This window comes from Bradyrhizobium sp. CCBAU 11430 (genome assembly GCF_028128855.1).
GTDB lineage: Bacteria > Pseudomonadota > Alphaproteobacteria > Rhizobiales > Xanthobacteraceae > Bradyrhizobium > Bradyrhizobium ottawaense.
The window spans coordinates 170,197-227,867 of record NZ_LBJV01000067.1 but is presented as its reverse complement, the minus strand read 5'-3'; the positions used below and the strand labels follow the sequence as shown (position 1 = coordinate 227,867).

At 59.7% G+C, this 57,671-nt stretch carries 54 protein-coding genes and 1 pseudogene (2 of these 55 only partly in view); 23 read left to right on the top strand and 32 right to left on the bottom strand.

Annotated elements, in window-relative coordinates; all coding sequences use genetic code 11:
- From XI04_RS27240 to XI04_RS27220, 4 genes are all read right to left on the bottom strand, one after another.
- Positions 1-1,392 carry the 5' portion of an MASE1 domain-containing protein gene (locus XI04_RS27240; protein ID WP_162832245.1) on the bottom strand. 729 nt of this gene lie to the left of the window's left edge, so only the first 1,392 of its 2,121 coding nucleotides appear in the window; it begins with the start codon at positions 1,390-1,392; its stop codon lies beyond the left edge, outside the window.
- A gap of 2,338 nt (positions 1,393-3,730) precedes the next feature.
- Positions 3,731-4,633 (bottom strand): SMP-30/gluconolactonase/LRE family protein, encoded by a 903-nt coding sequence (locus XI04_RS27230; protein WP_212429276.1) that lies wholly within the window; start codon positions 4,631-4,633, stop codon positions 3,731-3,733.
- Positions 4,630-5,802 carry a M24 family metallopeptidase gene (locus XI04_RS27225; RefSeq protein WP_028142368.1) on the bottom strand — a complete coding sequence of 391 codons (1,173 nt, stop codon included), beginning with the start codon at positions 5,800-5,802 and terminating at the stop codon, positions 4,630-4,632. The genes XI04_RS27230 and XI04_RS27225 overlap by 4 nt, the downstream gene beginning before the upstream one ends.
- Before the next feature lie 48 nt (positions 5,803-5,850).
- Positions 5,851-6,510: a GntR family transcriptional regulator gene (locus XI04_RS27220; RefSeq protein ID WP_028142367.1), complete on the bottom strand. Its 660-nt coding sequence runs from the start codon at positions 6,508-6,510 to the stop codon at positions 5,851-5,853.
- A 227-nt stretch (positions 6,511-6,737) separates the two neighbouring features.
- On the opposite strand from XI04_RS27220, the gene XI04_RS27215 reads away from it, so the two are divergent.
- The 7 genes from XI04_RS27215 to XI04_RS27185 all read left to right on the top strand — a co-directional run bounded on the left by XI04_RS27215 (position 6,738) and on the right by XI04_RS27185 (position 13,415).
- Positions 6,738-7,757, top strand: a complete 1,020-nt coding sequence (locus tag XI04_RS27215) for a TRAP transporter substrate-binding protein (protein WP_271623824.1) — start codon at positions 6,738-6,740, stop codon at positions 7,755-7,757.
- Between the two features lie 71 nt (positions 7,758-7,828).
- Complete coding sequence (locus tag XI04_RS27210) at positions 7,829-8,338, top strand: TRAP transporter small permease (protein ID WP_028142365.1); 510 nt, start codon at positions 7,829-7,831, stop codon at positions 8,336-8,338.
- A 58-nt stretch (positions 8,339-8,396) separates the two neighbouring features.
- Positions 8,397-9,677: a TRAP transporter large permease gene (locus tag XI04_RS27205; protein ID WP_028142364.1), complete on the top strand. Its 1,281-nt coding sequence runs from the start codon at positions 8,397-8,399 to the stop codon at positions 9,675-9,677.
- A 31-nt stretch (positions 9,678-9,708) separates the two neighbouring features.
- Positions 9,709-10,203 (top strand): type II 3-dehydroquinate dehydratase, encoded by a 495-nt coding sequence (locus XI04_RS27200; protein ID WP_028142363.1) that lies wholly within the window; start codon positions 9,709-9,711, stop codon positions 10,201-10,203.
- A 2-nt stretch (positions 10,204-10,205) separates the two neighbouring features.
- A complete protein-coding gene (locus XI04_RS27195) occupies positions 10,206-10,874 on the top strand; it encodes a hypothetical protein (RefSeq protein WP_271623823.1) in 669 nt (222 codons plus the stop codon).
- Positions 10,874-11,689, top strand: coding sequence for a sugar phosphate isomerase/epimerase family protein (locus XI04_RS27190; RefSeq protein ID WP_028142361.1), 816 nt, complete (start codon positions 10,874-10,876; stop codon positions 11,687-11,689). The genes XI04_RS27195 and XI04_RS27190 overlap by 1 nt, the downstream gene beginning before the upstream one ends.
- A gap of 16 nt (positions 11,690-11,705) precedes the next feature.
- Positions 11,706-13,415, top strand: coding sequence for an FAD-dependent oxidoreductase (locus XI04_RS27185; RefSeq protein WP_028142360.1), 1,710 nt, complete (start codon positions 11,706-11,708; stop codon positions 13,413-13,415).
- Positions 13,416-13,697: 282 nt separating this feature from the next.
- Here XI04_RS27185 and XI04_RS27180 read toward each other — a convergent pair.
- The 12 genes and pseudogenes from XI04_RS27180 to XI04_RS27125 all read right to left on the bottom strand — a co-directional run.
- A pseudogene (locus tag XI04_RS27180) lies at positions 13,698-14,716 on the bottom strand (Gfo/Idh/MocA family protein); the annotation flags it as partial.
- Positions 14,717-14,722: 6 nt separating this feature from the next.
- Positions 14,723-15,172: a type II 3-dehydroquinate dehydratase gene (gene aroQ / locus XI04_RS27175; protein ID WP_028142359.1), complete on the bottom strand. Its 450-nt coding sequence runs from the start codon at positions 15,170-15,172 to the stop codon at positions 14,723-14,725.
- A 13-nt stretch (positions 15,173-15,185) separates the two neighbouring features.
- Positions 15,186-15,932 (bottom strand): amino acid ABC transporter ATP-binding protein, encoded by a 747-nt coding sequence (locus tag XI04_RS27170; RefSeq protein WP_028142358.1) that lies wholly within the window; start codon positions 15,930-15,932, stop codon positions 15,186-15,188.
- A 59-nt stretch (positions 15,933-15,991) separates the two neighbouring features.
- Positions 15,992-16,819, bottom strand: a complete 828-nt coding sequence (locus XI04_RS27165; RefSeq protein ID WP_028142357.1) for a transporter substrate-binding domain-containing protein — start codon at positions 16,817-16,819, stop codon at positions 15,992-15,994.
- 51 nt (positions 16,820-16,870) lie between these two features.
- Positions 16,871-17,527: an amino acid ABC transporter permease gene (locus XI04_RS27160; RefSeq protein ID WP_028142356.1), complete on the bottom strand. Its 657-nt coding sequence runs from the start codon at positions 17,525-17,527 to the stop codon at positions 16,871-16,873.
- Between the two features lie 12 nt (positions 17,528-17,539).
- Entirely contained in the window at positions 17,540-18,208 is a 669-nt protein-coding gene (locus XI04_RS27155) for an amino acid ABC transporter permease (protein ID WP_212476466.1), read from the bottom strand.
- Positions 18,209-18,259: 51 nt separating this feature from the next.
- Positions 18,260-19,123, bottom strand: a complete 864-nt coding sequence (locus XI04_RS27150) for a shikimate dehydrogenase (protein ID WP_028142354.1) — start codon at positions 19,121-19,123, stop codon at positions 18,260-18,262.
- A gap of 6 nt (positions 19,124-19,129) precedes the next feature.
- The gene (aroE, locus tag XI04_RS27145) at positions 19,130-19,957 is read right to left on the bottom strand and encodes a shikimate dehydrogenase (RefSeq protein WP_038973325.1); all 828 of its coding nucleotides are present in this window, start codon (positions 19,955-19,957) and stop codon (positions 19,130-19,132) included.
- A 3-nt stretch (positions 19,958-19,960) separates the two neighbouring features.
- Complete coding sequence (locus XI04_RS27140; RefSeq protein ID WP_038949614.1) at positions 19,961-21,187, bottom strand: CaiB/BaiF CoA transferase family protein; 1,227 nt, start codon at positions 21,185-21,187, stop codon at positions 19,961-19,963.
- Positions 21,184-21,654 (bottom strand): MaoC family dehydratase, encoded by a 471-nt coding sequence (locus tag XI04_RS27135; protein ID WP_038949613.1) that lies wholly within the window; start codon positions 21,652-21,654, stop codon positions 21,184-21,186. The genes XI04_RS27140 and XI04_RS27135 overlap by 4 nt, the downstream gene beginning before the upstream one ends.
- 12 nt (positions 21,655-21,666) lie before the next feature.
- Positions 21,667-22,053 (bottom strand): VOC family protein, encoded by a 387-nt coding sequence (locus tag XI04_RS27130; RefSeq protein ID WP_028142350.1) that lies wholly within the window; start codon positions 22,051-22,053, stop codon positions 21,667-21,669.
- Between the two features lie 4 nt (positions 22,054-22,057).
- Entirely contained in the window at positions 22,058-23,002 is a 945-nt protein-coding gene (locus XI04_RS27125; RefSeq protein ID WP_028142349.1) for a ketopantoate reductase family protein, read from the bottom strand.
- 102 nt (positions 23,003-23,104) lie between these two features.
- Here XI04_RS27125 and XI04_RS27120 point away from each other — a divergent pair, with 102 nt between their 5' ends.
- Complete coding sequence (locus XI04_RS27120; protein WP_028142348.1) at positions 23,105-24,085, top strand: LysR family transcriptional regulator; 981 nt, start codon at positions 23,105-23,107, stop codon at positions 24,083-24,085.
- Between the two features lie 287 nt (positions 24,086-24,372).
- Here the strand turns inward: XI04_RS27120 and XI04_RS27115 are convergent, their stop codons facing one another.
- The 4 genes from XI04_RS27115 to XI04_RS38895 form a co-directional block, all read right to left on the bottom strand.
- Entirely contained in the window at positions 24,373-24,669 is a 297-nt protein-coding gene (locus XI04_RS27115; RefSeq protein WP_143279304.1) for a hypothetical protein, read from the bottom strand.
- A 189-nt stretch (positions 24,670-24,858) separates the two neighbouring features.
- A complete protein-coding gene (locus XI04_RS27110) occupies positions 24,859-25,050 on the bottom strand; it encodes a hypothetical protein (protein ID WP_028142347.1) in 192 nt (63 codons plus the stop codon).
- Between the two features lie 326 nt (positions 25,051-25,376).
- Positions 25,377-26,360 carry an ABC transporter substrate-binding protein gene (locus XI04_RS27105; protein WP_028142346.1) on the bottom strand — a complete coding sequence of 328 codons (984 nt, stop codon included), beginning with the start codon at positions 26,358-26,360 and terminating at the stop codon, positions 25,377-25,379.
- Positions 26,361-26,944: 584 nt separating this feature from the next.
- Positions 26,945-27,088, bottom strand: coding sequence for an H-NS family nucleoid-associated regulatory protein (locus XI04_RS38895; protein WP_376708912.1), 144 nt, complete (start codon positions 27,086-27,088; stop codon positions 26,945-26,947).
- A 338-nt stretch (positions 27,089-27,426) separates the two neighbouring features.
- On the opposite strand from XI04_RS38895, the gene XI04_RS27095 reads away from it, so the two are divergent.
- Both XI04_RS27095 and gmd read left to right on the top strand, forming a co-directional pair.
- Positions 27,427-28,011, top strand: a complete 585-nt coding sequence (locus XI04_RS27095; protein ID WP_246554145.1) for a transglutaminase-like cysteine peptidase — start codon at positions 27,427-27,429, stop codon at positions 28,009-28,011.
- Positions 28,012-28,278: 267 nt separating this feature from the next.
- Complete coding sequence (gene gmd / locus XI04_RS27090) at positions 28,279-29,370, top strand: GDP-mannose 4,6-dehydratase (protein WP_028142344.1); 1,092 nt, start codon at positions 28,279-28,281, stop codon at positions 29,368-29,370.
- A 92-nt stretch (positions 29,371-29,462) separates the two neighbouring features.
- On the opposite strand, the gene XI04_RS27085 is transcribed toward gmd, so the two are convergent.
- The 3 genes from XI04_RS27085 to XI04_RS27075 form a co-directional block, all read right to left on the bottom strand.
- Positions 29,463-30,770, bottom strand: a complete 1,308-nt coding sequence (locus XI04_RS27085; protein WP_028142343.1) for a WcaI family glycosyltransferase — start codon at positions 30,768-30,770, stop codon at positions 29,463-29,465.
- Positions 30,771-30,833: 63 nt separating this feature from the next.
- Entirely contained in the window at positions 30,834-31,808 is a 975-nt protein-coding gene (locus tag XI04_RS27080) for a GDP-L-fucose synthase family protein (RefSeq protein WP_028142342.1), read from the bottom strand.
- Between the two features lie 755 nt (positions 31,809-32,563).
- Positions 32,564-33,565, bottom strand: a complete 1,002-nt coding sequence (locus XI04_RS27075; protein WP_271623822.1) for an ABC transporter substrate-binding protein — start codon at positions 33,563-33,565, stop codon at positions 32,564-32,566.
- Positions 33,566-33,948: 383 nt separating this feature from the next.
- Between XI04_RS27075 and XI04_RS27070 the strand changes: the two genes are divergently transcribed.
- The 9 genes from XI04_RS27070 (at position 33,949) to XI04_RS27030 (ending at position 43,756) form a co-directional block, all read left to right on the top strand.
- A complete protein-coding gene (locus tag XI04_RS27070) occupies positions 33,949-35,316 on the top strand; it encodes an undecaprenyl-phosphate glucose phosphotransferase (RefSeq protein ID WP_271623821.1) in 1,368 nt (455 codons plus the stop codon).
- 17 nt (positions 35,317-35,333) lie between these two features.
- Positions 35,334-35,960 carry a hypothetical protein gene (locus XI04_RS27065; RefSeq protein ID WP_271623820.1) on the top strand — a complete coding sequence of 209 codons (627 nt, stop codon included), beginning with the start codon at positions 35,334-35,336 and terminating at the stop codon, positions 35,958-35,960.
- 100 nt (positions 35,961-36,060) lie between these two features.
- A complete protein-coding gene (locus XI04_RS27060; RefSeq protein WP_271623819.1) occupies positions 36,061-37,365 on the top strand; it encodes a lipopolysaccharide biosynthesis protein in 1,305 nt (434 codons plus the stop codon).
- Between the two features lie 4 nt (positions 37,366-37,369).
- On the top strand, positions 37,370-38,512 hold the full coding sequence (locus XI04_RS27055; protein WP_271623818.1) for a glycosyltransferase: 1,143 nt from the start codon (positions 37,370-37,372) through the stop codon (positions 38,510-38,512).
- 146 nt (positions 38,513-38,658) lie between these two features.
- Positions 38,659-39,882 carry a hypothetical protein gene (locus tag XI04_RS27050; protein WP_271623817.1) on the top strand — a complete coding sequence of 408 codons (1,224 nt, stop codon included), beginning with the start codon at positions 38,659-38,661 and terminating at the stop codon, positions 39,880-39,882.
- Positions 39,883-39,929: 47 nt separating this feature from the next.
- Entirely contained in the window at positions 39,930-41,060 is a 1,131-nt protein-coding gene (locus XI04_RS27045; RefSeq protein WP_271623816.1) for a glycosyltransferase, read from the top strand.
- On the top strand, positions 41,057-42,178 hold the full coding sequence (locus tag XI04_RS27040; RefSeq protein WP_271623815.1) for an acyltransferase family protein: 1,122 nt from the start codon (positions 41,057-41,059) through the stop codon (positions 42,176-42,178). Before XI04_RS27045 ends, XI04_RS27040 begins: the two co-directional genes overlap by 4 nt.
- Positions 42,179-42,528: 350 nt before the next feature.
- Positions 42,529-42,813, top strand: a complete 285-nt coding sequence (locus XI04_RS38890; protein WP_442869419.1) for a hypothetical protein — start codon at positions 42,529-42,531, stop codon at positions 42,811-42,813.
- A complete protein-coding gene (locus tag XI04_RS27030) occupies positions 42,806-43,756 on the top strand; it encodes a glycosyltransferase family 2 protein (protein ID WP_271623813.1) in 951 nt (316 codons plus the stop codon). The genes XI04_RS38890 and XI04_RS27030 overlap by 8 nt, the downstream gene beginning before the upstream one ends.
- Before the next feature lie 4 nt (positions 43,757-43,760).
- Here the strand turns inward: XI04_RS27030 and XI04_RS27025 are convergent, their stop codons facing one another.
- The 8 genes from XI04_RS27025 to XI04_RS26990 all read right to left on the bottom strand — a co-directional run bounded on the left by XI04_RS27025 (position 43,761) and on the right by XI04_RS26990 (position 53,904).
- Positions 43,761-45,953, bottom strand: a complete 2,193-nt coding sequence (locus XI04_RS27025) for a glycosyl hydrolase family 28-related protein (protein WP_271623812.1) — start codon at positions 45,951-45,953, stop codon at positions 43,761-43,763.
- Positions 45,954-45,973: 20 nt separating this feature from the next.
- On the bottom strand, positions 45,974-46,381 hold the full coding sequence (locus tag XI04_RS27020) for a hypothetical protein (RefSeq protein ID WP_271623811.1): 408 nt from the start codon (positions 46,379-46,381) through the stop codon (positions 45,974-45,976).
- On the bottom strand, positions 46,375-47,178 hold the full coding sequence (locus tag XI04_RS27015; RefSeq protein ID WP_271623810.1) for a hypothetical protein: 804 nt from the start codon (positions 47,176-47,178) through the stop codon (positions 46,375-46,377). Before XI04_RS27015 ends, XI04_RS27020 begins: the two co-directional genes overlap by 7 nt.
- Positions 47,126-49,393: a polysaccharide biosynthesis tyrosine autokinase gene (locus tag XI04_RS27010; RefSeq protein ID WP_271623809.1), complete on the bottom strand. Its 2,268-nt coding sequence runs from the start codon at positions 49,391-49,393 to the stop codon at positions 47,126-47,128. The genes XI04_RS27015 and XI04_RS27010 overlap by 53 nt, the downstream gene beginning before the upstream one ends.
- A gap of 262 nt (positions 49,394-49,655) precedes the next feature.
- Complete coding sequence (locus tag XI04_RS27005) at positions 49,656-50,279, bottom strand: hypothetical protein (RefSeq protein ID WP_271623808.1); 624 nt, start codon at positions 50,277-50,279, stop codon at positions 49,656-49,658.
- A 140-nt stretch (positions 50,280-50,419) separates the two neighbouring features.
- Positions 50,420-51,874, bottom strand: a complete 1,455-nt coding sequence (locus XI04_RS27000; protein ID WP_240536521.1) for an O-antigen ligase family protein — start codon at positions 51,872-51,874, stop codon at positions 50,420-50,422.
- Positions 51,875-51,955: 81 nt separating this feature from the next.
- Positions 51,956-52,693, bottom strand: coding sequence for a hypothetical protein (locus XI04_RS26995; protein ID WP_271623807.1), 738 nt, complete (start codon positions 52,691-52,693; stop codon positions 51,956-51,958).
- A gap of 8 nt (positions 52,694-52,701) precedes the next feature.
- Entirely contained in the window at positions 52,702-53,904 is a 1,203-nt protein-coding gene (locus tag XI04_RS26990; protein ID WP_028142326.1) for a polysaccharide biosynthesis/export family protein, read from the bottom strand.
- A 408-nt stretch (positions 53,905-54,312) separates the two neighbouring features.
- On the opposite strand from XI04_RS26990, the gene XI04_RS26985 reads away from it, so the two are divergent.
- The 3 genes from XI04_RS26985 (at position 54,313) to XI04_RS26975 (ending at position 56,536) form a co-directional block, all read left to right on the top strand.
- Entirely contained in the window at positions 54,313-54,756 is a 444-nt protein-coding gene (locus tag XI04_RS26985) for a hypothetical protein (protein ID WP_244439146.1), read from the top strand.
- Between the two features lie 76 nt (positions 54,757-54,832).
- Positions 54,833-55,108 carry a hypothetical protein gene (locus tag XI04_RS26980; RefSeq protein ID WP_038949593.1) on the top strand — a complete coding sequence of 92 codons (276 nt, stop codon included), beginning with the start codon at positions 54,833-54,835 and terminating at the stop codon, positions 55,106-55,108.
- Between the two features lie 156 nt (positions 55,109-55,264).
- Complete coding sequence (locus XI04_RS26975; RefSeq protein ID WP_038949592.1) at positions 55,265-56,536, top strand: hypothetical protein; 1,272 nt, start codon at positions 55,265-55,267, stop codon at positions 56,534-56,536.
- 11 nt (positions 56,537-56,547) lie between these two features.
- On the opposite strand, the gene XI04_RS26970 is transcribed toward XI04_RS26975, so the two are convergent.
- Positions 56,548-57,174 (bottom strand): transglutaminase-like cysteine peptidase, encoded by a 627-nt coding sequence (locus tag XI04_RS26970; RefSeq protein ID WP_038949591.1) that lies wholly within the window; start codon positions 57,172-57,174, stop codon positions 56,548-56,550.
- 193 nt (positions 57,175-57,367) lie between these two features.
- On the opposite strand from XI04_RS26970, the gene XI04_RS26965 reads away from it, so the two are divergent.
- Positions 57,368-57,671, top strand: the beginning of a protein-coding gene (locus XI04_RS26965; RefSeq protein ID WP_271623806.1) for a metallophosphoesterase family protein. The gene runs 434 nt beyond the window's last position; 304 of the gene's 738 nt are visible here — the first part of the coding sequence; the start codon lies at positions 57,368-57,370; its stop codon lies off the right edge, out of view.

Sequence of the window (57,671 nt, the reverse complement as noted above, 5' to 3'; positions counted from 1 at the left end):
CTTTAACGTATAGCGCACAGCATTGGATACCAGATTCAGCAATATGCGTTCGAGCAGCATGGCGTCGCTCCGTACCCAGGCGTCACTTGGCCTGACCCGTAAGCGCACGCCTTTTTCTCGCGTCGCCTGATCAAACGCCGTCTCGCTTTTTTGCAACAGGCGTCCGATCGGGAATTCGGTAATGTAAGGGATGAGCATCCCGGCATCGAGTCTCGAAATGTCCAGCAGCGAATTGAACATTTCATCCATTTCCTTGCGCGTTGCGTCGACCCGCTCGATCGTCTTTGCCCTCTCCCCTGGTTCGAGCGGCGTGCGCAGCTGGGCAACAAACAGCCCTAATGCATGTAACGGTTGCCGCAAATCATGGCTTGCCATGGCAAAAAAGCGTGACTTTGCGGCACTGGCGAGCTCCAGCTCTTGCGTTCGCTCTGCGACCTTCTGCTCGAGTTCGACGCGCGCGCGGCGCAGACGCTCCTCCGCTTTCTTGCGCACCTCGACATCGGCGCTCAGCAACAAGCTTGGAACGGTAATGCTGATCAAGAACATCAACACCAGCAGGAACGATGCGTTAAGGTCCGTAGTTGCGAACGGGCCGCCGCCCGTGAGCGTGCCCCAGATCGTGATACCCGCAAGCATCAGGGCGACCGTCGCGGTATCGCGTGGACCGCGGCGCAGCGCCGCCCACAACATCGGCAAGATCGCCAGAAAACCCAGTGGATCTCGGCCGGGCGTTTGCTCGATCAAAGGGCTGAAAGCAATGAGTCCAACAACCGCCGCTGTCGTGAGGACGCCAACCGTCTCCTGAAGCGCATGGCGTTCGAAGTCATGATAGCGGCTTGATGCCCAAAGCACGATAACGGGAGTAATGACCAGTGCGCCTGTCACGTCTCCCAGCCACCAGGTGATCCACGCGTCCGCGAAACTTTTCTGTTCGATGTACCCGAAGATTGTCAGACTGGTCAGTCCAATGCTGGCGCTGATCGGCGTCGCGATGACGACGCAGATCACCGCAAACTTTGCGACAGAATCGGGGGTTGAAAACGTGTTACATCCGCTCGACCACCGATTAATGAGGTAAGCGCCTACAATCGCTTCAAGAGCGTTGCCGGCCGCAATCGCGATTGCGGTAGCAACCGAGCCCGCCGTCGTCGCATTTGCAATCAACGCTGCCGCAAAAATTGCTGGCCAGGTCCGATATCCCCCCAACAGCACCGCCGCCAGCGCGACACCTGTCGGCGGCCAAATTGGCGTTGAACTGGGATGAATGGACGCGAGAGCAAGCCCACCTTTGGCCAAGACGAGATAGATGGCGCCGATTGCGACCAGACAACCGACGTAGCTGACAACTCGGCTAGAATTTGTCTCGGGAGCTAATGATCGAGGATTGGACATCGTCCACGTCCTGGACTAGGCAAATGCTTCGTCTATCGAAACTGACTTTTGATCTCTGGATCTAACATCGCTAGATGGATACTGGCAGATGCACTCAGGTCCAATTGATCACAGCAGTTTGCTGGCGGACTAAGAGACGGCACGTGATCGAGCTGGCCGACTTGCTGTTCAATCCCCGCCGATTGCGTTAGAACCAGTGGGACGAACAGGGCACCGTTGCACCCCGAGGAATTCGCGCCATCTCGTGTTCACCCCGAGCTTTTGGGGGATGCATCGTACGACGAAGATAGGCGCTCCGAAAGCCGGATCTGGACCTGGACCAGGTCGCTGTGCGCGACAAAGGCCTATCTCTCGTTGGAGTCTCGGGACTGAACCACTTGCACGATAGCTTGCTGCGACGTGACGAGGAAGCGGAAGCTTCGCAGAAGCATCTCCATGACCGATGAGGCGACGAGTCCGTTGCGTGGGCCGTGGCGTTTGCGATGGGCGGTGCAAATCGGCCTTGATCGAACAACCGTAAAGAAGCCTGTGATCGAGTGACATCGTTCGACGACTTGCGCGGCGGTCATCAAGTTTGAAGCGCTGCGTCCTTTGTTCGCTATCGCTGACAAAACGGCGCACTCACTTCACCGCATTCAAGCATCTTTGAAAAAGCAGCACTGGCGTGCTCACGCCGCCAGCGGGCGGCAATTAATCACTTGCGTGGGCATCCGAAGACGAATGCGCCGTACTACACGGCCTTCGTCCGGATTGATCAAAGCGAATTGGCGGGCATACCGAAGATTCGCCGGTGTCCCGGCATGCCGGCGATCGTCTTGCTCGCGACCGCTCACCGGGCCGCGTTCGAGTCCACCGTCGGCCGCTCGCATGTCATTCGATCAATCATTCCGACACAAATGACGTGTGAAACGCTTGATAGCCTCTTGCTCTTAAGCGCCAGCCGCACGTTTCGGCGCGCAGTGAGATTACGCCGCTGTAATAGCGACATACCGGCTCGGTCAAGGGATGGCGTGAGAAATCGGATTACTCCTGAGAATATGAAGTCTCGAGATTTCATCGATTTTGGCGTAGGCCGCTCTACAGCCCAAAGCCTCGGCCAATCTCCCGCATCAGCCTGAGCGCGGCGTCAGTATGGCGGCCATAGAACAGCGCGCGATCAAGCTGCGAAAAGATGCCCATTCCAAATAGCGCGATAGCAACGCCTCTAAGCATGGTTGGGGACCGGGTTTGAACGATGCTGCGAAAGTTCAACACGGCCCCAGCCGCAGGATGGGGTCAGCAGCCGGGGCCGGCATTCCCATTCCAATGTGCCGCAATCGGCGGTAATCGGCACGCTCTCAGCAAGCCACAAGAATGCTAACGAACTCTTTCTCGCGCTGCCGTCCGGCGCGCCCACGCCGTTGAGGTTGGATCAATGTGGCGCAGCGTGGGCGCTCCCCATCTGCTGCCTTGCTGAGTTGCCGTGCGATGCTTGAGTTGCCGTGCGATGCTCTTGCCTGAGGTCTTGCGTTTCCCAATTCGCGGCATCGCTGCTAACGATTGGGATGGCAGGCTCTCACCTTGATGCTGCAAGCCCCCCTCGGGCCAGCCTTGGCCCCTTGGGGGCTGGAGGGGACAATGCGGGGCCAAGGCGGTCCGACGGATGGCGCTGAGGAGCGCCACGCAATTGAGGCTAATCCCAGTCGGCGATATCGCTGTGTTCACTTGTGACCGGGAACAGATATTGTAATGTTCCAACAAAGGAACATGGTGGCTGGCTATGAAAGACATGCAGGCCCGGTCCGAGAAGCTTCGCCGAGATGCCACTGAGTGCGCCCTTATTCGCGACTTGGCGACTGATCCCAAGAAGCGTGAGCTATTTGCTCAGATTAGCCGAACACCTTGATGTGCTCGCATCGGCAGTGGAGCAAGTTATTGCCGACAGCGGTGGTACCGACATCGCTCCCATGCCGCCCAAGCCATGAACTTGATTGCGAACTTGCCCTCGGGCCGCCTCTCGCAAATCAGCCGAGAATGCCTATTCTTCCCGCATGCGTTCATTTGAGTTTTGCCTGCCGACGAAGGGCATTGCGGTCCCGGTCGGCCCCGATTGGCTCCACGAAGTAAAATACGACGGTTATCGGCTCCGACTGGAGCGCGATGGCGACCGCGTGCGCCTGATCACGCGTGGCGGCTATTGGTCAGCTGAGGGCCACAACCGGACTCATGTATTGCCGCAACTTTCAGGCTTGGTGTTGACGACGTTGAAAAACATGCATCACGACTCCGAGCGCAAGGAACGAGGTTTGGAACGCACGCGACGCCGAAGTCAGCCATGGGCAGTAGCGAACATGCAATTTCAGCGGGAGCTGGACACGAAACGATGTTCAAAAAGCCCCTCGGCAATGCCGTGGACCGCAAGAAGATGTCCCGCCCGAGGTTCTGCCCACAATTGATGCGGATCTAGAAACTTCCTCGCCGATGTGATGAACAGCGTTTTGAGATCGCTGCCTCCAAAACACACGCAGGTCGGATTCGTCACCGGTAAGTCAATGACCGTGTCAATCTCGCCGTTCGGCCTATAGCGCGCCACCCGTCCGCCCGAAAAGAACGCCGTCCAAATCCCTCCGTCGACATCTACGCACGCACCATCTGGTCGCTGCTGCGAGGAACTGTAATCCGCAAACAGGCGCCGGTTGCGGATTACGCCGTCGTCGAGATCGAAGTCGAACATCCAAGTGCGGTAGCGCCGCGTGTCTGTGAAATAAAGCGTGCGATTGTCAGGCGAGAATGCGATCCCGTTGGTCACGATCACGTCGCCGAAAGACCGCGTCACCTCGCCGTTTCCCGTCACACAGTAGAGCGAGCCGTTCGGACGGTGTAGCTGATTGTCCATGGTGCCGATCCACAATCTGCCACGCGCGTCAACGCGGCCGTCATTGAGCCTGTTGTCAAGCCCGCCTTCGACTTCGCACACTTGGGCTATCGGCGCGCCGTCGGCACCTTGGCGAAACAGACGCAGATCCTGCGCAAGCAGGTGCGCGCCGTCCGCCGTCAAAGCCTGGCTGCCCAGGAATTGGCAATCGTAGGAGGATGTCTGGTAGGCACCCGTCGACGGATCGAACGATTGGTGCAGCCTTCTATCGATGTCGATCCACCACAGCTTGCGGGAACGATCGCACCACAGGGGCGTCTCGCCAAGGATGTCTGCGCTGGCAACGGCAGTCTCGACTCTGGACGCGGGAATCAAATTGGCGCTCATGCCGAAATCCGATACCAGTCGCGCGCGTCATCCCCGAAGGCCTGAAAGCCGGTCGCGGTCACGGCGATGGTATCTTCGAGCTTGATGAAGCCACGCCGCGAATGCGGCAGCGTGGTCTCGATCGAAATGACCATCCCAGCTTCGAGAGGTACATGGGCGTCGTCGGCGGGATAGGGAATGGGGCCGGTCGCCATAAGCCGTGGCGCTTCGTGGCTGACGATGCCCATGCCATGGGCCACGAACTGCAGCTGCTTGCCGTGAGGCGACCGCGCCAGCGCTTCCGTGGCGGCGGCGTAAATCTCGCTACCCATCAGGCCCGCGCGAATTGGGGCGCGCGCGGCCTGTTGGATCAGGTCGATTTCAGCGAGCAGATCGACAAGCTCGCTGTCCGGCGTGCCGTGCACCGCCATTCGGCAAAGATCGCCGATGTAACCTCGGTAGTTGCCGCCCGAATCCAGCGAGATGATATCGCCGGGCTTGAGACGTTGGTGCGAGGGAGCCCGATTGAGGCTCGTTCCCATCGTCACCAGGGCGTATTCGAAGGTCATGTCACGGGACAATTCGGCTTGCCGCAGACGATCTATGATCTCGCGCTTGCTCTGCCCGAGGCCGGTTTGACTGGCTGCCTCCATCATGGAGGCGACCACCCGCTCGGACGCTTCGCGGAGGATCTCCAGCTCGCCCGCGGTTTTGATCGATCGTAGTTTCTCCAGCGGCCGCATGGCCTCGACGAGCTGACAATGCGGGAGCTCCGTGCGCAGCACGTCGGCTGCGTCCAGCGGTAGGAACGACGCCTCAACGCCGATACGAAGCGCAGGCGTCGCCATCGTCTTGATGTGTTTGAGCGCGAGCGTCATAGCCTCGACCGAGGTTGACGATCCAAACACGACCGCCGGCAACCAGCATCCGTCGATCGTCCTGTTCTGGATGCTGTCCCCCTCGTTCCGATTGGCGATGTAGACCGACTTGTCGAGCGCGCCCTTCACGTAGACGAAGATGGGGAGATATCGGCTGATGCCGATCGCCTCCATGTAATCGAATTGGAAGTGATAGTACCCGCCGAGAAGGTACTGGATGTTGTGCTTCGAGGTGACAATCAAGATGTCGATGTTGAAGTCGTCGAGCAGGCCATCCAGCTTGACCGTGGAGAACGGGATTGTCGCGCTCATTGATCGTTCTTCTGCATCGACGATTTGATCCCGGGGCAGACCCAAAAGTCAGCTGTCCTTCCAGGAGGACAGCGCATGCGCGACACAGCCATTGATGTGCTCGCTGAGGACGGCCTTAGCGCTCTTGATGTCCCGCTTCAGGGCGCATTCAAGCAGCGCCTTGTGCTGGTTGATCGTCTCCCTGCCGCGATAGCGCAGCGCATAGCGGAAATATTTGTCGAACACGATCGCGTGAGTATGCATAAGCTCGCGCGACCCGCAGCTGGAGATCAGCGCTTGATGGAATTCGCCGTCGTAGCGCTTGCGCAACTCGGGATCGTCGCCGTCCTTAAGGACAGTGCGCTCGGTGGCTGACAGCTTGTGATGCGCTGACACCACGCGGCCCTCCCACTCGACGTCCCCGGCCCGAAACGACTCCGCCATAGCGTGATGCTCAAGCAGGATCCGCAGATCGGCAAGCTCGCGCAGGTTCTGGATCGAGATAGGCGCCACCTCAAAGCCACGCTGGCCTTCGGCGACCACAAAACCTTCCGACGCTAGGCGATTGAGAATCTCACGCAGCGTCGAGATGCTGACGCCGTAGTCCTCCTTGACCGCATCGAGCTTGAGACGGCCCGCGGGCCTGAGCACGCCGAAAATGATGTCGGACCGAATGCGCTGATAGCCGCTGTCGCCCGCTGATAAGGGCCGTTCCTCAAGTGCCGTCATTGCCTCTGATCTCGCTTGACCGATCATGCTCCACCGTGAGGCGAGCCGAACCATCTTTACCGCAAGGATTATAGGACCGCAATCACCTCTGACGTTCTAAGCTATCTCATATGACCTTTGATCTATCATTTGACATCCAAATCGATGTATGATGTCTAAAAACAGCTAAAGGCACGAAACGAGCGCCGAAGTCGCCGGTCGCGCCCGGTCAAACCAGGGAGGAAACGATGAGCTTGTTGGTACGGGCGCTGTCTGCGACGGCGATCTGCGTAGCGCTGACGGTCGGGGCGTCCGCCGCCGACGACATCCAGGATCGGACGATCAGGTGGGGGCACCTCAACAACACCGATCATCCCGTCAGCTTTGGCGTGCAAAAGTTCGCTGAGATCCTGCTGGCCAAAAGCGGGGGCAAGATGAAGGTGCGCGAGTTCGCCGCTTCGCAGCTCGGCAACGAATTGCAACAGCAATCGGCGCTACGGGGCGGCACGCAGGAGATGCTGTCGGCCTCGACGACGTCGCTCGCGACCGTCATTCCAGAGTTCGGCCTGATCGATTTCCCGTTCCTGTTCAACACGACCGAGCAGGCCGATGCTCTCGCGACCGGCAAATTCGGCAAGGCGATGATGGATGCGCTGCCGTCGAAAGGGCTGATTGGCCTCGGATATTGGGGCCTGGGCTTCCGCAACGTCACGAACAGCACTCGCCCGATCACCAAGCTTGAGGACTTCAGCGGCCTCAAGCTTCGTGTGATTCCGAATCCGGTCTATCTCGAAAGCTTCAGTGCCTTTAAGGCAAATCCGGTCCCGATGGCTTTCGGTGAGCTGTATTCGGCGCTCGAGACCCGCACCGTCGACGGCCAGGAGAATCCATACACGGTCATTCTCTCGAACAAATTCTACGAAGTGCAGAAATACGTTTCCGCCACAAATCACACCTTTACTCTGAACATCATCCTGGTGAGTAAGATCTTCTGGGACAAGCTGTCGCCGACCGAGCAGGGCCTGATGCGTGAAGCTTATGAAGAAAGCCGCGGCTATCAGAAGGAGCAGACCCGCCTTCAGACCGACAAGGCTCTGGCGGAGCTGCAGGCCAAGGGCATGCAGTACAACGCGATCGCTCCCGACGAAACCGAGCGCATGCGGAAGGCGGCGCAGCCGGTCGCGGACAAGACGTCGGCCAACCTTCGTCCCGAGACGGTGAAGCTCTTCAACGAAGAAGTCGAGCGCATCCGCAAGGACGTGAAGTAGTCGACTTCTTTTATAACGCAGGCCGAGCCGGCCAGTGGCCGGCTCCGCCCTCAGATGCCCGGACGTCACGCATGGCGCGAGTTCTCGACCTCTATTGCACGTTCCTGAAGGCCGTCATTGCCGCGTGCCTCGCGGTCATGGTGGTCCTGGTCTTCGGCAATGTCGTTCTGCGTTACGGCTTCAACTCCGGAATCACGATTTCCGAAGAGTTGTCGCGCTGGTTGCTGGTCTGGTTGACCTTCCTCGGCGCAATCGTCGCGCTTCGCGAACACGCTCATCTTGGCGTCGATAGCCTCGTCCGGATGCTGCCGGCTTCTGGCAAGCGCATATGCTTCGTCATCAACTATTGCCTGATGCTCTTCGCCGACTGGCTGTTGCTGTCGGGAAGCTGGCGCCAGACCATCATTAACATCGACGATCGCGCGCCGGCGACTGGTCTCTCGATGGCGATCTTTTACGGGGTTGGCGTGATCTTCGGCGTGTCGGCCGCAGTCATCCTTCTCTACGACCTCCTCCGCGTGCTTACGGGACAGGCGAGCGAATCCGACATGGTGGCCGTCAAGGAATCGGAAGAGCACTGATGTCTCATCGAACCGCGCCAGGCAGCATCCACCTCCAGCAGTCCACCGGGATCGAGTCATGACGATCGCCGTCTTCACATTCTCGCTGCTGGGCGCCATGGCTCTGGGCATGCCGATCGCCTTCGCGCTCATCGTCTGCGGCGTGGCCCTGATGAGCACGATCGGCATGTTCGATGCCCAGATCGTGGCGCAGAACGTCATCAACGGGGCCGACAGCTTTCCGCTGATGGCGATTCCCTTCTTCATGCTCGCAGGCGAGATCATGAACAAGGGAGGGCTGGCCAAGCGTATCGTCAACGTCGCGCTGGTCGCGGTGGGGCATTTCCGTGGCGGGCTCGGCTATGTCACGATCCTTGCGTCCTGCATCCTCGCGTCGCTGTCTGGCTCGGCGGCTGCCGATGCAGCGGCGCTCGCGGCCCTTCTGGTGCCCATGATGGTGGCGGCGGGGCACAAGAAGTCCTATGCGGCGGGCCTCGTGGCGGCGGGCGGCATCATTGCTCCCGTCATCCCTCCCAGCATCGGCTTCGTCATCTTCGGCGTCGCCGCGGGCGTATCTATCTCGAAACTGTTTCTGGCTGGCATCGTGCCGGGGCTGCTGCTCGGCGCAGGGCTTTGTCTGGCCTGGGCGTGGGTGGTGCGGAAAGAGAACCTTTCGCCGCCGCCACGGGCCTCGTGGTCGGAGATCGTCAAGGCCGTCGTCGACGGCTTCTGGGCGCTGATGCTGCCGGTCATCATCGTGGTCGGCCTGCGTTTCGGCATCTTCACGCCCACGGAAGCCGCGGTGGTCGTCGCCGTCTACTCCCTGTTCGTGGCGACCTGCGTCTACCGCGAGCTGAAACTGTCGCAACTCTACGCGATCTTCGTCTCCTCTGCCGTGACGACGAGCATCGTCATGTTCCTGGTTGCTGCGGCGCTGGTATCGTCCTGGCTCATCACCGTGTCGGAGATATCCGCACAGGTCGTGACCCTGTTGAAGCCTTTCATGGGCGACAAGACGCTGCTGATGCTCGCGATCATGGTCGTGGTTGTCATCGTGGGGACGGCGCTCGACATGACGCCGACGATCCTCATTCTCACACCGATCCTGATGCCGATCGTCAAGGCGGCGGGCATCGACCCCGTCTATTTCGGCGTGCTCTTCATCATCAACAATGCCATCGGCTTGATCACGCCCCCGGTGGGCATCGTGCTCAATGTCGTCTGCGGCGTCTCCAGGATCAGCATGGAGGATATCATCAAGGGTGTCTGGCCCTTCATGATCGCGCAACTCATCGTCCTGTTCGCGATGGTGCTGTTCCCGGGGTTGGTGACGATCCCGGCAAAGTGGTTTGGCGGCTAGTCGCGCGTTGGCAAAGGACAAGAGGGACAAAATGGCCGCTCAAATCATGATTCTCAATGGACCCAATCTCAATTTCCTCGGCATCCGCGAGCCTCACATCTACGGCTCGACGACGCTTGAGCAGATCGAGGCGAGCTGCCAGGTGCTGGCCGATCAGCTCGGAGTTTCGATGTCGTTCCATCAATCGAACATAGAGGGCGAACTCGTCAGCCTGATCCAGTCCGCCCATGGCAACGCGGATGCCATCATCATAAATCCCGCGGCCTATTCATTTACCTCGATCGCGCTGATCGATGCGCTGAAGATCTTCGAGGGCGTGAAGATCGAGGTGCATATCTCGAACATTCACGCGCGGGACGAGCTGCACCGCCACTCCATCACCTCGAGTGCCTGCACGGCGGTCATTTGCGGCCTGGGTCCTTATGGCTATCTTGCTGCGATCCTGGCCGCCGCGCAGCGGCTGGGGCAATTGCCTGGTACCATTCCGTCGGCTCTGCACGGGCTTGCGGCCGGCAGCAGAGCGTAGGCATGGAGGGCGGGATGCGCGGCAGAGGATTTCTCGCCATCTGGAGCGACGTCGAGGCACACGACCTGACCAATTACCGGCACTGGTTGACGCGTGAGCACACGACCGAGCGCGTGACAACGAGGGGATTCCTGGCATCGCGTGTGTTCCGGGCGGCAAGGGACGACATCAACCGCTTCTTCATTTTGTATGAGCTGGAAGCACCCGAAGTGCTCGACGGCGAGGCCTATCTGGCGCGCCTCAACGCACCGACGCCGTGGTCACAGCGCATCATGCCGAAGCTCGGCAATTTCATGCGCGGCGGCGGCGTTATGGTGGCGCGCGCAGGACGGGGCGAGGGAGCCACGATCACGGCGCAGCGGATCGAAAAGCTGCCAGCCAGCCCGCAAAACCTCGCCGACGCGCTTGTAGCCTGCGATGGGGTCGCCGCCGTCCAGATCGGCGCGACCGACCAGGCGCGGACATCGGTGCAGACAATTGAAAAGGGCATGCGGAAGGATGAGGGCTTTTTCTCGGGTCTTCTGGTGATCGAGGCGCTCGACGCTACCTCCTTGCGGGCTGCTTTGCAGCAGGCGCGGACGGTAACTCCTGACGTCATGGGCCGGGCCAGCGAGCCGGAAGTCTATTTGGGAATGTTTGCGCTCGAGGCCCGCATTGCGGATTTCGGCTAATGGCCATGTTCTCTCTCGCTGCGCTGACCGTGCTCGAGCTGGCACCTCCCGAGATGATTGAACTCGCGGCCCGTTGCGGCTACGACAAAGTAGGACTGAGGCTGTTACCCGCAACGCCTGGCGGAGTTGCATATCGCCTGATGGACGATGCACCGCTGCTACGGGCAACTTTGCAACGGTTGCAGTCGACGGGAATAACCGTCGCCGATCTCGAGGTCGTTGCGTTCAGACCGGACACCGACATTGCCTTTTTCGCCCCCTTCTTCGAGGCCGGGGCCCGCCTCGGGGCCAAGCACATCCTTGTCGCATCCTATGATCCAGATCTGGCAAGGTTCGAGGAACGCTACCGGCAGTTTTGCGAAGCTGGAGCGGAGTATGGCCTCACGTCCGACCTCGAGTTCATGCCATGGACTAGCGTTCCAGATCTGCGGACAGCGCTGCGGCTCGTCAGCGACCTCGCTCATCCCGCGGCCGGCATTCTAGTCGACGCGCTGCATTTTGATCGATCGCGAAGCTCGCTTGCGGACCTTCGCTCCATCCCCACCGATCGTCTTCATTATTGGCAGATCTGCGACGGCCCGGCCGAGCGCCCGCTGAACACGGAACAGCTCATCCATGCCGCGCGCGAGGAGCGCATGTTTCCGGGCGAGGGTGGCATCGATCTGGTCAGCTTGACTAAGGCGATGCCGGACAGTCTGACGATCAGTGTCGAGGTTCCGACCGTTCGATTGGCAAAGACCATAGACGCCGAAGCGCGGGCGCGCCGAGCGCTGGCAGCGGCCAAGGTCATTGTCGAGAGGGCGCGCGCGACGTGAAAGAAGGCGGCTTGGGATGGTGCAAGCCAATCACTCCTGGGACGGTGAGACCGATCTCCTAGTCATCGGCGCCGGTGCGGCGGGCATGACGGCCGCACTTGTGGCCGCCCTCGAAGGGCTTCAGGTTATCCTCTGCGAGAAGTCGGACATGGTGGGCGGCACGACCGCAACCTCCGCCGGCACCGTCTGGATCCCGGGTAGTCGGCAAGGACGGCTCACCGGAAAGCCTGATACGCCCGAGGGCGCCCGCACCTATCTTGCTGCAATGCTCGGCGAGCACGCGACCGACCAACGCCTGGACATGTATCTCAAGGCGGGTCCGATCGTGCTCGACTATCTCGAACAGAAAACGAGCGTCCGGTTCGCGGCGCCCCCAGTCCATCCCGACTACAAAGACCTTCCGGGCGCCGCGATCGCCGGCCGCGCACTCGGAGCAGTTCCGTTTGACGGACGCGAGCTCGGAGACGACTTCGCCCGGATCAGACCGCCACGCCGCGAATTCATGGTTCTCGGCGGGATGATGGTTGGGAAGGCGGACATTCCGCCGCTATTGGCGCCTTTCCGCGACTGGTCCAGTTTTCGGCATGCCGCAGGTCTGCTCACCCGGTATGCGCTGGATCGTGTCAACTACAGGCGCGGCACACGCCTGATTATGGGCAATGCGCTTGTGGCTCGACTTTTTGACAGCATTCGGCGCGCCAATGTCACTCTTCGCTTTGAGACGGGGTTGAGCGAGTTGATCAGCGACCGCGGTGCGATCGTAGGGGCTGTCCTCTCATCACCAAACGGACAGCTGGCCATACGCGCCCACAAGGGCGTGGTGCTCGCAACCGGAGGGATTGGCTGGAGCCGAGAGCTCCGCGAACGGCTGTTTCCGCACGCGGCGCGCCGCTACTCGCTCGCGCCATCGAGCAATACTGGCGATGGCATCCTGGCCGGGGAGCGCATCGGCGCCGGCCTGGAGCGCGGCCTCGATAGTCCGGCCCTGTGGATGCCGAGTTCTGTCATGAGGCAGACGGACGGCCGCCTTTCAGTCTTCCCCCATATCCTGCTCGATCGTGCCAAGCCGGGACTACTCGCCGTCAACAGGTCAGGGCGACGCTTCGTCAACGAGGCTAATTCCTACCACGACTTCGTCGCCGCGATGCTGGCGTCGAATGCTGCGGCGACGCCGGCCTTCCTGATCTGCGACAGAACCTTCATCAGGGATTTTGGAATCGGGCTGGTTCACCCAGGAACCAGAAGCCTGACCTCCTACCTGCAAGCCGGTTATCTGCTTGAAGGTCAGACGATCGAAGAGTTGGCTCAACAGATCGGCACTGACGCCGACCAGCTTGCTTCGACCGTGAAGCGATACAACCGCTACGCCGAAGCGGGGATCGATGAGGAGTTTGGCCGAGGTACCAGCGAATTGAATAGGTTCAATGGCGATCCCGACAACAAGCCGAACCCTTGTCTCCGGCGGATCGGCCCAGGTCCGTATTATGCCGTTGCCGTATGGCCATCAGATCTCGCCAGCAGCGCCGGCTTGCGAACGGACGCTCGCGCTCGGGTGATGTCTCACGACGATAGAATCATACCAGGGCTGTATGCCGTTGGTAACGATTCATCTTCCATTTTCCGCGGCATGTACCCAGGACCCGGTACAATGATCGGCCCGGCCGTGGTATTCGCCTGGTGCGCTGCAATCGACTCTGCAGGAACTTTCACCGAATACTTAAAGTAATCACCTGCAAGCGACAGGGCAGGCAAGTGACAGACCGCGTCATGCCTCGGGAGACGCAGGGTTGCCGATCTACCTCGATCATCAGTGACTTTGTCGCTTCCTGCCCGAATCGGGGCATTCGCGTCGATTCACGCGCGTCTCTGCGATGTCTGGTCTGGCCTCGACTGCCGACGTCCGGGACACCATGCCGATCTTCGCCTTCGGGCCACAAGCGGTCGTCAGGCAGCAACCGCAAGATTTCGGCTGGTGGTCATCAGGCTCAGAAAAAGATGCGGACGTTCCATCTCCGGTTTCCGCCGCGCGTTTGACCGCGTCGATCACTGTGAGGGTTTTCAGCCCTTCGCGCCCGCTCACCACAGGCTCGGCCGTACCGCGGATGACTCCGCAGAAATTGGCGATCTGCAGAGCAAGCGGGTCTTCGTTCTCGTAGCTCAGCCGCTCGCGCTCAATCGGCGCCCACCAGCTGGCCTTGCTAGGATGATGCCATAGATCGAGTTGCGGAATAGCCAGCGATGCCCTCGTGCCGCCGATCTGGTAGCAACTCTCCTGCGTATGACTGTAGGCCGAGTTCTCACCGGCGGTGAATTCCCAGCTCCAGGGCGACTGGATGGTATCGGAGACATTGACCGTTCCCAATGCGCCGGAGGCGAAGTGAGAGGATCAACGCCGTCTCTTCAACCTCATTTCCACGCAGCCGATTGGATTGGGCCGCTTGCACCGCCACGATATCCCCACAGAGGTACCGTAGCAGGTCGACATCGTGGATGAGATTCAGGAAAACGGGACCCGCCCCTCTCTCGCGACGCCAGGCCACATCGAAATAGTCGTCCGGCTTGATCAGCCAGAACATGCCATGCACCGACACGATCTGGCCCAGCCGGCCCCTTTCGATCTCCGCCCTAGCGCGCTGAATCATCGGGTTGTGGCGGCGATGATGGCCGGTAAGCAGCGGCACGCCCGCCCGCTCGGAGGCTTCGACCAGTGCATGTGCAGCGACGACGTCATCCGCTAACGGCTTCTCGATGAGCGCCGGGATGCGAGCTGCGATACAATCCATGCCGTTGGCTACATGCATCTGATTAGGGGTTGGCGACAACCACCCCCTCCGGCCGATTTTCGGACAGCATGTCCTGAAAGGACGGAAACCAGTCCACCTTCGGCGACGCCGCCAACTCTCGGGCCGCCGGCATCGGATCGACGATCGACGACAGTACCGCCTCCGGCCGCGCGAGAATGTGCTCGACGTGTCGCTTGCCGATGAGACCCGCTCCCATCAGCGACAGGCGGACGGGTGCACTCATACGATGCTATCCCTTGCTCTCATCAAGCAGCTTGGCCACGCGACGCAAGCCGAGCAGATAGCCCTGGGTGCCGAAGCCTGCGATGACCCCATCAGCCCGTTTGGAGACAAACGAATGGTGACGGAATTCCTCGCGCTTGTGCACGTTGGAAATGTGCACCTCGATCACTGTCCCCTCGAATGTGTTCAGCGCATCCAGGATGGCGACTGACGTATGGGTGAAAGCCGCGGGATTCATCACGATCCCGGCAGCCGTCTCGCGCGCCTCGTGGATCCAGTCGATCAGCTCGTATTCCCTGTTCGACTGGTGAAAGCGAATCTCCAGGCCGAGCTCCCCGGCCAGCGCACGGCAATCTCGGTCCACATCCGCGAGCGTCTCGTGGCCATAGATGTGGGGCTGGCGCTTGCCGAGCAAATTGAGATTTGGTCCGTTGAGGACGTAGACAAGACGACTCACGAAAGACCTCCATTCAGTGATGGGCAAGGATCTCGCCAAGAAACTGCCTGGTGCGGGCATGCTCTGGATTGCGGAAGAACGCCTCGGGCGCGCCTTCTTCGATGATCTGGCCTTCAGCCATGAAGATCACACGATCCGCAACCTGGCGGGCAAAGCCCATCTCGTGCGTGACGCAAATCATGGTCATGCCGTCGTTGGCGAGGCCTATCATCGTATCGAGCACCTCCTTGACCATCTCAGGATCGAGAGCCGAGGTCGGCTCGTCAAATAGCATCACCTTGGGCTGCATGCATAGCGCGCGCGCAATTGCGACGCGCTGTTGCTGACCACCCGAAAGCTGAGCTGGATACTTCTCGGCCTGTTCACCAATGCGCACGCGCTCGAGGTATTTTCGCGCGGTCGCCTCTGCCTCGGCCTTGCCGATGCGGCGCGCGCGAATGGGGGCGAGCATGCAGTTCTGCAACACCGTCATATGCGGAAAAAGGTTGAAGCTCTGAAAAACCATCCCGACGTCCTGACGTACGACATCGATGGCCTTGATGCTGTCGTCCAGCCGATGACCGTTCACCACGATACTGCCCTGCTGGATCGCCTCCAGGCGGTTGATACAGCGGATTAGCGTCGACTTGCCCGAACCGGACGGACCGCAGAGCACGATCTTCTCGCCCTTGCGCACGGTGAGATCGACATCGCGGAGAGCTTGGTACCCGCCGTACCACTTCTGCACACGCTTCATTTCGATCAGAATCTGGTCCTGCATGCTGGCCTCCGCTGTCGGGCGGCGGCCAACGCGGATCGCGCGTCGGCCGCTCGCAGGGACTACTGAACGGCGAAAGGAACGCCGGGGACCGTGTCGGGGAAAACCGGGACCGGCACCTTCATCCATTTGGCGTAGAAGGCGGCCAGCTTGCCGTTCGACTTGATCTGGTCGATGAACTTGTTGACCGTCTCGTTCCACTCCTTGTCTCCCAGGCGCGTGCATGCGCCGTTGTATAGAGCGGAGAAATGAAGCTTCGGTTCGAACCCGAGCTCCGGTTTCGCGGCATTCAGACGCTGCGGGTAAAACAAGTTCGCACCGACGGCCTGGACCTGGCCAGAGAGCAGCGCCTGTATCGTGGCCGCGTCATCGTCGAATCTGCGGATTTCGGTCCCGGACGGGGCGTTGTTGGTGACCTGCGTATCTTGCGTCGAGGAGCGCGGGACACCGATGACATATTTGCCCATATCAGCATTGCTGTTGATCGGCGTCGCCTGGGCCGCGACAAGCGTAATCTCATTGGCGACATACGGCTTGGAATACTGCACTGCCTTCGCACGCTCCGGCAGCATGGCCATGGTCGCGAACAGGATGTCCACACGGCCTGTGGTCAGTGCCGGGATACGATTGGCAACGGCCAGAGGCGCGAACTCGGCCCTCACGCCAAGGAATTCAGCGAAGGCACGCCCCATGTCGGCATCGATGCCCTCCTGCTTTCCCGAGCTGTCGACAAAGCCCCAAGGCGCATTATCGCCCTGAATGCCGATGACGACGACGCCCTTCTTCTTCACGTCTTCCAGAGTGCCCGCCTGCGAGCCGCCTGCGACAACGATGGCCGACAGAGTCAGCAGCGCAATGCCGACCTGGCGGCGATTGAGTGAAAACAACATGAGTATCTCCTCCTGGTGATGGCTGTATTTGATTGGGCAGGTGCGCCGTTCCTACCTTTGATTGGCCAGGGCGAGCCTGGCCTCCATCCGGCTGCCCCACCATGAGAGTGGCCAGCAGAGGATGAAATACATCGCGCCAACCACGCCGAAGACCAGCAACGGCTGGTAGGTCTGGTTCGATACGATTTGACCGGCGCGGGCGAGTTCGATGAAGCCGACAATGGCGGCGAGCGAGGTGCCCTTGATGAGTTGCACGAGATAGCCGATGGTCGCCGGCAGCGAGATGCGAATAGCTTGCGGCAGCACGATGTCGCGCATGCGCCAGGAATAATGTAGACCGAGCGCCATTGCGGCCTCGGTCTGACCGCGAGGCACGGCCTGGATTGCGCCGCGCCAGATCTCGCCGAGAAAAGCCGAGGCGTTGACGGTGAACCCGATCGCCACCGCAACGAATGCTGACAGCTTCAATCCGAGGAGCGCCAAGCCGTAGTACACCACAAACAGTTGCAGCAGCAGCGGTGTGCCCTGGAAGATAACGATATAGATCCGGACCATCCATTCCACAGTCGTGCGACCGCAGGTGCGCAACAGTGCGACGATCAGGCCGGCGGTACAGCCACCGACGAATGCAACCAGCGTCAGCAGCACCGTCCACTGCAGACCACGCAGGAGGAAGCCGAACTCGGGAAGACCGAAATGCGGTGTCATGATCTGCCCTTCTCAGCGCGTCGGATACGAGAAGAAACGGTGGGAGATGATCGCGAAGCCCGACATCAGCAGCCAGGAGATCGCGAGGTAGAGGAAGGTGACGAAGAAATAGACCTCGAAGCTGCGGAATGTGTCGCTTTCGATGCGCTGCGCAACCGACGTCAACTCATCGGCGGAGACGGCCGAACAGATCGACGAGGTCAGCGTCAGCATGACGAACTGCCCCGTGAGCGACGGGTAGATCGCGCGAAGCGCGGGCTTGAGTACAATGAAACGAAACACTTGTCCTTTGTGCAATCCGAGCGCGTAGCCGGCCTCAACCTGTCCCTGGTGAACAGACTGCACGCCGCCACGGATGATCTCGATGGCGTACGCGCCTCCATTCACGCCGAGTGCAATAATGGCGGTGGCGGTCGGATTGAGCTTCAATCCGATGAGCGGCAGTGCAAAGAACAGAAAGAAGATCTGCACCAGGAAAGGCGTATTGCGCACGATCTCGACGAAGCCGATCACGATGGCACGTAACCAGGCCGCCTTCGAATCGCGTGCCGCGACGCCGGCGACGCCGATGATCATCGCCAGTGTCATGCCGGCAAGCGCCAGACCTAACGTGCCCACGCACCCCCACAGCAGCGCGGGCATGGCATGCCAAACCACCGAGAAATCGAGCGTATAGCCCATCTTGCGTTTCCTCTCGGGCGTTGTGCGTGCCGCTCGCCCATCGGCCGGGTGTCACCCTCCCAGGGATGCGAAAGTTGAGAAGAAGACGTCTGGATCGGGTGAAACGCCCGTGAACAGGCGGAAAGCTTCGGTGCCCTGGAAGATCGCCATGCCGCCACCGTCGACCGTGCGGCAGCCGAGGGTACGGGCCGCGCGCAGCAGTGCGGTTTCCAGCGGGAAATAGACGATCTCGGCGACCCATAGATCGGGACGCAGCAAGGCCGTCGGCAGCGGTGTGCCCGGATACTTGTCCATGCCGATCGGAGTCGCGTTGACAATTCCGTCTGCGGCAGCCACGGCCGCTGCAACATCCTGGCCGGCCTTCAAGCGCCCCTCTGCAAATCGGGGGGACAAGCCGTCGACCACACTCTGCGCCTTGGCCAGGTCCAAGTCGACAATGATCAACTCCTGCACGCCGAGTTTCATCAGCGCAAAAGCGACTGCCGCGCCTGCGCCGCCGGCGCCGAATTGGACGACACGACCGAGCGACGCGCCTTGCATGTTGCGGCGAAAGTTCTCGGCGAAGCCGAACCAGTCGGTGTTGTGGCCGATCATTCGACCGTTCCTGATAACCACGGTGTTCACGGCACCAAGCGCCTGCGCGTCAGGCGAAAGCTCTTCCAACAGCGGAATGATCGCCTGCTTGCAGGGATGGGTCACGTTCAGCCCGTCAAAGCCCATCCGCCTCGCGGCCGTGAGCAATTCCGGCAATGCCTCCGCACCGAGCTTCAACTCGGCCAGATCGATCTTCCTGTAGAGATAGCGGATGCCAGCGGCGTCAGCGGCCGCTTCGTGCATGGGCGGCGTGCGGGACGCAGCAATGCCGCTGCCGATCAGGCCGACGAGGAAGCTGGGTTTGGGTTGAATGCTCGGCATAGCCCGTCAGCGCAATGGTAGGGTCAGCTCGGCGATGACCTGAGCCGTGCTCGGTCGAACGCCGCGCCACCAGGCAAAAGCTTCTGCCGCCTGCTCCACCAGCATGCCGACGCCGTCGGCGAGCTTGGCTACGCCTTCGGCGCGGGCCGCTTGCAGAAAGGGAGTCAATCCCTTGCCGTAGGCAAGTTCGTACGCCAACTTCGCACCGCGGAAGACATTGCCGGGAAGTGGCGGCATCTCACCTCGCAGGCTGGCCGATGTCGCGTTAACCACGACGTCATAACCCTCGGCAAGATCGGCCAGTTCAGCATAGCCGCTGACGATCAGGGGACCACAACCGGCAAACTCTTCGGCCAATGCCACAGCCTTCGATAAGGTACGATTGACGAGAACCAGCTCGGACGGCTCCTGGCGCAGGAACGGCAGCAGCGCGCCACGCGCCGCGCCCCCGGCACCGAGCATCAGGACTCGCTGGCCGGCCATTTTGACACCGAGATTGATGGTGATGTCGCGCACAAGGCCGATCCCGTCAAAATTCTCGCCAATGATCCGATGGCCGTCGAACTTCAGGCAGTTTACGGCGCCAGCTCGGTCGGCGTTCTCTGAAAGCTCGTTTGCGTAGGCGAAGGCATCGAGCTTGAACGGGGCAGTGATGTTCAGTCCCTTGGCGCCCTCGGTCCGGAATTGATCAACCCGCCCGCTGAAGCCATTGAGGGGACCCTCGATCGCCTCATAGACAAGGTCCTGTCCTGTCATTCTGGCGAAAGTGCCATGGATGTGAGGTGATTTGCTGAAGCCGATCGGGTTGCCGATCACCGCATAACGGTCGCTCATCGCTCACTCCTGCACTGCGAGTTCGTTGTAGAGGACCCCGTCACGCACCATCGCCTCGACGAGCTCGGCCGAAAGTCCCAGCGACTCTGCAATGCGGCGATTGTCCTGGCCGAGCAGCGGCGCCGGAATTCGCACCGTGGTGTCGCAGTTGGAGAAGCGGAAGGGCAAGTTCGGTAACGTCACCTTGCCGAGCACAGGATGTTCCTGCTCGACCAGCATGCCGCGCGCGTGGATCTGCGGATCCTTCACGACCTCTTCGATGGTCTGCACGGGAGCGGACGGCACGCCTGCTTCGTCGAGTGCCGCAAGACAGGCGTCCCGAGAGGGCTGCGACAGCGTCCAGGTGCGCACAATCTCCATAGCTTCAGTATAGTGGGCGTTGCGCGCAGCAGGCGTGGTGAAGCGTTCGTCGGATGCCAGCGCGTCTCCTCCGATCAGGCTCGCCAATCGTCGCCACGCATCATCAACTTGCGCGGCGATGACAAGATTGCCGTCCCTTGCCGGAAAGACGCCGTAGACGGTCGAGTCTGGCTGTCCGCTTCCAGTCTGCTTCGGCAGATCGGTACCGCCGGAGAGGAAGTAGCGCTGCACTGCATAGTCGTGCATCGAGACCATGCAGTCGTACAGCGCCAGATCGATGTGTTGACCGCGCCCGGACGACGCGCGGCCGACCAGCGCGGCATTGATGGCAGCCACACCGTGAATGCCGGTATACATGTCGGCGAGTGGCATCCGCAGCAGCGGCGGCGCTTCGCCGGGGCAGCCCAGCTGCGCCAAAGCGCCCGACATCGCCTCTGCGATCAGGCCGAAGCCCGGACGGTCGGCATAGGGACCGGTGTGGCCATAGGCGGAGACCGAGCAGTAGATCAGCCCGGGATTGCGCGCCGACAGCGCCTTGTAGCCGAGCCCGAGTCGATCGAGCGCGCCGGGGCGGTAGTTCTCGATGAAGACGTCGGCCGTGTCGACCAGCTTCATCATCATGTCAAGACCGCGCTTATCGCGCAGGTCGATGCACACTCCCTGCTTGCCCATGTTCTGCTGCAGGAAGTAGCCGGACTGTCCGTCCTTGAAATAGCCATGGGCGCGGCCCGCATCGCCTGCCGTCGGACGCTCCACCTTGATGACCTCGGCGCCCATCGCGGCAAGGCAACGGCCCATGAACGGGCCTGCCAGGAAATGGCTGTAGTCGATGACGCGAATGCCCTTGAGCGGCAGATCCTGCGCGGTCATGCCCGCTCTCCCGCGACGCTAGTCTTCGATCGCATGGGAATCATCAGCCGGTGCTCGCCTAGCTGCACCACTTCGCCGCGCTGGTTGATCAGCTCCGAGGGCAGCACCACGATGCCCCACCCTTCCCGCTTCGTGGCGCGCATTGATCCAACGCGGAACTTCACATGCACGGTATCTCCGAGCTTGATCGGCAGCTTGAAATCCCACGTCCAGCCCAGCGACATTCCGGGAAGGAAGCGGTAGTCGGCACGGGTCTTCAAACCGTCGGCCAGCGACAGACCAAACAGCCCGTGCGCGACGCGCGTACCGAATGGTGTGGTCTTGGCGTATTCCTCGTCGACATGAACAGGCGTGAAGTCGCCCGTCAGTTCTGCGTAGGCATTCACCATCATTTCGGTAACCGTCACTGAGGGAGTGACGCATTCGTCGCCGACCTTGGCATCGTCCCAGTAGCGCTCATCGGTCATGTCGCGTGTTCCTTAGGCCCGTGGATTGATCGCCAGGGCCGCTTCCACAGCGCCTGCACTGGCTTGCAAGATTTCGACGTTCAGCCCGCCCGGCAGTTCGAGCCAGTTCGGTCCCGTAGGCAGCGCCTTGGCGCCCCAGGCGGCGGCACGGGCGAGCACACCTTCGTAGTCGTCGACCATGATCCCGAGATGGGCGAGGCGCCCCTCCGGTCCGACGAAGTTCGGATCCTCGATGAGTTGCACGCTTCCGAGCACCCATACCTGACGCGGGCGGGCACCATCGGCGGGTTGCTCGTCGCGAATGGGAAGACCAAGCACCTCACGAAAGAAACCAACGTGACGATCAACGTCCGGCACACGGATGGCGACGTGTTCGATGTAGGCACGGGGCAGCGACATCGTCTTAGGACCTTCCAGGATAGTCGCTGCGGGCGTATTCGATGCCCTTGACCAGCGCGACAAGGGTGGAATTGACGGGGGTCGGGACGTTGAGCCTGGCGCCCCAGCGCACGACGGACCCGTGGATGTAGTCGATCTCAGTCAAGTTGCCGGACTGCAAACTTTGCAACATCGACGTCTTGAACTCGGGCGGTAGACCAGCGGATGCCATCGTCCAAGCGCGCCGCGGGTCGGTGATCGAGATCTTCACGCCAGCCGCCCGCGCGACCGCGATGCCCTCTGAGATCGCGGCCAGCGCGCAATCTTCCAGGATCGGCAGCGAATAGAGACCGCCATAGGTCAGGCCGGTAATGGCAGTAATTCCTCCTCCGGCAACGTTGATGAACAGCTTGTCCCACATCGTGCCCAGGATGTTGTCGCTGAGCAGTGTGAGGATGCCGGCGCGGTTGAACGTCTCGGAAATTCGCCGTGCGCGTTCCGTCAAGCGTCCATCAAGCTCGCCGATGATGGTTTCCTTGCCGATGACCCCGGAGCGAACGTGACCGGGGCCGAGCAGCACGCCACCAACGTAGGTCTTGCCCGCCATGACCCGGTCACGACCAACTTCCTCCGACAGGATGTCCTCGTGGCCAAGACCATTTTGAAGCGACATCACGACCGTGTGCGGCCCGATGATCTGCGCGGCCGCCCGGATGGCCTCACTCGTGTGGTAGGATTTGACGAGGACGATGACGAGGTCAGCCTTGACGCCGACCTGGGCCGCGGACGTGCAGGCGGTGACCGTCACGACGGTCTCGGCGCTACCTTCGCGCATGCGAAGCCCGCGGGCGTTGATTGTGTCAACATGGGCCTGGAACGGATCAATTAGCCAGACCTCGGCTCCCCCACGCGCCAGCGTGCCGCCGATGGTCGAGCCTAAGGCCCCCGCTCCGATAAAGCAGATCCTCATCGAACGCTTCCCCCAGCGCCATTCTCGGCGTTGGTCGCGTGGTAGCAGGCTGGTTGACATTAAGATATGCTATGATTCTTATATGCATTATTGTCATTTGCAATGAAACCTCAGGATCACCCCGAGACGAAACTGCTGGAGCCTCGCCTGCTCAGGCTCTTCGATGCATTGTTCACCACGGGCAGTGTCACCAAGGCAGCCGAGAAACTCGGTCAGAGTCAGCCGACCATTTCGATCTGGCTGGCACGCCTGCGAAAGGAACTGGACGATCCACTCTTCATCCGCTCAGCACAGGGAATGTTGCCGACTCCGCGCGCCGAGGCTCTCATCGGCGCGGCCAGACAAGCGTTGGAGATGCTGCGTCGTCTGGCGGAGCTTCGCTCTGACTTTGATCCGGCGACTGCCAAGCGCCGCTTCGTCATCTGCATGACGGATGCGAGCCACATCACGCTGCTTCCGGCCATCCTCGCTCACGTTCGTCGCGTTGCGCCGGGCATCCGCATTGAGGCGGCGCAGATCGGCGGCGATACCCCACGAATGCTGCAGTCTGGCGAGGCCGATCTGGCGCTCGGCTACATCTCGGACCTCGACGCGGGGCACTTCCAACAGGCACTCTTTCCGCAGGATTGGGTCTGCCTGGCAAACGCAAGACATGCCCGGATCCGCAAGCGCATCACCGCAAAGGATTTCAGGCGGGAGGCACACGTCCTCATTCGCTCCGGCACCGGACATCAGTTGCTCGCGGACGCGCTACGGGAGCAGCGGATAGTCCTTGATGTCGTGCTTGAGCTACCCGGCTTTTTGGGGCTACCCGCGATCATCGGCACGACTGACCTGATCGCTACCCTCCCAAGGCACATTGGCGAAACGTTGGCTCATTATTACGGACTGAGCGTGCTCGACTGCCCGCTGGCGATCGCCGGCTTTACGGTGAAGCAATATTGGCACGCCCGCTTCCATCACGACCCGGCAAGCCAATGGTTGCGTGACGTATGCGGGGAGCTTTTTCAACAGCAGAAAGTGCGGGGTCTTTATCGTTCCGGTCCGCCAAGGAAACGAAGACCACGCGATTTGCAGTCGTAATGGTCCCCGGTAGCGGGGCAACGACCGCCCCCCTGGGGCCGCCGGCTGGGCCGACTGCGGCACGGCTGCAATTCCGCACATGCGCATCTCGACCGGTTGTCCGCTTCGTTCGCCATAGCACCCTATTCTACGATGAGGGCAAAACAGACCTGCCCGAGCAGCTTCCGCGGTATATGGAAGCCTCGGAGATAAGCCAGCCTGGCTACGCCGTTTAGTTCGATTCTGGACCGAGCCTTAGAATCTGTGTTTCCAAACGCGCCCAAAGTGCAACTGCTTACCGAATGAACTCAACAGCTTGAGATCTGGCTGGGGCGGGAGGGATCGAACCTCCGAATGGCGGAATCAAAATCAGGCAGGAGTCTGAGCAAAATCAACGGTTGTTCTGAATATCGTGCGATATTCGTCCCCAGGGAGAACAATAGGTCAGCGAGCTGTTCAGAACGGCGCCCGCCTTCAATTGCAACCTCGCCGGGTACGGAAGCGGGCTTTTGTCCTGGATTTCCCCGCCACAAGCCGGGCGCGCTGATCTTCTTCAATCGCCACGTCGTCGGCGGCGTGTATCCGGCAAGCTCCGATTTATCCATGAACCGGCTCGATGCTGCCGGGGCCGCGAGTTAGCTGCACGCCAGGCGCGCTTCACGCCCGGATCGCCTCATTCTCAAGCCCAAATAAGAGAACGAGAAGTTAGCGAGGGCGGATGTAGCCCTCGTGAGTAAAGACCCCCAGGGTCATTGCGGAGGCCCGCTCGGAAACGCCGCGTCAGGTCTGCTCTTTCATTTACCCTTTTGTTTTTCTTCTGCGCTTTTTCCATCGGAGCTTTTAGAGCGTTCTTCGAAGCGATCAGCGCCCTTGGCTAGATCGTGCCCCGTCTTGCTCTCGCTCTTCGCTTCTTCCTTAACAGTTGCCTCGCGCAAGCCTTCAGCGGCCCGTTCCTCCGCCTTTGATGCTTTTCGTTCGTCATCCATTTGCTGTTCCTCACTGATAAACACGCTTGTCCAGGAATACTTCCTTGTCTCTCTCATCAGCCGCAACAATTTCCCAATCAGATCGCCCGGACATTGTTCCAGTTCCGTTGAAGCTAGGTGCGCCTCCATGGCGTAAACCTCAGTCGAGCCGCGGTCCACGTTCCCTAAACAGCGCAACGCCGACATCGAAGTTACAAACAGTATGCCCGCCCTGGGTCAATCGTGTCGATCTAGTCGCGTTCTCGGCACGTCCGGGGGTGCCTTAACTGCTGACATGCCGGGCTGAACCGCGGTCTTCGCCTCAGGGCTAGGAGCAGAGGCATGCGTCACTCGATCACTTCGTCGGCGCGAGCGAGGAGATAGGGCGGGATAGTAAGGCCGATGTTCTTTGCTGTTTTGATATTGATCGCCAACTCGAATCTAGTCGGCTGTTCAATCGGAAGGTCGGCGGGTCGAGCGCCGCTCAGAATTTTTGCTGTATAGTCGGCAAGCTGACGCTGAACATCGGTGATGCGGGGCGAATAACTCATAAGTCCGCCGGATTTGACGAAAAATGACCATTCATAAGTCGCGGGGATCCGATACTGCTCGCACAACGCTGCGAGTTGCTCTCGGCGTGCAATATAGAATGCATCTGGACTGACAAGAAGCGCGGCATGCTTCCGGTTTCTGATTTCGCCGAAGGCAGCATAAATTTGCTCATCGGTGCTCGCCTCCAGGACGTGAATTTCTCGGCCAAGCGACTTGGCCGCAGCTTCGGCATCCGATACCACTACATTCGCGTTTGGATTCGTTGGATTTACCAGCGTAGCGATTGTTCCGCCTCCCGGTGTCAACTCTGCCAATAACTCAAGTCGCTTGGCGGTCAGTTGCGGAGTGTACATGCTCACGCCAGTCGCGTTTCCTCCCGGCCTGTTCAAACTGGAAACAACGCCAAGAAGTACCGGGTCCATGGCAATTGCAAACACGATCGGAATCGTCTTAGTCGCTTTCGTTGTCGCCAAGACTCCGTTTGTACCAGTGGCAGCGACGATCACTCGAACGCGATCCTGAATCAGATCTGCGATCAATTCCGGAAAGCGATCATACTTTCCATCCGCGAAGCGATACTCGATGGTGACGTTCTGGCCTTCTACAAGGCCCTTGGTGCGGAGACCATCCCGAAAGGCGTCGAGCAACTCCTTACTTTTGTCGGCTGAATCGAAGCCAAGATAGCCAATTGTTGGAAGTGCGCCCTTTTGCGCGTACGCCGCGCAAGGGAAGACAATTGCCGCGACGCCGAAAAGTGCAATCAATCCTCGCCACTTCATGGGCAGGCCCTCAAGGTCGTAAGGCGGCTAAGTGAGTATAGGTCAGCTGTTCGTCGCGCGCGATACAGATTGTCGCGCCGAGAAATACCGCATCGCAATGGGCCGGAGCCCGACCGGCTTTGGATCCAAATGCGAAGAAACTCAACGTCAGCATATCTAGTCCGCGCCGCCTCGCTGAGCGCAGGCCGAAGAGCGCGCGGCGTCATTCGCGAATGGGACGCGAGGAGACGTCCCCGAAATTATAAGGAGCTGAGGTCTGCTCAGGGTCACAGGTGGACGAACGAAGCTAGGCCGGCAACTGTCCGTTCTCCCCTTGAAGCGGACCCTTGGTCCGCGCTCAGCCGGGGCAGCTTCGGGCCAAAAACTGACATCGTCAGGCCTTCCGCCGGCCTCCATCCTATCGCTCGTTTGCCCGCTCACGGGTACCGCTGAAGGCCCCGACGCGGAATTGCTGGCTCCCCTGGGGAGCTTGCTCACCACCTGATAACAAAAAGCCCCGGGCGACGCCGGGGCTTTGAACTGCTTACCTTGATCAGGTGGGCAGATCAGTATTTCGCGTTTCCGACGCGATCGCGACCCACCGCTCAATTTGTCTCGCGCTTTTGAACCGAAGCCCGCTCGATGAGGAAATCGTCTAACTGCCGACCGCCTCGGAGCTGCGGTTGGAGCCACCGCGGTAGCCTGCCGCGACCGCACCATTCTCCGACGGGTTCTTCGGATTTCGGTATTTGGGACGAACGGGCGGGTATGGACGGCGATCCTGTGGAGCCGCTCCTCCAACTGTGCTTTTTGCACCAAGATTTACGTCACGTTCCGGCGAAGAGGACATCCGGACGAGGTCTTGCACGGACCCTAGCTTCATTCCGCAAGCAGCTCCATACGACAGAGCGGGAGCAGACACCTCCAAATCTTGCAGGTGTTCGAGGCCACAGACTCCTATACCCTGGCCGCCTTCACCTCGTTCAGATCAAGCGCGCGCACGCTGCTCCACGATTGTGCATCGATTGCCTCACAATTATCGTAGCGCTTCCACCGCATCGCAATATACTTCGCCTAGCAATCAGGAATGCCAGGCGAAGTTTTGATGATCAGGCATGCGGTCCGCATGCTGGCCATAATGTATTGCGTTTGCAGCCAGCCCGCCTATTCGAACTACGAATCCCAAGCGGTGACGCCACCGCTGTCATTCTCACAATTCTGCATTCAATATCCCGACGATTGCCAGCGTCACGACGACCGCAGGGTCCGAGATTTCCGTTCCTCAATTCAGCGTTGGCGAGAACTCGCACAAATCAATTCAATCGTGAATTTTGGCATAACCCCAAGGGATCCGCCCGCAAGCCGACGTGACGCGGAATGGCAGATATTCCCTGACGAGGGCAATTGCGGCGACTATGCCGTCACCAAGCGGCATCTGCTGCTGCGATCCGGCTGGCCCAGCTCGGCCCTCCTTCTCGCCGAGGTCGTCGTGCGAGCGACTGGAGAGCACCATCTTGTGCTGCTCGTGCGTGAGGGAAGAGCAGTCCTCGTACTCGATAATCTGAGTCCAGTGGTCACGCCGCTTGTAGATGCTTTGGATCGGTTCACTATCCTGCGTGCGGAGTCGGGAACGGATCCACAACGGTGGACACGGGAAGTCGCGACCTTCTAGCTGGCATTCTGATCAACGGGGCCAAGCCTCATATGGTCAAGAATCCGATCTAGTTCTTTCCGCGGTTTGGAGGCCTCTCGCCCGACTACGATCAAACGAGGGACGGACACCTTGAACGGCACTGCGCCTCGCACGTACTCGGAGGAGATCCTTTGGCGCGCCGGCTGGAGCCAAACGCTGTTAATCTAAGCTTGATTTTCGCTCCATTTCGCCCTCCCTAACCAGGTCAATTTCGTGTAAGCACCAATTTCCATCTTTGGGACTGATATGACAAAGAAACGAGCACTTATTACCGGCGTCACTGGCCAGGACGGCGCCTATTTGGCCGAACTTCTTTTGCAGAAGGGATACGAGGTCCACGGCATCAAGCGCCGGACCTCGCTGTTTAACACCGATCGCATCGATCATCTGTATCTCGATCCGCACGAGCCTGACCCGCCCTTTCGGCTCCACTATGGCGATCTGACGGACTCCTCGAGCCTGATCCGGATTGTCGGCCAGGTGCAGCCGGACGAGATCTACAATCTCGCGGCGCAGAGTCACGTGGCCGTTTCATTCGAGGAGCCGGAGTATACGGCGAACTCCGACGGCCTGGGCACACTTCGAATTCTCGAGGCCATGCGGATCGTTGGACTGGAAAAGACGACCCGATTTTACCAGGCATCGACCTCGGAACTGTACGGTCTGGTCCAGGAAATCCCGCAAAAGGAGACCACTCCTTTCTACCCCCGGTCGCCGTACGCCGTCGCCAAGCTCTATGCCTACTGGATCACGGTCAATTACCGTGAAGCTTACGGGATGTATGCCTGCAACGGCATTCTCTTCAATCACGAATCTCCCGTCCGGGGTGAGACTTTCGTCACCCGAAAAATCACGCGGGCATTGGCCCGGATCCATCTGGGCCTGCAGGAGCGGTTGTATCTCGGCAATCTCGATGCATTGCGCGATTGGGGACACGCGCGCGACTATGTCGAGATGCAGTGGCTTATGTTGCAACAAGAAAAGCCGGAAGATTTCGTCATCGCGACCGGTGTTCAACATTCGGTTCGAGATTTCGTTAACGTGGCGGCGAGCGAAGTCGGCATGCAGATCCGATGGGAGGGGGCCGGCGTCGACGAGAAGGGTTACAATGTTGCAAACGGAAAATGCGTGGTGTCGGTCGACCCGCGCTATTTCCGCCCAACAGAGGTCGCCACTTTGCTTGGCGATCCGTCCAAGGCGAAAGAAAGACTCGGCTGGCAGCCCCAGACCTCATTCGAGAGCCTCGTTCGCGAGATGATGAAGGAAGATCTCGAATCCGCAAAACGCGATGAGCTGATTAAGCAGCACGGCTTTAGGTATTTCCCGCGCCACGAGTAGTCCTGGCAGATCGGCCAGCAAGGCAAGAAGCCAGATGAGCGCCCATCGCGGCGCTCATTTTTTTGGACGACAACGAATTGAGATCAGATGCTTTAAGGTGACCGAACGGCATCCTCCACTGGAAGCCCAATGTCGCCGGCAGCGTTTTTCGAGTCGACATTCTTCTGCCCTGTCGCACTGCCCTGCCCTGCCATGGCCTCCGACCACCGGTGCACAATTGCGCGTCGATCCCAACGATCAAGCGCGCGCCTTCTTCCTTCTTCGCCGTAATGCTCACGGAGAGCCGGCGCCTCGCTGAGCTGGCAAATTGCAAGCTCAAGCGCCGACGAATCTCCGGGTGGAATCACCAGGCCCGCATCCGTGACTTCCGCCGCGAGGCCCGTGCCTTCTTCAGCCATCGCAATGACCGGCCGAGCCGACGCGAAGATCGCGCCAAGCTTGGAGGGCAACACCAGATCGGCGGCCTCGGCTTTCTGCGGGATCAGATGAAAATCGGCCGTGGCCATCAATTGATTGAAACTTTCGTTGGGCTGAAGCCCGAGAAAATGGACATTGCGACGTCCGGCAGCGAGCTGCTCCAGCCTCATTTTATGTGGCCCATCGCCTGCAAGGATGAAGTGGATATGAGGATGGCTCTCCTCCAAACCGATCGCAGCCTCGATCACGAGTTCAAGGCCTTGCTTGTTCGACATTGTTCCGGAGTAGAGCGCAACGATATCGGCCGCGCCCAGCTTCAGCTGCTGACGGTATTTGGTCATTCGCGAACCCGGGCAGATCGCGTTGGTGTCAATCCAGTTTCTCACCTCGGCTGTCTTGTCAGGACTCAACCCCTTGATTCTCAACCGGTCCACCATCGCTTGAGAGATGGTTGAAACATGGTCGAACGATTTGAGGATCGCCGCTTCGGCTCGAAGCATCCATTTTCGCAAGTTAGGATTGCGTAGCAGACCAAGATCAAATGCCGCGTCCACCTCGAAGTCCTGCACATGAAGCCATGATTTGGCACCGACGCAACGAGCGACGAATGAGACGAAGGCAGCCGACATTAATGATGGTGCGACGGCGATCATAACGTCGGGGCGCCAGGATAGCGCCTCAACGAGGATCGGCGCCCCGCTCGTAAGCGCGAATGAAGCGTGATGAACCAGCCGCTTGGCGCCCGAGGGATGTCCGGGCACATAAATCGGCGTACGGGTCACGCGAACGCCCTGAATATCTCTCGACCTGAAATACGACGACTTGAACGCCGGGGGAATCTTCCAGGCTGGATAATACGGAGGTGCCGTAATGACCCTGACTTCATGACCTTCGGCAGCCAAGCTTTCGCAGAGCTCAGCGTTGTATTTTGCCACACCGATCAGATCGGGGGCATAGTTGATGCCGACCAAGAGAACACGCATAAAGCCCCGCCCAAATCAAAAGTTCGCAATAAAAAAGTTTCTTGTAGTCTTACGTAGTTTTTCTCAGCGCGTCGCGCTGACTTCCAGATGACGTCCAGAGCCCTTTAAAAAGTCTGCGTAGGCGGCCGCGAGACCGGCCCGCAGGGCGACGTTCGGTCGCCAGCCAAGCCCTCGAATTCTCGAGCTATCGAGCAGCTTGCGTGGCGTGCCGTCAGGCTTTGACGCATCGAACGCGAGCTCGCCCTGATAGCCCACGACCTCCGCGACTGTCCTCGCAAAATCGGCGATCGACAATTCGTCGCCGCTGCCGACATTGATCGGAAGATCGCTTGAATAGTTCTTCAGAAGGAAGACGCAGGCATCGGCAAAATCGTCGACGTTGAGGAATTCGCGGAGCGGTGTGCCGGTGCCCCACACCGAGACGCTGGTTGCATTGGCCAGCTTGGCTTCATGGAAGCGCCGGATCAACGCGGCCGGGACGTGACTATGATCGGGATGATAATTGTCGCCGCGGCCGTAGAGATTGGTCGGCATTACCGAGATGAAATCGTCGCCATATTGCCGACGATACGCCTGGCACATCTTGAGGCCGGCAATCTTGGCGATCGCATACCACTCGTTGGTCGGCTCGAGCGGCCCGGTCAACAATTCGCTTTCGGCGATCGGCTGCTTGGCGTGCTTTGGATAGATGCACGACGAGCCGAGGAACAGCAGGCGCCGCACACCAACCGCGTGACTTGCACGGATCACGCTCAATTCCAGCGCAAGGTTGTCGCAGAGAAAGTCGACCGGGAAATTGTTGTTGGCCGCGATACCGCCAACTTTTGCAGCGGCATGAATCACGACGTCCGGGCGATTGGCCTCGAGCCATCTGAGCGTGGGTTCTTCCTTTGTCAGATCCAGCTCACGCCGATCAGCCGTCAGCACGGTGCAATTTTCCGACACAAGCCGGCGGACGACAGCTGATCCCACCATGCCGCGGTGACCCGCGACGAAGACACGTTTGCCCGTGAGATCGTAGGTTGAAGCCCCTGTCATCGTATCCTCTACCGGCGTTCGATTGGCCGGACCGTCACTTCTGTGAGATCCGGCTACCGCCGCATTACGCAATCACGCTGCCGATGCAGCCCCGCCAAACTGGTAACACAATCTTCACCATGCAACAGCCTATCCCGGCCCGACAAAGATATTCATGGTGAACCCGTGCTGCGCGCACAAAAGAGCAGCACACGGCGAAACAAAAATGAGCAAGGCAGCCGCATGAGCTGTGCGGCTGCCTTGTAAATCTTCTAAAAAGCGGCGCTCGCCGCTTTAGGTCAGCCGAAGTTCAGTACGCCCGACGCAGGACAGGGCCGACGGGCGCGCAAACGCGGTCCATATACCAGCCATAGGGCGTCTCGACCCGCACCAAGGGGCAATGGCGCGACGGCACATATCTATATGGGTAGGGCTGCGCCCAGAACGTGACAGGCGTCGCCTGGCTTGCACCCGTCAGGAGGGCCGCCGGCGCCGGCATTTGCATCGCCGCGCTTGCTCCGCTCGCTGCGCAGAAGGAAACGGCGGCGGCCAAAAGGCCTCCTCGCATCATGGTCTTAAACATCCCAAAAAAGCTCCTCGCCCCTGCGGATTTGGTCCATTCCCCGCGCCCCACCAGGCCGCAACCCGAGGACCACCGCGAACCAGCCTAAATAGTAAAGCCTAGATTACCAAGGCTAGGGCCAAAAAGGCAACCGACGGCGCAGCTTGGGGAGGGCCTTTATAGCGATATGGCGGGCAACTGTGGCTTCTTGGTCCTATTTTTCCTCGCTCCAGGCGCCCGGGGCAGCAAGGTCGGGTGAACGTCGGTACACATCTCGGAGGAACTGGTAGTTGACGGTCTGGGCCAGCGGCACGTCCTCTTCGCCAAGTTTGGCGAAGAGGAGAATGTCCCGAAGCGTCCGCCAACGGCTTTCGTCGTAATCGCCGATGCGCCCCCCTGTCGGCAAAACGAGCGGACGTAGCTGCTGCAGTTCGAATTTCAGCCGCTCGGGATTCAAACTGGCCGGCCCGGTCCCAGCCAGAACGGGCACGCTCCGTGCATAGTCCGCGTAGGTGAATTGCCATCCCCGGATGAGGCCCTGAAGGACATCGGCAATCATGGATGGCTGTTCATGGACGAGAGCGTTACTCGCGAAGTAGACCAAGCCAGGAACATGGATGCCATAGTCTTGCGGTTTGATGACATTCAGCTTCGTGAACGTCGAACTGGAGGGATCCGGCTGCTCGTCGATTCCAGCGATGATCGCATCCACCTGCCCGCCCCGCAGAGCTTCGAAGCTGTCGCGGTCTGGCACCTTGGTAATCTGGCTGCGGGGCAGCCCGAGCTGCGCCATCATGGCGTCGAAAACGACGTCGCCCTCACTCGCCCTACGGTATCCGACTCGCTTTCCGACCAAATCAGCCGGACGCCGCAATCCCGAGGCTTCAAGCGTGAAAATCGCGACAGAGGTATCGAGGAAGCTTGCCGCAAACGCAGTCACAGGGACGCCGCGCCAACTCGCCAGCAGGAACTTCTGGCCGCTCGTCACGCCGATGGCACGTTGGCGTGCAATCGTCTGGACGAACTCTGGGTCTTCGGGCAGGGCCGCCATTTCAATGCGGGAGGAGAAGTACCCCTGCCTCGATGCAGAGAGTTCGCCGGCAAACCGCGCGCCATACGGCCCGTCGAGGAGGAGCTTGACCGCGACGGCCGCGGAGGCCGTCGGAGTTCGTACGGGGGCCGCATCGGGGCGAAGAAGCAGAAGCGCGGTCCCCACCAAGGCCGCGGCAGCGAGGCCAATGGCGAGGTAACGCCTCCCTTTCGGCCGGGGCCGCCGCCGGGACTGGGTTCGGGGCAACGAGAACTTCCTAACGGGTTGTGAAATTTAGCATATCAGTCGAGGCGAGATGGGCTACAATGAAGCTTCTGGGGTAAGGTTAATTTTCCCTTCGCCTTGTTTTAAAAGCGATTTTGACCGATAGCACGGCGCGTTCGGATAATGAATTTTGCGTCAATGGGCTTGGCAAGATGACAATTCTTTCCACTCGACCAGTGCCCGTCCCTGATTCCGCGACGGAAATTGGTACGGTCGAGCAATCTCCGGCAACAGCGACAGGCTATGCGCCGAGCTGGCTGCGTCCCGTGGTTGTCGAGCGGTTGATGGCCGTGGTCGATGCGGCGCTGATCGTGGTCAGCGGGATCGGCTGCGCGGTCGGCTATCACATCGCCACCGCGGGCACGCTCGGCAAGGCGGACGTCTATGCGGCGGCGAGCGTCCTGGTCGCAATCAATTTCATCCTCCTGACCAGCGTGCAGCACGGCTATCGCCTGAAAGCCATCACCGACTTGGCCCGCACGTTCCGGATGACGCTGACGACGTGGACCGGCTTGTTCGGCGCGTTGCTGGCGATCGCCTTCACGATGAAGGTCAGCGACGAGTTCTCCCGCGGCACCACCATCTCGTTCTATCTGGTCGGCCTCGCCGTTCTGCTCGCCTGGAAGATCGCGGCCGCGCGCTGGACCGCGCATGGCTTGCGCACCGGCGCCTTCGCCAACGGCCGCGCCATCATGATCGCCGAATTCGGCCTTGCCACCTCGTCCAACGCGGTCGATGACCTCGGCCAGCACGGCTACCGCCTGATGCGGGTCATGGAAATCCCCGCCAAGGAGCTCGCCTCGCCGCTGCTGCTGTCGCAGCTGGCGCCGCGCTTCGAGGAGCTGATCACTTATGCGCGCGAGAACCGGATCGAGCACGTCTTCCTGCTGATGAACTGGAGCCGGCAGCACGCGATCGACAGCATCCTGGACGCGCTGAAGATCCTCCCCGTCCCGGTGCATCTGGTGCCGGACCCCAACACGGCGCGCTTCCTGCGCTATCCGCTTGAAGGCACCGGCAACACCTTCACCGCCGAGCTGCGCCGCGCTCCGCTGACCTTTCGCGAACGTGCGCTGAAGCGGGCGCTGGATCTCGTCGGGGCGAGCTTTGCGCTTCTGGTGTTCGCGCCCGTGATGCTGGTGACCGCGATCCTGATCAAGCTGACCTCGAAGGGCCCGGTGTTCTTCCGCCAGACCCGCCACGGCTTTGGCGGGCGCGCGTTCAAGATCTTCAAATTCCGCACCATGCGCGTGCTGGAGGACGGCCCGACCATCGTCCAGGCGCAGAAGAACGACCCGCGCGTCACGCCAATCGGCAAATGGCTGCGCAAGACCTCGATCGACGAGCTGCCGCAGCTCCTCAACGTGCTCAAGGGCGACATGTCGCTGGTCGGCCCCCGCCCGCACGCGGCCGCCCACAACACCGAATATGAGCAGATCATCGGCAACTACGCCTTCCGCCACCACGTCAAGCCCGGCATCACCGGCTGGGCCCAGGTTAATGGTTATCGCGGAGAAACCCGCACGCTCGAGCTGATGCAGAAGCGCGTGGAGCATGACCTGTGGTACATCAATAACTGGGGCTTGTGGTTGGATGCGAGGATTATCCTTAGAACAGCAACGAGCACCTTTGGGCAGAGCAAAGCCTATTGAACGTGGTGGAGATGCAGTTGAACCTTTTCGAACGTATCTATCGGGCAGACGAAAGCCGCAAATCTCGATTTCACACCGCTTCCGGCGTGCTTTGTGCAAATCCAGCGGACATTTCCTACGCGCTCGCAACCACCGTTAGTCGGACGCTATTCGGCAAACTGGCAAAGCAACCGTGGCTTGTGAATAAGGCCATCGCGGCGATCGAAGGCCACGTTCGGAACGCCCGTGTATTCGAGTATGGCGCCGGCATGTCGACCCTTTGGTTTTCTGAGCGGGCCGCAGAGGTTAGATCCGTAGAATCGAATGAAAGCTGGTCCAAGCGCGTAAATGCTTTGCTTGCCGCCGAGGGTAAGCCGCCGGTGACACTGGAAAAAGATCCCGAGGCTTACGCTCGTTGCATCAACTCGCACCAAGGCGATTTCGATATCGTTTTGGTCGATGGGATCAATCGACGCCGGTGCGTCGAAGAAGGTATCCCGAAGCTTCGTAAGGGCGGCCTCCTGATCCTGGACAACACGGATGTAAATACTGATCTTATTGCGACGGCACTGGCAGCCGGCAGTTTTGAGATCGACCGATATTCGGGTTATGCGCCGGGAGTCCTTCATCCGAACGAGACCTCCGTTCTCACGAAGCTGGCCTGATGACGCCGCGCTCTCTGGATTTGGTGGACCTAAAGAGCAGTTTTGGATCCGAACCGGACTCGGTGCCACAATTAGTCGCATGTCCATAAGACAAAGAATCTTGAATGGAACGATCGTGAATGCGGCCGGCATCACGATGGCAGCTATCGCGCAAATCGCCACCGTGCCAATTCTTACCCACACTTGGGGTGTCGACCGTTATGGCGCATGGCTGATGCTGACAACCATGCCCGCATATCTTGCTCTATCAGACCTTGGCTTTGCGTCAGCCGCGACCAGCGACATGACGATGCAAGTGGCGCGCGGCATGCACTCGCAAGTTCGCGCTACATTTCAAAGCGCCTGGGTCCTCGTAAATACTGTTTCGATCGCTATCATCCTTGCCACTCTCGCATTGGCCTTTGTGCTCCCGCTCGTTGGCACGCTGCCGACATGGGCGCAGGAGCACCAGATCTCGCTTGTGGTGCTAATTCTATATTCCGCCGTGGTGATGAACGCTCGAATCGTGTTGGCTGGACTTCGAGCAACTCAGAATTACGCACTTGGTACCATGCTGTACCAAGTCATGACTCTTCTCGAGGTAACCGCCACTCTGACTGTGGCCTGGTCGGGTGGCAGTTTTGCGGCGTGCGCTTCGGCAATGCTTTGCGTGCAAATCCTGAACTTTTTGCTGATGCTGGCCACTCTCCAGAAACGCGTTCCCTGGTTGAGGTTGGGGATCGGCCAAGCGGCACTCCCCGAGATCCGCCGCCTATGGATACCCGCCCTTGCCGCGATGGCCATCCCTTCCGCGCTGGCGATCAATCTCCAGGGAATGGTACTTGTGACCGGCGTTTTTATATCTGCGACGGCAGCAGCTACGTTTGCGTCCGTGCGCACAGTCAGTCGGGTGGCAATTCAGATGGTTGGCGCGATCAACCGCGCGACGATGCCTGAATTGTCCGCAGCCGGCGCAACAGGTCAGCGGGCAGCGTTGGCTAAGATGGTGGCTCTCAACCTCGCAACCGTGGGATTTGTACTTATACCTGGTGCAGTTCTGTTCGGGACTATTGGCGATCGGCTGGTTAGCATTTGGACCGGAGGGAGGATTCAGCCGAACGCTCTATTCGTCCTGCTGGTCGCCTTGGCAACGGTAGCACATGGCCTGTGGTATTACACCTCCAATCTGATGCTTGCATCGAACGAACATACCGCAGTGAGCGGGCTGCTCGTATCCGTATCGATCGGATCTGTACTGCTGGCCATTCCAGTTGCGCACTTCGTGGGCTTGTTCGGAATGGGGCTTGTGCTGCTTCTGACGGAAACCGCTTGTTTGATTGGCGTCCTGAAGGTTGCTGTTCAATCCAAGCTGATTGATCCGAAGGACGTGAAATCCGCCTTCACCCCTCAGTTTTGGCGCTCCTGAACAGATGAACACCAGTTTGAACGAATCGATCGCTTTTGTCTGGGATAACTTTGGGCCGATGCATGTCGATCGCGTCGATGCCGTCGCCGCGCATTTCACCAATCGGCGTCCGGTAATTGGAATTGAGATTTGCGGCGACAGCGACGTCTACGATTGGGTTCCTGAGGATGGTAGCAAATTTCGCAAAATCATCTTGTTTCCGCACAAAAAGCTAGCTGCCATCGGCACTCTTGAGCGCGCCCGCAAGATTATTTTGGCATGCGTGCAAGGACGTGCGTCCGATATCTTTCTTTGCCACTACGATCATCCAGCAACCTTCATTGCGGCAAGCTGTTTGCGCGCGCTCGGCAGGCGCGTCTACGCGATGGGATGCTCTAAATTCGACGACTATCAACGCAACTTGTGGCGCGAGGTCGGGAAGAGCCTGTTCTACTTGCCTTACTGCGGGGGAATCTCATCCGGAAGGCGCGCCAGAGACTACATGCGATTTCTGGGCATTCCCGCCGGCAAGATCCAGACCGAATACAATACGCTCTCGGTCGATCGTATCCGAAAGCTTGCAGGCGTCGAACCGGCACCTGGCGGCGTTCCTTTCGAGCAACGACATTTCACCATTGTTGCGCGGCTCGTGCCGAAGAAGAACATCGCGATGGCTCTCGACGCGTACGCGCTCTATCGAACGAGTTCAGCGCTCCCCCATGACCTGCACCTCTGCGGATCAGGTCCCCTTGAAAAAGAGTTGAGGCAGCAAGCGGAAAGGCTCGGAATTGCGTCCTATTTGACCTTTCATGGATTCCTTCAAACTGAGCAGGTCGCTAAGATTCTCGGATCAACACTGGCGCTCCTGCTGCCAAGCGCCGAAGAACAATTCGGTAACGTCGTCATAGAGGCTCAGGCGATGGGGGTACCGGTTATTTTGTCCGACAATTGTGGCGCGCGCGATGTTCTCGTTCGGTCAGGCGTTAATGGATTCGTTATTGAGCCCGACAATCCGCGCGGGCTTGCGTACTTTATGGAGATCATCGGACTGGACAAACGCCTATTCTCTCGCCTAGCCGCAGAATCAGCGGCTGGTGATCGTGCAGACGCTGGTCAGTTCGCTCATGGCGTCGCGTCCCTTGTAAGCGAGAGTACGACAAGCTCATGACTCGAATTAGCTTCCTAGTCGCGTACTATGTCCTCAATTGCATTTTCGCCGCGGAGCCCTACTCGATCGCCTTGACGCTACCACTCCTGCTACTTTGTTGTCTCAATTTATATCCCATCAAAGAGCAGTTTTTTGTAGCCGAGGACATGATCTGGCTGATCACTTACCTCTTTTTCGTCATTGGCCCGTGTCAGACAATCGGAGACGGGTACATCGGAAAGACAGCCGGGCCGGTAGCGGGAATTTCATTCACTGACGCAGAGTTGGCGCAAACCGCACTGCTGATCTTCTTGTTTTTTCTTACCGTCACCATCACAAAGTTCTTTTTCAAACCAAAGATTCCGAGAACTTTTAATTTGGTGCTTTCGGCGGCGCACACCGGACCGCTGATAATGCTAAATATTCTAGCCTTTGCTGCGTTCGTCATCTTCTCAGGCGGCATCTCAAATGTACTCGCGTCACGAGCAGATAAGCTACGGGATGAGATTTCTACTATTGCGACGGCGTTTCTCGCCTTACAAATAGTTAGCGCGATATTGACTACGACGATCTATAGAACGTCGCCAGCATCGCGTCTCGCCGCACCTGCAACTCTCCTAGTTCTTACCCTGCTGCTGGTATCGCAAAATCCGTATAATTCGGCGCGGTACTACCTACTGGCAGCTTGGCTTCCCATCATTTTCATTTGGTTTGGAGGCCGCATTAGAGCCGTCGCCTGCTACGGCGGGGTTTTCTTCGCCATCGTATTCCTGATGCCGGTGCTAAGTTTAACTAGCCGCTTCGGGAGAGACTTAAGTCGGGCACTAGAGAATATCGATCTGAAGGAGGCCTTCTTTCATCTACCATATATCGATGTCTTCGACATGCTGGCTTACGAAGTGAAATACTTGGCATCCGCTGACTTCCTATGGGGAGAAAAAACCCTGGGACTTCTGCTGTTCTTCGTTCCGAGGTCGATATGGCCGGGGAAGGCCACGCTGCTAGCAGTGGACATGGGAACAGGTCTTACTGACGCGAAAATCGCGGGGACGCCGAACCTCTCTCTATTTTTTGCCGGAGAATTCTACGCGGATTTCGGGCTGATCGGGGTAGTTCTTGGCGCTTTCTCGGTTACCTTTTTGCTTATAAGATTGGGATCAATGCGCCGCCCACTAGTTAACGGGCTTAATCTGCGGGCTCTTGTGTTCATAGCCGCGACACCAATTCTAATGCGCGGCCCCTTCGGCGCGAATGCGCCTTTATCACTAATGGAATTTCTTTGTCTGGCAGGACTGACGAGCGTGTTTTGCTCAAAACGTGAGATGCCCAAGCTTTCGTCTCGGTCCGCCATCGACGTACGTTCAGTAAGACAGAGCGGCTTATCAGAATGAAGCAACTTCATATTATAGCCTCAACTGATCCGAGGTCGGGAGGTCCGGTGGAGGTTCTGATTGCGACGGGAAAGGAGCTGGAGAGGCGCGGTCACTCCGTTGATGTCGTATCGTTGGACGCACCGAATTCTGCTTGGCTGAAGGACTTCCCACTGAAAATCTATCCGCTCGGGCCAGCGACGAAGCGATACGCCTACACTGCCAATTTAGGACCTTGGCTAGACACAAATCTCAGCAACTATTCGCTGGTCGTCCTGCATGGGCTCTGGAACTATTCCTCCGTTGGGAGCTGGCTTCGACTTAGAAAAGCAGAAATCCCATATCTGATTTTTGCACACGGAATGCTGGATCCCTGGTTTCGAGCTGCCTATCCAATCAAACACTTATGGAAGCAACTCTATTGGACCGCCCTTGAAGGACGTGTGTTGAGCGGAGCGGCTGCTGTTCTATTTACGGCCGAAGACGAACGTCGCCTGGCTCGAGGGTCGTTCCGCGGTCATAAATACCGCGAGCGAGTAGTGCCTCTGGGCATCTCCGACCTGAACAGTCCCGCCGAAGAGCAAATACTCGCCTTCAGGTCGAGCTTCCCCCATCTTTCTTCGCGTAGATACGTGCTTTTCTTAAGTCGCATCCACCCCAAAAAGGGGCTCGACTTACTGTTGTTCGCCTTTGCTCGTCTGTCGATGGACTTTCCCGACATTGACCTAGTCATTGCTGGACCGGATCAAGTGGGCTGGAAGGCCCAACTCGAAAGACAATCAGAGGAGCTCGGCATCACCGATAGGATTCACTGGGTGGGTATGCTCTCAGGTGCAACAAAATTCGGCGCGTTTCGCTGCGCAGAAGCGTTCGTCCTTCCGTCCCATCAAGAGAACTTTGGCATCGTGATCGCCGAGGCCATGGCCTGCGGAGTCCCTGTTCTGATTACGAACAAAATAAATATTTGGAGAGAAGTGGCTGAAACCGGCGGAGGACTCGTCAGCAATGACATCGAGTCCGACATTTTCGAGATGCTAAAAAAATATCTCAATATGAATCATTCAGAACGTGAGCGAATGAGATTCTTGGCTCGATCAGGTTTCTCTGAGTGCTTCAACGTAGAAATAACGGCAGTCAACCTGATCGACGTGTGCAATGCGGCCATTCGGAATGACGTGGGGCAGACCTCTCAATTATGAAAGACCAACCGCAAGAGATACCCACGGGCCGGGAAACGATAACCCACGATTTCAACGGCCTTCAGGCGGGAAGAGCGTTCGCAGCGCTCGTGGTATTGCTCTTTCATGCAAACGCCGTCTTGGCCCTTCCCAAATATATCGGCAAAGACTTATACCCCATTCTACACGCTGGCTCGTCCGGCGTTCATTTCTTTTTTGTTTTGAGCGGGTTTATAATTTTCTATATTCATCGCTGTGAACTTGGCCAGCCGAAATATGTTGGATCCTTCATCCGAAAGCGAGTTAGCCGGCTAATACCCGCGCTTTGGGCTACGCTAGCCTTGGTTCTGACCAGTTACCTTGTGTGGCCGAGTCTCAATACAAATCCCAACTTGACCGTCCTTGATGTCGCATCGGCCTTTCTTCTCCTTCCGGCCGCTCGTGAGCCTCTGCTGATCGTTGAATGGACCCTCCGACACGAAGTCTTGTTTTACGCTCTCTTTGCGCTGATCATTGCCTCTAAGCGGGTAGGGGGGAGCATACTAGCTCTATGGATGGCTCTCTCTATCCTTATTCCACTTGTTCAACCAAACTTTCCGACGTCTTTTGTTTTTTCCGAATATCATGCTCTATTTGGCATGGGGGTCGTAGTCGCCATATGTTTCGAAAGGCGTTGGATACGCTTCCCCCGCACCACGCTTTTGGGCGGCACTTTAGCCTTTTCCATCATATGGATTTTGAGAGCCTCTGAGAAAGAAGGCGGCATTCTTATCAACTTAGCCTTCGGCTTAGCCGCAGCGGCGATAATTGCGGGGCTCACTGAGATCGAAAGGTTCGGTCCCATCCGCCTGTCGAAGGCGCTCACATTTCTGGGGAACGCATCGTACTCGATTTATCTGATTCATTTTCTGGCGGTCTCGGCAGCGAGCAAATTTGTTATTGTACTGCTGAGGTTTGTGACACTTCCGGACACCCTGTGTTTTTTCTTCGTGACCGGGTTCGCGCTACTGGCTGGGACGTGCTTTCATGTATGGATCGAGCGACCTCTAACATCTGGGGCGAAAGTCCTCCTTGGTCGGGGCAAAACAAAAGTCCGACCGGATATGCCCGCTCCCTCAGCGACAAGAAGCCTTCGGTGATATCTCCTTCATCTACAGCGCTCCGCCAGACTTAACTATGACGCCAGCCTCAGCTTATAGGAATAGCTCGAATGCTCGCTTCCTGCGACAACAGCCTAAAACCCAGATTCGGCGGAGCAACCTACCCACTTCGACACCGAATTGAACGAGCTATTTGGAACGCTACTTGGCTCTCACTCGGGATTTGGACCCCTGCTCCGTTGCACGGTTGGCGCCGGTTACTTCTTCGTGTCTTCGGCGCAAAAATCGCGCCGACCGCGAGAATATATCCCGGTGTCAGCGTCTGGTATCCGCCCAACCTCGAGATGCACCAATACGCATGCTTAGGACCGGGCGTCATATGCTACTGCATGGATACGATCACCATCGAAAGCTTTGCCCTGGTATCACAAAGGGCCCATTTGTGCGCCGGCTCACATGACGTTGATGATGTCGACTTCCCGCTTGTAACAGAACCAATACGCATTGGCGCTCACGCTTGGGTCGCTGCGGAGGCCTTTGTTGGACCGGGCGTGACCGTCCATCCACATGCTGTTTTGGGTGCGCGGGCGGTCACGGTCAAAGATCTTGACGAAGCAAATATCTACGTCGGCAATCCCGCCAAATTCCTGAGGGCGCGCACGATCCATGGCTAGCCTGGCCGTCATTATTCTAACATTCAACGAAGAACTGCATCTCGCTCGCGCCCTGAAGGGAGTTGCGGGAATAGCCAATGAAATATTTGTGGTCGACTCAGGCTCTACTGACCATACGAAAGAAATTGCGACTCAATACGGTGCCAAAGTTGTTGAGCACGTGTTCACAAACTATGCAAAGCAGTTCCAATGGGCATTGGATAATTGCCCCATCACGTCCGATTGGATCATGCGTCTCGACGCGGATGAAATCATCGAAGCGGACCTCGCCGCAGAAATCTCTCGTAATTTGCCCAACCTCCCGAATGAAGTCGTTGGGATCAATTTGAAACGCAAACTCGTCTTCATGAACAGAACCATCAACTACGGCGGCCGGGGTATTCTCGTTCTGCTCCGCATCTGGCGACGCGGCCAAGGACATATCGAGGACCGCTGGATGGACGAGCATATGGTTGTTCAGGGTGGAACGACGGTTACCTTTAACGGAGGGTTCGCGGACCACAATCTGAACAATCTCAGCTTCTTCACCGACAAACACAATAGATATGCAACGCGCGAAGCTGTCGATGTGCTCAACCAACGATTCGGGTTTATGCCGCGGGAGGAAAGCCTCTCAGTCGAAGCAAGCTCTTACCAAGCTGCCATCAAGCGATTCATTAAGGAGAAGGTTTATAATCGAATTCCGTTCGAATTCAGCGCGGCTGGATATTTCCTGTACCGCTATTTTTTCCTCCTTGGCTTTTTGGATGGAAAGGAGGGGTTGATATATCACGTGCTCCAGGGGTTCTGGTACCGATTTCTCGTCGGCGCTAAGCTCGTGGAATTGACTCTAACCATAGAAGGGATGCGCGACTCCCAAGCGATAGCAAAGGAACTCGCAAAGCAAACCGGTCTACGCATTGAAGCCAACTTCCCGCGCCTTACAGCGAGCAAGTCCTCCTGAAGGCCTAAGGCGTAGATGGCTTGCGCGCCGCCTCGGCCGCCATCTCACCTCCAATATTCTTTCGCAAGAGCACACCTGCGGCTCCTTCGTCAATACGAACCGGGCCATCGCGGCCTGCTAGCTGGTTATTCTCGACGATCACGTCGCGCACGCCGGGCGCATGTTGGGCATAACCTTTCACTTCGATATGCGCCCCCTCAGCCAAGGTATTTGAACGGATGATTGTTGCCAGGGACAGGGGAGCTGGATTGGGCAGCCGCTGAGATCCCCACGTTCCAATTAGGGAGTCCCGCCCCGTGTCACCTTCAGCGATACGGTTACTCAAAATCTGGGTGTACCAAGTCGGCTGGTATGCTCGGTAATATAGTCCCCTATTGAGAATGCCCCACGTTCGCCAGGAGACGTTATCGGCAATGATGTGATCGACGGAAGAACCGAAGAGCTGGATTCCGTTGCCAGCGTCAGAGAGTTCGTTTCCTACGATCAGATAGTGGCGCTGCAAGCTCGTCAGCGAGATGATCGAGGAGCCGTCGGTCGACACATCAAGCGGATTATCAAGCTGGATGCTTTGGCCCTCCACTGATCGAATGCGGCGGACCTGCCCAATCCCCCGTCCGCCCAAAACGAAGAACCCCGCTCCGATGCATCTTTGTACGTCCTGCGGGACGCCCGTCCCCGGCGAAGGGAGAGTCACCGTCTTCCTGTCGGAGCTAATGCCGGCGACTTGGCCATAGTAGCATCCTCCAGGTCCATCGGAGGTCACCGCCTCTCGATCCCATCCATTCATCATCCGAAGACGATTGTGCAGAAACGCGATGTTTTGAGCGAACATTTCGTGCTTGCCGAGCGTGTTTAAGCCCCCCCCTGTACTCTGCAAATCGCCTCCGATCACATCATTGTCCTCGAATATCACGCGATCTGCGCCACTGACCGAATACCAACCCCAACGCCCGTTGTAGAGTTTGTTGCCCGTCACCCGGGCCGAGCCGGGGCGCTCGAGATACAGGGAACGGCCCGAACCGTAGAGGTCACAATCCTCGACAATGAGGTTCTTTCCCGTCAGGCGAACTGTATCCGGTCCGCCGGTCGAGAACTTCAGGGCGGCTTTGAGGCGGTCATTGGTCTGATCGGGAGTGAGATGACCGCGATACATCGATGCGCGCACGGTCACGTTGCGCAAGGCGATGTTCCGCGGCTCCGCAGCTTCGTCGCGCGGCGCACGAGAAAACCCACCGCTGATGATATGCGCGTGGTTGAAGGCCACGATCGTGATGTCCTCGATCGCAAACTCCGTCGAGCCGTCGAGCAGGGCCAAAGGAGGCACAGGGAAGTCCGGCCAGATCAAGCGCACCAGTGCACGGCCCTCGCCCTTCAGGCGGGTATGGGCCGGCAAGGTCAACCCATCCGCCACGCGGTAGTAGCCGCGGGGTAGGAACAGCGTTCCTCCGCCTTTCTGCGCGAGGGACAGCAACGCCGACTTGAGTGCGGGCGTGTCGTCGTGCACGCCGTCAGCGGCGGCACCAAAGGCCTTGGCATTGAGGGTCAGGTCGGGCCAAACCGGCTTTTCTTCCAACCGCCAGATGCCAACGTCACGCCAATCACTGAAATCGCCATGGCCATTCCAGAGCCTAACCGAATACTCGCCGCCAGCGAGATTGGCAGGGAGATTGAAGGTGGCGTCCCACACGCTCGCGGCCGACGGCTGCAGCGTAATCTCCCCACCGGTGCCGCCCGCAGGCTTCAGCCGAACCATCGTTCCTTGGCCGGACGAAATGTTGCGGCCGAACACGCGGAGCCAGCCGCCCGGGCTGCTGCTCGCGCCTAGATCCCCCTGCGGCCAATAGATCGTCGGGGCATTCAGGTCGAGGATGGGAGCCGGATCGTTCCCAAACGTGATGCGATAAACGCCTTGGGCAATGTCCTTCGGAATAGTAAATTTCAGCGACTCGTTACTGACTTGGACGGGGATGACCTTGACGCCCTGAGCCGGCGGAGCAGCGCGCTCCGCCTGGTCGGCGACCCGCGTAATTTCCACCGTCTCGACCTTGGCAAGGCCATCACCAACAACGAGAACTGTCTCGTCCGGTCGCACGGGGTCGCTCGCCCAGAAGACGGAAGGGGCACCCGTGGCCGGTTCGCAGGCCACGACCCAGGCGGACATGAATGCCGCGACAATGACGCGCGCAGACCTGCTCATGAACGACTCCCACATCGGCGCTACCGCTGGGTGACAGTGTAACGGAAGAGCGTCACCCCTTTCATGCTGCCGAGAACCGTATCCACACGCTTGTAAGCCTGTAAGACTACTTCGTTGCAGTGATCGGAACCTGCGTAACAAACCTTCGCCTTGATAAGCTTGGCACAGTTGTTCTTAAGGCTCACGATATGATCCTTCAAGTCGGGGTTGATCGTACCGCTACGCGCGGCAGCCTCAATATCGAGGCAAGGGCGACCAAGCGGATCTCGTATCACGTTGCCTCCCGACTGATCCAAACTGCGTTGCATCGTCAGCGCCGGGCCCGTGGTGGGGGTCTGCGCATGGCCGTTGGAAACGCTGATGCAAAGCACGCACAGAGCCGTCAGCCACGGACGAGCCTGAACGAGACAAGTTGGAGCCATCACCACGGTCTCTCCTTTGGTTTCACGCCTGGGACCGGAACGTCGTAGCCGTCCCGGAACAGCATGCGCGCGAACGCCTCACGCGAGACGAGATCGACGCGCTGAAGCCCGGCAAGCAACCGATCACGATGCGCCCAGCCGATGCCGGTCAGATTTGCTTCGGTATCGTTCCAAAAATCTGCATCCACCATTTCGGCGAATTCATCGACTACGCGTGCCTGAGCTACCTCGCTCAGCAGGGGGAAGACAGCAAGCGCGAGCTGGTTGCGGCGAAGCGCAATCCAGCCCTCATGGGGCCCGGCGAGATATGATCGTTCGAGGTGGGGCACCGTCTTTGGATCAAAGCCGTTGCGGCTCGTCTGAACCGAATAGAGCATCAGCCACAGAAAAGAATCTGTCGGATTGACAGAGAACCCCTCAACCAGCTTTCGCTCTGCGGCTGCGATCTCGGCATCCGCCTCCTCGGAGCTCCTGCGCGCCATGGCTAATTCGGCAAGCCGAAGCCGGACGAGCGCGCTGGCCTGGAACAGTTTGGGGGGCGAGAGGCCGGCCGGTGCTGCAGGCTCGATGCCGGCAAGCATCTCCGCCAATGCCGGCATCTTCAACCGGTCGTCCGAAATAATCCGTGCCGCGATATCGCGGGCCGGTACAAGCCGACGGAACGAAGGCAACACCGCAATGGACCAGAGCAGGCTGGCAAGCCCGGCCGCAAGCAACAGTCCACGCAGGAGCAACGAGCGACCCAGGCAGCTATTCGACATACCCGTAACGGGCGTAATATTTCTGGTAATAGTAACGGCCATGATAGGACTCGTAACGCGCGAGCGCCTTCGTGTCAGCCTTGTTCAGAACCACGCCGAGCAGCTTGTCCTGAATCTCCGGCGAGCCGCGCAGATTATGCCGGACGACGTCGATCTTGGTCCGGCCCCACTCCACCACGAACACGTAGGAATCAACGAATGAAGAGGTGACGCGCACGTCAACCACGGGCGCCATCGGGGGCATGTCGAGCACCACGTAGTCGAACTGTGAGCGGAGCTGGGTGACGAGCGTGTGCATCGCCTTCGACGCCAAGATCTCGTTGGTATGCAGCAGCTTCGACGTGGCACCCGCCGGCAGAATCGAGAGCTTGGTCTCGGCATCGACAACCAGCGCTTCCTCGAGCCGGGCCTTCTGCGCAACAACGTCCACGAGACCGATCTTCGCGTCGGGCACCAACGCGCGCGACAATGAGGGATTGCGCAGATCGGCATCGACGAGGATTACCCGCGCTCCGCCATGCGCCATGAGCTGGGCGAGATTGGTCGAGAGCGTGCTCTTGCCCTCGTTCGGCAAGGTCGACGTCGTCGCCAGCACGCGGTTTTCGCGCACAATGGAGTTGAGATCGACCGCCACCTTCACCGAGCGTACAGCTTCCGAAAAGCGTGACAACGGGTTGTTCACGACATAGCGTAGCAGATCAGGCTGGGGATTACCCTTCGCGGCGAGCTTGCTGCCCAGCATCCTCTCGCCGAGTCCGGGCGCCGCGGTCGCGGGACCGAGCTCTGGAAGAATCGCGATGCAATTGGCGCCGAGTTGTTCCTCGACTTGGCCAGTGGTGCGGAACACTTTGTCGGTGAGCTCGCGCGCCATCGCCGCGCCGAAGGCCAGCATTATGCCGCCGAGCAGGCTCGCCGCCAGGATGATCAGCGACTTCGGGTAGCTCTTCACCAGCGGCGTCGTTGCCGCGCTGATCACCCGTGCCTCGGTAATCGGGAACGACTGCTGCTGCACACTCTCCATGTAGCGCTGGAGGAAGTTGTCGTACATCGCCTGGTAGGACTGGGCGTTGCTCTCGAGCTCGCGGAGCTGGATCTGCGCTTGGTTGGTGAGTTGTGACTCCGACACAGCATTGGCGAGGCTCGATTTGATACTCTCCTCGCGCGTCACCGCAATGTCGTAATCGCTCTTGTAGGATTGCTGGATGCGCTTTAGCTCGTCGGTGACGTTCTTCTTGATCTCCGCCATCTGCCTGCGCAGGTTGACGGCCGCCAGGTGATCCGAGCCGTACTTCATAGCCCATATCGATTCCTTGGACGCCATGTCGACATATTGCGCGCGCAGCTTCACAATAGTGTCGTTCTTCAGCGCGTCGGCGACGTTGGCGTCCGGAATGTCCTGCTTGAGGATGTCGTTCATACGATCGAGCCGCGCCTTGGCTTCGGCCGTGGCAGCGTGAGCCATCACAAGCTGGCTATTGACCTCTGCAAGTTGCTGCTCGTTCATCAGCCGCCCGCCGGTGTCGACGATGTTGTTGGCCGTCTTGAAATCCACCACTGCCTTTTGCGCCACGGAGGCTTGGGTGCGCAGCTCCTTGATGCGGTCCTGCAGCCATACGCTGGCGCGGCGGGTCGCCTGGTACTTTGCCTCGAGCTGGTCGACGATGTAGGCGTCTGCAATCGCATTGGCGATCTTCGCAGCCTTATTCGGATCTTTCGAGGTGTAGCCGATCTCCATCACGTAGGTGAGGCCAAGGCGCTTGATGGTGCGGTTCTTCTCGAACACGCCAAGCGCCTTGCGAGTTTGCTCGAATTCGGACGATGGGCGGCCCTCCGAGAAAAGCCCGGAGACGGCGCCGATAATTGTGCCGAGCAGACCGCCCCCACCGCCAGTGAACTCGGGATCGTCTGTCAGATGGAGATCGCGGATTACGGCGAGGCTGATGTTCTCGGATTTCAGGATCTCGACCTGGGTTTCTACGGTCGCGGAATCGATCGCGATGTCGCCGAGCACGGATTGCTGCTGGAACAGCTGCACCTTGCGCGTGTCGATGACCATCGAGGCGGTCGAGGTGAACAGCGGTGCGGCGGTGAAGAGATAGAGCAGCGCCAGGATCACGCAGGCCGAGACGATCGCGACCATGGTCGGGAACTGGCGCCTGATAATGTCGAGATAGGAGGTCAGCGTCTGCGACGGGGAGCCGTCGGCCTCGGTGAAATCACGGTTGATCTCCGAGGTCGGCTTGTTCACCTGCAACATCTAGCAATTCCTGAAAATGGATCGATGTGTGTTCTTGGGATTAATGTTCGCCAAAAGCCTGGTTGCGCCCGGAGCAAACCTGATGCCAAAGCCCGCGTTGCGCGAAACACTAACACAATCCTGCCTGCAATTGAACGTGGTCGATGCAGTGCACAGCGCCGTTTACGCGACATTTTGCAGGAAGCTTAACGGCGCAAAAGCAAAGCGGCGCCCGCTGGCGCCGCTTTCAAAAGGTTGCATGGCCGATTGTGAGGCCTGGGTGTCAGCGCGGACTGACGTTGCCGGATGCGTTGGTAATCCCAGCAGTACCCGCGCTGGAATTCGGCGAGACGGTGTTCGCATAATGGAACCCACCGAAGCTCGGCGCACCGTTGTTAGCACCACCGGTGTTGCCGGGATTGCCGGTCGGCCCACCCGCGCCGGAGCCACCGCCGCCCGCGCCGCCGCCGGTTGCGGCGATCGCGACGTCGCCGGTCGCGGCCTGGTAGGCGGCGATCACGTCGGCGTTGCCGGTGTTTGCGATCGCGGCCTGGATCTCATTGGCGAAGGCCTGGTCGGACTGTGCCGCCATGCGGGCGATTTGGGCGAGGCCGCCGACGATCGCGCGCATCTGGTCCTTGGTGGTCGCGGGATCCTTCAACAGCGCGATCAGGCCGGGAAGCGTGGTCGGATCGGAGGCGCCGAGGTCGCGCACGCGCGAGATCAGCTGCGGGCCGCCTGTCGGATATTGCTGCAGCAGGCTGTTGGGGGAAGCCTTGAAGTCGGAAATGACGGTGGCCGGCAGCTGGCGCTGCGGCGGGTAGACGGCGGCGCTGGCGGCCGACGAGATCGTCGCGGCGAGGGCCGCGGCGGCAGCCATGCGAAGCGCAATCTTGATAACGCTCATAAATCAACCTCCAAAAAATCAGCTGCCCCGATGTGCTTCCTCGGCCCGGGCGAATGGCTGTGCAGTGCGGAACCTAACCGAAGAGAAAACAGCTGTCCACTTATTCTAAAGACTTCGTAAACGACGCAACTGCTTCAAATCTAGACACTTTTATGAAGCTGAGGCGCCGGGCTCCGGGCTGCGCCAGCGGTTGTCGGATGGCCCTCGCCTCGCCGGGTGGTAGCGCCCGCCTCCGCCATCGCCCGGCCCTCCTTGGTGCGGAAAGACTGCGCCAGGCCCGCGCCGAAAAGCGCAAAGAATGGAATGCTGTAGCCCGGCACCTGCAGCGTGAAGTCGAGGCACGAATGCAGCAGCGACAGCGTCGCGGTCGCCACCGCCGCCAGCGGGATGATGGCATCGCGCCGGCGTCCGAACACGCCCCTGGCCAGGACGAGCAGCATGATGGCCCAGCCGAGCGCCACCAGCAGCGCCATCGGAATGCCCACCTCGGAGGCAAGCTCCAGCGGCGTCGAATGCGCGGCGTCCCAAACGCCGCGAATCGAGATGTTGGGGCTGCGATACGGCGGAAAGGCCCATTGGAAGGTGCCCATGCCGGTGCCGAACCAGGGATTGTCGCCGATGATCCGCAGCGTCGATTTCCAGGCCTCGATGCGGCCTTCGTCGACCAGGCCCTGGCTGTCGAAGCGGCTGGAGACGCGGCCGCCGAGCAGCTGCAAGAGGCCGAGCGCGACGGTGAGGCCCGAGCCCAGCGAGATCCAGATGCCGGTGCGCGGCGGCAGGTCTTTTCGGAGGAAGAGCGTGAACGAGACGATCATCGCGAGCAGCGACAGGCCGACGCCGGCACGCGAGGTCGTCATGAACATCGCCATCAGGCAGATCAGCAGGCAGCCAAGCTGCGGCAGGATCTCTTTTGGCGGGATCGTCCGCACATCGAGCGACAGGCGTTTCCATTCGATGTGCCGCTCAGGGAGCCGGCGGCGGACGTCCTCCAGGATCAGCAGCATCCAGATCACCGCGCAGGAGCCGAAATAGGCCGCCGCCGTGTTGCGGTTGATGAAGGTGCCGGTGACGCTGCCAAGATACGCCGTCTTGTCCCGCCACAGGATCATGGTGGGCTCGATCAGGAACGAGAGCACGCCGTAGAGGGCGTAGGCCGCACCGGAGATCGCGATCACCCACAACATGCGGCGGGCGCGGTCGCGGTTCGCTCCGACAGTGATGCCGAGGACGATCGCGAGGATGTTGGCGAGCGGCGCGCCGAGCGCGAAGAACGCCTCGTTCTTCACGATGGAAGCAGACGGGGCGATCGGCACGCCCAGCAGATCCGCGGCCTGCTTCCAGATCGGCTGGAATGGCGCAATCCAGGGATGGTCGGAGAGCTGCTCGTGCAGCACGAAGGCGTAAGCCGCAACGATCACGCCGATGCCGGCGAGCAACGAAAGATGCGGCCGACGCAGATCGCGCGTCGGCGCGACGATCACCGCTACCCCGAGGCACAGGCACCAGAATGCGATCGACAGATCATTGGTCGAGCCGAACGGAAACGGCGCGCCGGCCACCACAAAGAACAGGATGAAGGTCGCGGGCAGGCTCAATGACCAACGAATCCTGAACCAGCTGATATTGGGAGGCCAAAGGCGCATCGTGCTTTCTTGAGGCGAGCCTTGCTCTTGGGCTTAGAGGAAGCAATCGATCGGATAGATCTTCAGATCCACGTTGAGGCGGCTGTTCCGGGTCTGCGCCCGGAATGCCAAGAATACTCCAAAGCTATCACTGCCCGGATCGAGTTTTATTCCAGGGGTTAATTCGTCGGGCGGGACCAGGACGCCGATGTGCCGGTTGATGGCGGAAATCTCGATCCGCCCCTCCCCCTCGCCGAAATGCCCGCCGAGCTGCGTCACCGTGACTTTGGGCAGGCCGCGGCGCTGATGACAGACCTCCTCCTCCCATAGCTTGGTCTGCTGGACCAGCGGCTTTCCCGCACCATCGGGGACAACGATATCCGGGAAGGACGGGCGCAGCATTCCGAAGAACTTGCTCTCCTTGGAGTTCGCCGACAGCCGGACCGTGAACGACAGCTCGCCCTTGGCTCCCTTGAGGCGCGACAAGACAGGAGCGTCAGGCTCCGCGGAGACCATCACGTCGATGCGGTGGCGGACGCCTAGCTCTGCAGCAGCGCCGAGAGCCTGCCCGAGCGGTGCAAGCCCGAAGCCGACGGGGACGAGAGCCAAAAGACGGCAAAGTGTCCGAAAGCGCATGAAGCCCCTTGCAACAATGCGGGGTGCCCGATGACCGGCGCACCGTGCCCAGTGGCGCTTTGACCCAATCCCGAATTGGTAGCCGCAGCAGAACCGCTTGCTAAACGAAAATGGCACCGGGACAAAGCCCCGGTGCCATCGCTTCTGGTCGATCAAGTCGGCCTTTACGGCGCCAGCTTGACGTTGTTGCGGAAGATCAGGGCGTCGTTGGAGAGATTCACCGCATCCGAGCCGGTGGCCATGATCACGCGCAGGAACTGCAGGAATTTCGTAACTTCGACGTTGCGGGAGTTCGAGACGTAGATCACGTCGCCGTTCTTCATCATGACCTTGGTGGTAAGGAAGAAGCCGCCGGGATCGCGGAGGTTCACGTTGAAGATGACCGGAACGGTCTCGGAAGTGTACTTGCTCACGTCGATACCGAGCTGGGCCGCAACCTCGCGCGGCTCGCGGCGATACATGTACACGGCGGCCGGATCGGCTTGGCCATCGAGAAGACCGCCAGCCTTGCCCATGGCTTCGCCGAGGTTGATGCGCCAGGCATCGAAGTTGAACTCGCCACTCTGGCCGCTGGCGCCGAACGCCAGGAACTTCTGCTGCTCGCGATAGACGTAGATGCTGTCGTCGGGGCGAACATAGACGTTGTTCTCGGGCGCCATCACGAGATTTTCGAACGGCACGGTGGCCCGCCGTCCGCCACGCTCCAGCATGACCCAGGTCTCGAAGCCCTGGCCCTTGATGCCGCCGGCGCGGGTGATCGCATCGAGCACCTTGTCCTTTGCGCCCGCCGCGCTCGCGGGATAACGCGCCGGCGAATTGACTTCGCCGAGCACGCTGATGAGCTGGGTGCGCTGCGAGGACATCGCGACGACCGCCTGCGGCTCGATGGCGCGGTTGCCGATCTTGTCGATGATCGCGCGCTGGATTTGCACCGCCGTAAGCCCCGCGGCCTTGATCTGGCCGGCATAGGGCACCGTGATGAAGCCGTCATTGTCGACCGACTGATCCGGGATCGTCACATAGTTGCCCGGGCGGACGCCGGCTTCCGCCGGAATGAACAGACCGCCTGCCGCGGCTTCAAAGATAGTGACGCTGACGACGTCGCCGATGCCGAATACGATGCTGGCCGGCGGCCGCTTGTCCGTGAACGCCCCCGCGAGCCCCTTGGGCTCATGGGTGTGCAGGATCTTCACCGTGGCCGGATTGAGCGGCACCAGCTCGTAAGCGGGAGCGTTTTCAGTCTGAATCTTGTTGTTGACGTCGTCCGTCAGCGGACCCGAGCCGGGATTGGTCGAGCACGCTCCGAGCGCCAAAGCGGCCATCAGGAGCGCTGGCTTGAATAAATAAGACTTGGCAAAGGAATGCATGAATCGCGCGCCCCAAGAGACCCCAATTAGCCCTGATTGGTACGGCCTAGGGGGTGGTGCGACAAGGGTTCCCGGTGGTTAATGGAGCGATCGGTCGGCTACTGTTGCGTGCGGGCCACTCTTTGGGGCTTGGTTTAACCCTTTGTGACCATTTGTTGTATTTCGTGTGCCCGGTCGGCGAGCAAACCGCCCAACTCAAGGGCTCCGTGTGTCGAGCGCGAGGCTTCTTGACCTCTCGCCGCTCTGCTAAGTCTGGGCCGTTAAGGATAGGAACTCCCATTGTCTGGCCTCCTTCTTGTCCCGCTGTTGGCAGGCTCCCTCCTTGGCGCGGCTGATCGCCCCTGGGGCTCTGCTACCTCCTGCGCTGGCAGCGCGCGGTCCTCGTGCCAGGGCGCACCCATTGTCGAGGTGGCCGCCCCCGCCCCCTCCTCCGTCTGGAAGTTCAGCCGCACGCAAGGGGGCAAGGATGGCGAAAGCTTCGCGGCCATCACGAAGACCGCGGATACCACCCAATCCGACGCGGACTTTGCCGGCCTCATCGTCCGCTGTGCGCCAAAGGGCAAGATCGACGTGCTGGTGGCCCTGATCCGGCCGTTCCCGCCGCGGAGCCACCCCAAGGTCACCATCGCCGCGAGCGGCGGCGGTACCCTGACCTTTGACGCCAGCATGGCGGCCGCAGGCGCCGCGGTGCTGCTGCCCGACGAGGTTTCGGCCTTTGCCGCCGGCAAGTGGCAGACGACGGCCTCGCTGTCGGTGGTGGTCAGGGAAAGCGACAGCGAGATCAAGGGCGTGGTGGCCCTGAACGGCTTGCGGGAGGCCTATCATTCGCTGCTGGCAAATTGCAGCCAATAGGCCAAATTTAGCCATACAGCTTAAGGGTCTTTTTAGGGTGGGGAACCTAGGGTCCGAAGCACGGAGAGTGTTTCGGATGACCGCGCTTTTGATTTTCAGCTTTCTCGTAGGTGCCGTACTGGGCCAACGCTTTCGCGTCCTGGTCCTGCTGCCGTTGACCTTCGTCATGGTGCTCACCGCCGTCCCGGTCGGCTTGATGCTCGATCTCACGTTGCTCGAGAGCCTCAAAGGCGTGGCACTCGCGGCCATCGCCCTTCAGGGCGGCTATCTCTTCGGCTCGGCGGCGCGCTTTGGCCTTGCCGCCGCACGTGCCGCCCGCGTCTTCGGCCGTCCGATCAAGGCCACCCGCTGATCTCGCCGATCAACGCCGCGACGAGCCCGCGCGCAAATGGCCCAAGGTTCACGGTTTAAGGTTTAAGCGTTGGACCGAGGCAGGCCTTTGTTTGAAAACCACCCGCTCGCTTGTATGGTGACCTGACCGTTTCAGGATTCCCTTCGAGCGCGCCGTTTGTCCCTCGCTTATTTTGCCCTCATCGTTTCCATCGTCTCCGCTTCCGCTCTCGAAATCGCCGGCGCCAAGTTCGGTGCGTATCTCGGGACGATGGCCGCCGCGCTAAGCTTGTTGGCGGCCACCACGAGCGCGCGAAAAGCCGATTACGACCACTATGTCCGCGCGACCTCCTGGGGCCGCTGGATCCCGATCGCCATTCCGCTGTCCATCGCGGCCCAACTCGCCCCTCTTCCACTGAGCTTTGCCCATCCGATCTGGGCCAGCACGCACGATGCCGTAGGTGGCCTGCCGTTCGGACCGATCACGGCCGATATCGGCCTGACCGTCAGCGCGCTGCTGCTGGCGCTTGCGGCGATCTCGTTGCTCGGCGTCACCATCCTGGTGGTCCGCAACCGCAGCCGTGCCGAGCTGGTTCTCTTTGTGCTGAGCGGCGTAACCGCGGTCTCCGCCTTGATGTTGGACCTGCATCGGCTGTCGCCGGCGCTTGCGGCGACCGTTCCCGCTGATCTCACGGCAACCATGGCCGGCCTCGGTCTCATGCTCAATCTGGCGGTGATGCAGCTCGCTGCCGAACGGGCCGAGACGCATCACTCGGTCCTTCGCTCGGTGGCGATCGGCCTTTGCGGGCTTATGGGCACACTGGCAAGCGCGCTTGCGGTGTTCGGCCTGTCGGGCACGAACAGCGCGATCGCAGCAAGCTTTGGCATTGTGCTGATCCTGCTGATCCTCGTCATTCGCAGGCTCGATCTATCACCGCTCGCAGCGGGCGCCTTGTCGGCCGCCGCCTTGATCGGGGCTGCGATCGTCCTGTCATTCCTGTTCGAAAAGGGCTCCGGACCGGTCCTCTTGCGGCTCGTCCCGGATGTGGGGGCTGAAACGCGGGCCGCGCTGGAGCGGATGTTGACCGACACGCGCTGGTTCGGCGCGGGCGCCGGGACCTTTGCTGCGGTGGGCCGGATCTACCAGAGCGATGTCGGAGCCGCTTTGACCGCGCCGTCGACAGCCACGGCGGTCTTTGCTGGCACGGGATGGATCGGCCTGGCGGCCGCTCTGGCGGTGAGCTCGATCGCGCTGTTGCGCCTGTTCTTCGGCGCCTTGCAGCGCGGACGCGACTCGTTCTTCCCTGCGGCCGCCGCAGCCTGTGTTTTGTTTGCGCTGGTTCAGAGCTTCGCAGGGCCCGGATTGCTGCGGCCCGCAGCAATCCTGTGCCTTGCAGTGATCGTGGGACTGGGGCTGTCGCAGAGCGTCAGCCAATCCGGATCACGATAGAGCGCGGGTGATCAGACCGCGCGATCGCCGAGTGAGGCCCAATAGTTCGGGTTCTTGGGCGACTGAATGCGGACCCAGCGATAGGGCTTCTTCGACCACGGCAGAATGTGGCCGGAGAGATTGTCCAGCACGAGATCGCCGGCGAAGGTGCGAACCACGACCACGAGATGATGCTCGCCCCAGGTGGTCACGACCTCGCTGAGCAGCACCGAGCGCGCCGGAAAGCCCTTGGCGATCAGTTCGTGGCGTTTTGTCACAGCGTAATCGTTGCAGTCGCCGCTGGTCGGATGCAGCAGCCACTTCTCGCCGCGCAGCCCTTCCAGATTGGCCTCGGGACGGATGGCGGTATTGACCTTCTGGTTGACCTCTTGCATCTGCGCCAGCCGCTCCGCCGTAAGCTTCAGGCGCCCGCCCCTGAACACGATGTGCTGCGGCCGCGGCTTGCACTCGTCCTTGTACTTCAGGCAAAACAGCGTGAACGCCATTGGCGCCAGCGTCGGCTGGTCGAACTTGATGTACTGGATGGCCCCGCGCAGCCCCAAAGGCGCACCGACGAAGGCGGCTTCAGCGCGCTGCTGCACCCCCGCAGCAACGACGATGGCGGCCACGGCCGCCAGGAACTTTACAACTTTGCGCATGTCGCGCTCCCCGTTCTTGTTGGGGAGACGCTACGCGAGACGTCTTGAAATACGGCTCAAAGGCCGCGCGATCCTTTAATCAAAATGCGGGCGCCTTGGTCGGAAACAATTAAGAATACCGATGTGTGACTTGTTCTGCTAAGAGCCATCGCGACGTTCCGCTCGTGACGCTGGAAGCGATTCGACCGACCTGATGGGCCTTTCCTCACGCTTTCGAAAGAAGACCAAGCCTCGGCTTCCCGACGGCGTTCGCGTCTATGCCATCGGCGACGTGCACGGCCGCGCCGATCTGCTTCAATCGCTGTTAACCGTCATCGACGTCGATTTGGCCCGCTCGGCCCCCGAACGGGCCATCCAGGTCTTTCTCGGCGACTACGTCGACCGCGGCCCGGACTCGCGCGCCGTTCTTGATCTGTTGATCGAACGCTCGAAAACACACGAGACGGTTTGCCTCAAGGGCAACCACGAAATCTTCCTGCTCGAGGTCCTCAAGGATC

Excerpts from the sequence above, each read along its gene's own strand:
- XI04_RS27230 (WP_212429276.1), bottom strand. The coding sequence starts at position 4,633 with ATGAGCGCCAATTTGATTCCCGCGTCCAGAGTCGAGACTGCCGTTGCC.
- XI04_RS27225 (WP_028142368.1), bottom strand. The coding sequence starts at position 5,802 with ATGAGCGCGACAATCCCGTTCTCCACGGTCAAGCTGGATGGCCTGCTC.
- XI04_RS27220 (WP_028142367.1), bottom strand. The coding sequence starts at position 6,510 with ATGACGGCACTTGAGGAACGGCCCTTATCAGCGGGCGACAGCGGCTAT.
- XI04_RS27215 (WP_271623824.1), top strand. The coding sequence starts at position 6,738 with ATGAGCTTGTTGGTACGGGCGCTGTCTGCGACGGCGATCTGCGTAGCG.
- XI04_RS27210 (WP_028142365.1), top strand. The coding sequence starts at position 7,829 with ATGGCGCGAGTTCTCGACCTCTATTGCACGTTCCTGAAGGCCGTCATT.
- XI04_RS27205 (WP_028142364.1), top strand. The coding sequence starts at position 8,397 with ATGACGATCGCCGTCTTCACATTCTCGCTGCTGGGCGCCATGGCTCTG.
- XI04_RS27200 (WP_028142363.1), top strand. The coding sequence starts at position 9,709 with ATGGCCGCTCAAATCATGATTCTCAATGGACCCAATCTCAATTTCCTC.
- XI04_RS27195 (WP_271623823.1), top strand. The coding sequence starts at position 10,206 with ATGGAGGGCGGGATGCGCGGCAGAGGATTTCTCGCCATCTGGAGCGAC.
- XI04_RS27190 (WP_028142361.1), top strand. The coding sequence starts at position 10,874 with ATGGCCATGTTCTCTCTCGCTGCGCTGACCGTGCTCGAGCTGGCACCT.
- XI04_RS27185 (WP_028142360.1), top strand. The coding sequence starts at position 11,706 with ATGGTGCAAGCCAATCACTCCTGGGACGGTGAGACCGATCTCCTAGTC.
- XI04_RS27170 (WP_028142358.1), bottom strand. The coding sequence starts at position 15,932 with ATGCAGGACCAGATTCTGATCGAAATGAAGCGTGTGCAGAAGTGGTAC.
- XI04_RS27165 (WP_028142357.1), bottom strand. The coding sequence starts at position 16,819 with ATGTTGTTTTCACTCAATCGCCGCCAGGTCGGCATTGCGCTGCTGACT.
- XI04_RS27160 (WP_028142356.1), bottom strand. The coding sequence starts at position 17,527 with ATGACACCGCATTTCGGTCTTCCCGAGTTCGGCTTCCTCCTGCGTGGT.
- XI04_RS27155 (WP_212476466.1), bottom strand. The coding sequence starts at position 18,208 with ATGGGCTATACGCTCGATTTCTCGGTGGTTTGGCATGCCATGCCCGCG.
- XI04_RS27150 (WP_028142354.1), bottom strand. The coding sequence starts at position 19,123 with ATGCCGAGCATTCAACCCAAACCCAGCTTCCTCGTCGGCCTGATCGGC.
- aroE (WP_038973325.1), bottom strand. The coding sequence starts at position 19,957 with ATGAGCGACCGTTATGCGGTGATCGGCAACCCGATCGGCTTCAGCAAA.
- XI04_RS27140 (WP_038949614.1), bottom strand. The coding sequence starts at position 21,187 with ATGACCGCGCAGGATCTGCCGCTCAAGGGCATTCGCGTCATCGACTAC.
- XI04_RS27135 (WP_038949613.1), bottom strand. The coding sequence starts at position 21,654 with ATGACCGATGAGCGCTACTGGGACGATGCCAAGGTCGGCGACGAATGC.
- XI04_RS27130 (WP_028142350.1), bottom strand. The coding sequence starts at position 22,053 with ATGTCGCTGCCCCGTGCCTACATCGAACACGTCGCCATCCGTGTGCCG.
- XI04_RS27125 (WP_028142349.1), bottom strand. The coding sequence starts at position 23,002 with ATGAGGATCTGCTTTATCGGAGCGGGGGCCTTAGGCTCGACCATCGGC.
- XI04_RS27120 (WP_028142348.1), top strand. The coding sequence starts at position 23,105 with ATGAAACCTCAGGATCACCCCGAGACGAAACTGCTGGAGCCTCGCCTG.
- XI04_RS27115 (WP_143279304.1), bottom strand. The coding sequence starts at position 24,669 with ATGGATAAATCGGAGCTTGCCGGATACACGCCGCCGACGACGTGGCGA.
- XI04_RS27110 (WP_028142347.1), bottom strand. The coding sequence starts at position 25,050 with ATGGATGACGAACGAAAAGCATCAAAGGCGGAGGAACGGGCCGCTGAA.
- XI04_RS27105 (WP_028142346.1), bottom strand. The coding sequence starts at position 26,360 with ATGAAGTGGCGAGGATTGATTGCACTTTTCGGCGTCGCGGCAATTGTC.
- XI04_RS27095 (WP_246554145.1), top strand. The coding sequence starts at position 27,427 with ATGCCAGGCGAAGTTTTGATGATCAGGCATGCGGTCCGCATGCTGGCC.
- gmd (WP_028142344.1), top strand. The coding sequence starts at position 28,279 with ATGACAAAGAAACGAGCACTTATTACCGGCGTCACTGGCCAGGACGGC.
- XI04_RS27085 (WP_028142343.1), bottom strand. The coding sequence starts at position 30,770 with ATGCGTGTTCTCTTGGTCGGCATCAACTATGCCCCCGATCTGATCGGT.
- XI04_RS27080 (WP_028142342.1), bottom strand. The coding sequence starts at position 31,808 with ATGACAGGGGCTTCAACCTACGATCTCACGGGCAAACGTGTCTTCGTC.
- XI04_RS27070 (WP_271623821.1), top strand. The coding sequence starts at position 33,949 with ATGGCCGTGGTCGATGCGGCGCTGATCGTGGTCAGCGGGATCGGCTGC.
- XI04_RS27055 (WP_271623818.1), top strand. The coding sequence starts at position 37,370 with ATGAACACCAGTTTGAACGAATCGATCGCTTTTGTCTGGGATAACTTT.
- XI04_RS27050 (WP_271623817.1), top strand. The coding sequence starts at position 38,659 with ATGATCTGGCTGATCACTTACCTCTTTTTCGTCATTGGCCCGTGTCAG.
- XI04_RS27040 (WP_271623815.1), top strand. The coding sequence starts at position 41,057 with ATGAAAGACCAACCGCAAGAGATACCCACGGGCCGGGAAACGATAACC.
- XI04_RS38890 (WP_442869419.1), top strand. The coding sequence starts at position 42,529 with ATGGATACGATCACCATCGAAAGCTTTGCCCTGGTATCACAAAGGGCC.
- XI04_RS27030 (WP_271623813.1), top strand. The coding sequence starts at position 42,806 with ATGGCTAGCCTGGCCGTCATTATTCTAACATTCAACGAAGAACTGCAT.
- XI04_RS27025 (WP_271623812.1), bottom strand. The coding sequence starts at position 45,953 with ATGAGCAGGTCTGCGCGCGTCATTGTCGCGGCATTCATGTCCGCCTGG.
- XI04_RS27015 (WP_271623810.1), bottom strand. The coding sequence starts at position 47,178 with ATGGCCGTTACTATTACCAGAAATATTACGCCCGTTACGGGTATGTCG.
- XI04_RS27010 (WP_271623809.1), bottom strand. The coding sequence starts at position 49,393 with ATGTTGCAGGTGAACAAGCCGACCTCGGAGATCAACCGTGATTTCACC.
- XI04_RS27005 (WP_271623808.1), bottom strand. The coding sequence starts at position 50,279 with ATGAGCGTTATCAAGATTGCGCTTCGCATGGCTGCCGCCGCGGCCCTC.
- XI04_RS26990 (WP_028142326.1), bottom strand. The coding sequence starts at position 53,904 with ATGCATTCCTTTGCCAAGTCTTATTTATTCAAGCCAGCGCTCCTGATG.
- XI04_RS26980 (WP_038949593.1), top strand. The coding sequence starts at position 54,833 with ATGACCGCGCTTTTGATTTTCAGCTTTCTCGTAGGTGCCGTACTGGGC.
- XI04_RS26970 (WP_038949591.1), bottom strand. The coding sequence starts at position 57,174 with ATGCGCAAAGTTGTAAAGTTCCTGGCGGCCGTGGCCGCCATCGTCGTT.